The sequence below is a fragment of the Ruegeria sp. BHSC026 genome (assembly GCF_059613065.1).
Genome location: NZ_JBXWRV010000011.1, coordinates 55,669 through 103,767, shown reverse-complemented (window position 1 = coordinate 103,767; position 48,099 = coordinate 55,669). Strand labels below are relative to the sequence as shown.

Annotated in this window: 43 protein-coding genes and 1 tRNA gene (1 of these 44 only partly in view); 19 read left to right on the top strand and 25 right to left on the bottom strand. The window is 62.7% G+C overall.

Annotation, left to right across the window (positions count from 1 at the left end; all coding sequences use genetic code 11):
* Positions 1 to 549: hypothetical protein (locus AC2FME_RS13950; protein ID WP_496800743.1), on the bottom strand; the 549-nt coding region annotated here is incomplete at its 3' end.
* Between AC2FME_RS13950 and AC2FME_RS13945 the strand changes: the two genes are divergently transcribed.
* The gene (locus tag AC2FME_RS13945) at positions 463 to 1,311 is read left to right on the top strand and encodes a fumarylacetoacetate hydrolase family protein (RefSeq protein ID WP_496800741.1); all 849 of its coding nucleotides are present in this window, start codon (positions 463 to 465) and stop codon (positions 1,309 to 1,311) included. The two genes, AC2FME_RS13950 and AC2FME_RS13945, sit on opposite strands and share 87 nt — an antisense overlap.
* A gap of 135 nt (positions 1,312 to 1,446) precedes the next feature.
* Here AC2FME_RS13945 and AC2FME_RS13940 read toward each other — a convergent pair whose 3' ends face one another.
* From AC2FME_RS13940 to AC2FME_RS13905, 8 genes are all read right to left on the bottom strand, one after another.
* Positions 1,447 to 2,667, bottom strand: coding sequence for an aminopeptidase P family protein (locus AC2FME_RS13940; RefSeq protein ID WP_496800740.1), 1,221 nt, complete (start codon positions 2,665 to 2,667; stop codon positions 1,447 to 1,449).
* 163 nt (positions 2,668 to 2,830) lie between these two features.
* Positions 2,831 to 4,042 (bottom strand): ABC transporter permease, encoded by a 1,212-nt coding sequence (locus AC2FME_RS13935; protein ID WP_496800739.1) that lies wholly within the window; start codon positions 4,040 to 4,042, stop codon positions 2,831 to 2,833.
* Between the two features lie 5 nt (positions 4,043 to 4,047).
* Positions 4,048 to 5,322 carry an ABC transporter permease gene (locus AC2FME_RS13930; protein ID WP_496678450.1) on the bottom strand — a complete coding sequence of 425 codons (1,275 nt, stop codon included), beginning with the start codon at positions 5,320 to 5,322 and terminating at the stop codon, positions 4,048 to 4,050.
* 76 nt (positions 5,323 to 5,398) lie between these two features.
* The gene (locus AC2FME_RS13925) at positions 5,399 to 6,493 is read right to left on the bottom strand and encodes an extracellular solute-binding protein (protein ID WP_496687336.1); all 1,095 of its coding nucleotides are present in this window, start codon (positions 6,491 to 6,493) and stop codon (positions 5,399 to 5,401) included.
* Positions 6,494 to 6,593: 100 nt separating this feature from the next.
* A complete protein-coding gene (locus AC2FME_RS13920) occupies positions 6,594 to 7,694 on the bottom strand; it encodes an ABC transporter ATP-binding protein (protein WP_496678447.1) in 1,101 nt (366 codons plus the stop codon).
* Positions 7,695 to 7,823: 129 nt separating this feature from the next.
* The gene (locus tag AC2FME_RS13915; protein WP_496800738.1) at positions 7,824 to 8,540 is read right to left on the bottom strand and encodes a maleate cis-trans isomerase family protein; all 717 of its coding nucleotides are present in this window, start codon (positions 8,538 to 8,540) and stop codon (positions 7,824 to 7,826) included.
* A complete protein-coding gene (locus AC2FME_RS13910; protein ID WP_496800737.1) occupies positions 8,537 to 9,682 on the bottom strand; it encodes a M24 family metallopeptidase in 1,146 nt (381 codons plus the stop codon). Before AC2FME_RS13910 ends, AC2FME_RS13915 begins: the two co-directional genes overlap by 4 nt.
* Positions 9,679 to 10,722 (bottom strand): pyridoxal-phosphate dependent enzyme, encoded by a 1,044-nt coding sequence (locus AC2FME_RS13905; protein WP_496678439.1) that lies wholly within the window; start codon positions 10,720 to 10,722, stop codon positions 9,679 to 9,681. The genes AC2FME_RS13910 and AC2FME_RS13905 overlap by 4 nt, the downstream gene beginning before the upstream one ends.
* 241 nt (positions 10,723 to 10,963) lie before the next feature.
* On the opposite strand from AC2FME_RS13905, the gene AC2FME_RS13900 reads away from it, so the two are divergent.
* Positions 10,964 to 11,049, top strand: a tRNA-Leu gene (locus AC2FME_RS13900).
* Positions 11,050 to 11,074: 25 nt separating this feature from the next.
* On the opposite strand, the gene AC2FME_RS13895 is transcribed toward AC2FME_RS13900, so the two are convergent.
* Positions 11,075 to 11,572 carry a hypothetical protein gene (locus tag AC2FME_RS13895; protein ID WP_496800736.1) on the bottom strand — a complete coding sequence of 166 codons (498 nt, stop codon included), beginning with the start codon at positions 11,570 to 11,572 and terminating at the stop codon, positions 11,075 to 11,077.
* The gene (locus AC2FME_RS13890; protein ID WP_496800735.1) at positions 11,565 to 12,278 is read right to left on the bottom strand and encodes a helix-turn-helix transcriptional regulator; all 714 of its coding nucleotides are present in this window, start codon (positions 12,276 to 12,278) and stop codon (positions 11,565 to 11,567) included. Before AC2FME_RS13890 ends, AC2FME_RS13895 begins: the two co-directional genes overlap by 8 nt.
* A gap of 645 nt (positions 12,279 to 12,923) precedes the next feature.
* Here AC2FME_RS13890 and AC2FME_RS13885 point away from each other — a divergent pair.
* From AC2FME_RS13885 to AC2FME_RS13865, 5 genes are all read left to right on the top strand, one after another.
* Positions 12,924 to 15,215, top strand: a complete 2,292-nt coding sequence (locus AC2FME_RS13885; RefSeq protein ID WP_496678415.1) for a hypothetical protein — start codon at positions 12,924 to 12,926, stop codon at positions 15,213 to 15,215.
* A gap of 132 nt (positions 15,216 to 15,347) precedes the next feature.
* The gene (locus tag AC2FME_RS13880) at positions 15,348 to 17,309 is read left to right on the top strand and encodes a type I secretion protein (protein WP_496800734.1); all 1,962 of its coding nucleotides are present in this window, start codon (positions 15,348 to 15,350) and stop codon (positions 17,307 to 17,309) included.
* Between the two features lie 482 nt (positions 17,310 to 17,791).
* Entirely contained in the window at positions 17,792 to 19,630 is a 1,839-nt protein-coding gene (locus tag AC2FME_RS13875; RefSeq protein WP_496800742.1) for a type I secretion system permease/ATPase, read from the top strand.
* Between the two features lie 13 nt (positions 19,631 to 19,643).
* Positions 19,644 to 20,984: an HlyD family type I secretion periplasmic adaptor subunit gene (locus AC2FME_RS13870; RefSeq protein ID WP_496687347.1), complete on the top strand. Its 1,341-nt coding sequence runs from the start codon at positions 19,644 to 19,646 to the stop codon at positions 20,982 to 20,984.
* A 93-nt stretch (positions 20,985 to 21,077) separates the two neighbouring features.
* Complete coding sequence (locus tag AC2FME_RS13865) at positions 21,078 to 21,254, top strand: hypothetical protein (protein WP_496712686.1); 177 nt, start codon at positions 21,078 to 21,080, stop codon at positions 21,252 to 21,254.
* 12 nt (positions 21,255 to 21,266) lie between these two features.
* Here AC2FME_RS13865 and AC2FME_RS13860 read toward each other — a convergent pair whose 3' ends face one another.
* Positions 21,267 to 22,067 carry an alpha/beta fold hydrolase gene (locus tag AC2FME_RS13860; protein WP_496712685.1) on the bottom strand — a complete coding sequence of 267 codons (801 nt, stop codon included), beginning with the start codon at positions 22,065 to 22,067 and terminating at the stop codon, positions 21,267 to 21,269.
* A 47-nt stretch (positions 22,068 to 22,114) separates the two neighbouring features.
* Here AC2FME_RS13860 and AC2FME_RS13855 point away from each other — a divergent pair, with 47 nt between their 5' ends.
* Positions 22,115 to 22,489 (top strand): hypothetical protein, encoded by a 375-nt coding sequence (locus AC2FME_RS13855; RefSeq protein ID WP_496678406.1) that lies wholly within the window; start codon positions 22,115 to 22,117, stop codon positions 22,487 to 22,489.
* 66 nt (positions 22,490 to 22,555) lie between these two features.
* Here the strand turns inward: AC2FME_RS13855 and glyA are convergent, their stop codons facing one another.
* The gene (gene glyA, locus AC2FME_RS13850) at positions 22,556 to 23,851 is read right to left on the bottom strand and encodes a serine hydroxymethyltransferase (RefSeq protein WP_496800733.1); all 1,296 of its coding nucleotides are present in this window, start codon (positions 23,849 to 23,851) and stop codon (positions 22,556 to 22,558) included.
* Between the two features lie 169 nt (positions 23,852 to 24,020).
* Between glyA and AC2FME_RS13845 the strand changes: the two genes are divergently transcribed.
* On the top strand, positions 24,021 to 24,782 hold the full coding sequence (locus AC2FME_RS13845) for an NAD kinase (protein WP_496800732.1): 762 nt from the start codon (positions 24,021 to 24,023) through the stop codon (positions 24,780 to 24,782).
* Positions 24,783 to 25,038: 256 nt separating this feature from the next.
* Here the strand turns inward: AC2FME_RS13845 and AC2FME_RS13840 are convergent, their stop codons facing one another.
* From AC2FME_RS13840 to AC2FME_RS13825, 4 genes are all read right to left on the bottom strand, one after another.
* Positions 25,039 to 26,487 carry an amidase family protein gene (locus AC2FME_RS13840; RefSeq protein WP_496800731.1) on the bottom strand — a complete coding sequence of 483 codons (1,449 nt, stop codon included), beginning with the start codon at positions 26,485 to 26,487 and terminating at the stop codon, positions 25,039 to 25,041.
* 90 nt (positions 26,488 to 26,577) lie between these two features.
* The gene (gene prpE / locus AC2FME_RS13835; RefSeq protein WP_496800730.1) at positions 26,578 to 28,467 is read right to left on the bottom strand and encodes a propionate-CoA ligase PrpE; all 1,890 of its coding nucleotides are present in this window, start codon (positions 28,465 to 28,467) and stop codon (positions 26,578 to 26,580) included.
* A gap of 228 nt (positions 28,468 to 28,695) precedes the next feature.
* Positions 28,696 to 29,085, bottom strand: coding sequence for a GFA family protein (locus AC2FME_RS13830; protein ID WP_496800729.1), 390 nt, complete (start codon positions 29,083 to 29,085; stop codon positions 28,696 to 28,698).
* A 46-nt stretch (positions 29,086 to 29,131) separates the two neighbouring features.
* A complete protein-coding gene (locus AC2FME_RS13825; protein WP_496800728.1) occupies positions 29,132 to 31,405 on the bottom strand; it encodes an NADP-dependent malic enzyme in 2,274 nt (757 codons plus the stop codon).
* Positions 31,406 to 31,549: 144 nt separating this feature from the next.
* Between AC2FME_RS13825 and AC2FME_RS13820 the strand changes: the two genes are divergently transcribed.
* The 6 genes from AC2FME_RS13820 (at position 31,550) to upp (ending at position 37,264) form a co-directional block, all read left to right on the top strand.
* Positions 31,550 to 32,635: a cupin domain-containing protein gene (locus AC2FME_RS13820; protein WP_496800727.1), complete on the top strand. Its 1,086-nt coding sequence runs from the start codon at positions 31,550 to 31,552 to the stop codon at positions 32,633 to 32,635.
* Positions 32,636 to 32,741: 106 nt separating this feature from the next.
* Positions 32,742 to 33,125: a cytidine deaminase gene (locus AC2FME_RS13815; protein WP_496800726.1), complete on the top strand. Its 384-nt coding sequence runs from the start codon at positions 32,742 to 32,744 to the stop codon at positions 33,123 to 33,125.
* An 11-nt stretch (positions 33,126 to 33,136) separates the two neighbouring features.
* Positions 33,137 to 34,444, top strand: coding sequence for a thymidine phosphorylase (locus AC2FME_RS13810; protein ID WP_496800725.1), 1,308 nt, complete (start codon positions 33,137 to 33,139; stop codon positions 34,442 to 34,444).
* Positions 34,441 to 35,652 (top strand): phosphopentomutase, encoded by a 1,212-nt coding sequence (locus AC2FME_RS13805; RefSeq protein WP_496800724.1) that lies wholly within the window; start codon positions 34,441 to 34,443, stop codon positions 35,650 to 35,652. The genes AC2FME_RS13810 and AC2FME_RS13805 overlap by 4 nt, the downstream gene beginning before the upstream one ends.
* Positions 35,649 to 36,635, top strand: a complete 987-nt coding sequence (locus AC2FME_RS13800) for an adenosine deaminase (RefSeq protein WP_496800723.1) — start codon at positions 35,649 to 35,651, stop codon at positions 36,633 to 36,635. Before AC2FME_RS13805 ends, AC2FME_RS13800 begins: the two co-directional genes overlap by 4 nt.
* The gene (upp, locus tag AC2FME_RS13795) at positions 36,632 to 37,264 is read left to right on the top strand and encodes a uracil phosphoribosyltransferase (RefSeq protein ID WP_490361960.1); all 633 of its coding nucleotides are present in this window, start codon (positions 36,632 to 36,634) and stop codon (positions 37,262 to 37,264) included. The genes AC2FME_RS13800 and upp overlap by 4 nt, the downstream gene beginning before the upstream one ends.
* Positions 37,265 to 37,268: 4 nt before the next feature.
* On the opposite strand, the gene AC2FME_RS13790 is transcribed toward upp, so the two are convergent.
* On the bottom strand, positions 37,269 to 38,285 hold the full coding sequence (locus AC2FME_RS13790; RefSeq protein ID WP_496800722.1) for a hypothetical protein: 1,017 nt from the start codon (positions 38,283 to 38,285) through the stop codon (positions 37,269 to 37,271).
* A gap of 131 nt (positions 38,286 to 38,416) precedes the next feature.
* Between AC2FME_RS13790 and AC2FME_RS13785 the strand changes: the two genes are divergently transcribed.
* On the top strand, positions 38,417 to 39,064 hold the full coding sequence (locus AC2FME_RS13785) for a sulfotransferase family 2 domain-containing protein (RefSeq protein WP_496678384.1): 648 nt from the start codon (positions 38,417 to 38,419) through the stop codon (positions 39,062 to 39,064).
* Between the two features lie 191 nt (positions 39,065 to 39,255).
* Positions 39,256 to 40,020: a Hint domain-containing protein gene (locus AC2FME_RS13780; protein WP_496800721.1), complete on the top strand. Its 765-nt coding sequence runs from the start codon at positions 39,256 to 39,258 to the stop codon at positions 40,018 to 40,020.
* 55 nt (positions 40,021 to 40,075) lie between these two features.
* Here the strand turns inward: AC2FME_RS13780 and AC2FME_RS13775 are convergent, their stop codons facing one another.
* From AC2FME_RS13775 to AC2FME_RS13745, 7 genes are all read right to left on the bottom strand, one after another.
* Positions 40,076 to 42,277, bottom strand: coding sequence for a 3-hydroxyacyl-CoA dehydrogenase NAD-binding domain-containing protein (locus AC2FME_RS13775; protein ID WP_496800720.1), 2,202 nt, complete (start codon positions 42,275 to 42,277; stop codon positions 40,076 to 40,078).
* Positions 42,278 to 42,300: 23 nt separating this feature from the next.
* A complete protein-coding gene (locus AC2FME_RS13770; RefSeq protein WP_496800719.1) occupies positions 42,301 to 43,512 on the bottom strand; it encodes an acetyl-CoA C-acetyltransferase in 1,212 nt (403 codons plus the stop codon).
* 10 nt (positions 43,513 to 43,522) lie between these two features.
* A complete protein-coding gene (locus AC2FME_RS13765; RefSeq protein WP_496800718.1) occupies positions 43,523 to 44,161 on the bottom strand; it encodes a glutathione S-transferase family protein in 639 nt (212 codons plus the stop codon).
* 136 nt (positions 44,162 to 44,297) lie between these two features.
* Positions 44,298 to 44,510, bottom strand: a complete 213-nt coding sequence (locus AC2FME_RS13760) for a hypothetical protein (protein WP_005981899.1) — start codon at positions 44,508 to 44,510, stop codon at positions 44,298 to 44,300.
* A 56-nt stretch (positions 44,511 to 44,566) separates the two neighbouring features.
* Entirely contained in the window at positions 44,567 to 46,348 is a 1,782-nt protein-coding gene (locus tag AC2FME_RS13755) for an acyl-CoA dehydrogenase C-terminal domain-containing protein (protein WP_496800717.1), read from the bottom strand.
* Between the two features lie 48 nt (positions 46,349 to 46,396).
* Positions 46,397 to 46,798 (bottom strand): MerR family transcriptional regulator, encoded by a 402-nt coding sequence (locus tag AC2FME_RS13750; protein WP_005981908.1) that lies wholly within the window; start codon positions 46,796 to 46,798, stop codon positions 46,397 to 46,399.
* A gap of 252 nt (positions 46,799 to 47,050) precedes the next feature.
* Positions 47,051 to 47,419, bottom strand: coding sequence for a MerR family transcriptional regulator (locus AC2FME_RS13745; RefSeq protein ID WP_149777048.1), 369 nt, complete (start codon positions 47,417 to 47,419; stop codon positions 47,051 to 47,053).
* Between the two features lie 115 nt (positions 47,420 to 47,534).
* Here AC2FME_RS13745 and AC2FME_RS13740 point away from each other — a divergent pair, with 115 nt between their 5' ends.
* Together AC2FME_RS13740 and AC2FME_RS13735 are read left to right on the top strand one after the other, a co-directional pair.
* Positions 47,535 to 47,954, top strand: a complete 420-nt coding sequence (locus AC2FME_RS13740; protein ID WP_170358398.1) for a PaaI family thioesterase — start codon at positions 47,535 to 47,537, stop codon at positions 47,952 to 47,954.
* 1 nt (position 47,955) lies between these two features.
* Positions 47,956 to 48,099 carry the 5' portion of a PaaI family thioesterase gene (locus AC2FME_RS13735; protein WP_496687376.1) on the top strand. Its footprint extends 375 nt past the window's final position, so the window shows 144 of its 519 coding nt (coding positions 1-144); the start codon lies at positions 47,956 to 47,958; its stop codon lies off the right edge, out of view.

Below are 48,099 nucleotides of genomic sequence, written 5' to 3'. Positions count from 1 at the left end.
ACGCGGTGCCTGTTGACGGGGATTCGCTGATGCTGATACCCCTGTTTTTGCTGAGGCTTTCGGCTGATGCGGTGCCTGTAGGGAGACCTGAACAGCCGTGTGGGGGCACCAGGATCTTTTCTCTGAGCCCCTGTACATATTGGCAACAACCTCCTGCTTTGTTGATGCCAAGCCATTTGGGAACATCTGCACTGCCTCCGAGCCGGCTTGCAGACCGGCAGTGATCTCCTCGACACTCAAGGTATTAAGCGCGGTCTTGCCCGTCGCGTTGACAATCGGCACGCTGCAAATTGCAGCATGCGTCACTACCCGGGTCTTGCCGGAGAATGGCTCAATCCGCTTTGGAAGATCCAATCCGGACAATTGGTTGACCACCATGTTCGAGGTGTGATTTTGGTTGCGTCGCATCCTATCCGGCAATTTGGCGGAGGGGAGAAAAAACGACGGTGGAGGGTCGGGCACATGAAACTTGTACGCTACGGAGATGCCGGGGCAGAAAAACCAGCGCTTTTGGACGGCGAAGGCAGATTGAGGGATCTTTCGGCGCATGTTGCGGACATCTCGGGGGACACTCTGGATGATGCCGGCCTGGCCCGGTTGCGCCGCCTGGACCCCGAGGCCCTCCCTTTGGTCGAGGGCAACCCGCGGATCGGCCCGTGCGTCGGGAATATCGGAAAATTCCTGTGCATTGGTCTGAACTACTCGGACCATGCCGCCGAAACCGGCGCAGCCATTCCCGAACATCCCATTCTGTTCCTCAAGGCAAATTCGGCCATCGTCGGTCCCTATGACGACGTGGTGATCCCGCGCGGGTCGACGCATACCGATTGGGAAATCGAGCTGGGCGTGGTGATCGGCAAGACGGCCAAATATGTTGACCGTGCAAACGCGCTGGACCACGTCGCCGGATATTGCATCGTCAATGACGTGTCCGAGCGCCATTTCCAGATGCAGTTGACCGGGCAGTGGACCAAAGGAAAATCCTGCGACACGTTCGGACCGACCGGCCCCTGGCTGGTGACGCGTGACGAAATCGCCGACCCGCAGACCTTGGGAATGGCGCTTGAAGTCAACGGCAAGCGCATGCAAACCGGAAACACGGCGACCATGATCTTTACAGTGGCCGAGATCATCGAGCATTTGAGCCAACTGTTCACTCTGCATCCGGGCGACGTGATCTCGACGGGTACGCCGCCGGGGGTCGGGATGGGAATGAAGCCTCAGCCGGTCTACCTGAGGGATGGAGACGTGATGGAACTGAGGATCGACGGTTTGGGGCATCAGCGTCAGAGGGTGCGCAGCGACGACTGATCCGGGCATGGATCAGCGCCGTGGCACGCGGGCGGCAGGCAGGGTACGCTTGCGCGCCGCAACCGGTCTGAACAAAGGCCCCTCTCGGACTGGCTTGGCCGGCGCGCGCTTCTCACGCGCCGGCGATCTTGGCTGTCACGCTGCGATGATGTTGTGTTCCGGTCCGTAAGGAAAGCCGGTGATGTTCTCGGCCCCATCCTCGTGCACCACCAGGATGTCATGCTCGCGATAGCCGCCCGCGCCGTGCTGACCTTCGGGAATCCACAGCATCGGCTCGATGGACACCACCATGCCCGGCTCGAGCACCGTGTCGATGTCCTCGCGCAGTTCAAGACCGGCCTCGCGGCCGTAATAGTGGCTGAGGATGCCGAAGGAATGCCCATATCCGAACGAGCGGTATTGCAGCAGACCCTGATCGGCGAAGAACCGATTGATCTCGGCGGTGATGCTGGAACAGGTGGCGCCGGGTTTGATCAAGCTCAGCCCCAGTTCGTGGGCAGCGACATTGGCCTGCCAAAGGCGCAGGCTGTCTGCGTCGGGCTCGCCCAGGAACAGGGTGCGTTCCAGCGCTGTGTAATAACCCGAGATCATCGGGAAGGTGTTGAGTGACAGAATATCGCCTTTCTGCAACGCCCGTTTTGTGACCGGGTTGTGCGCGCCGTCGGTGTTCAGCCCTGACTGGAACCAGACCCAGGTGTCGCGGTACTCGGCGTCGGGATAGGCGCGGGCGATCTCGATCTCCATCGCGTCGCGGCCCGCCATGGCAATCTCGATCTCGGTGGCACCTTCACGGATCGCGGCATGGATGGCCGCGCCGCCCACGTCCGCCGTGCGTGCACCGCCCTTGATCAACTCGATCTCTTCGGCCGATTTGACCATCCGCGCGGCCATCGTGTCGGGGGCGATGTCCACAAGCTCGGGCTGGTTCAGCATGGCCAGGGCCGTATCGCGTGCGGCCAGCGTCATGTGGTCGCTTTCGATGCCGATCCGGCGGGCATTCCCGATCAGGCTGGCTACGGCGCGCCAGTAGTTGTCGCGCTTCCAGTCGGTGTAGATCACGTTGTCCTCGACCGATCGGCGCCAGGGCTGGCCCGCGTCGATATTCGCCGACACGGTGGTGCAGCTGTCCTGCGTCACCACACAGCCATAGGGCCGGCCGAAGGCACAGTACAGAAAGCCCGAGTAATAGGCGATGTTCTGCATCGAGGTCAGCAAAACGACCGGGATGTCCCGCTGCGCCATGATGGCGCGCAGTTTGGTCAGCCGGCGGTCGTACTCGGCCCGGCTGAAGGGCAGGGGCGCCTTGTCGCCGTTGTGGCAGGTGAAGAATTCGGGGCGATTTGAAGGGTCTGTCATGTGCTCTCTCGTTTCTTTGCCGGACGTGCAAAGCCCGGCCACATGTCCCGGCGTACAGGACAGGCGGTCTCGGGGTCCGAGAGCCGATCACCCCTTTGGGTGCTGCGACGCCATCGCAGCAGAGGGTGAACAGAAAAATCGTTAGATCAGCAAATGCCGCCGGTCAAGCCGGTGTCAGCCCGCGCAGACGTTCTGACCGCCGCCGCAGCAGCTCGACCGTGGTCAGCAGCGCGATCGAGATGACGACGAGGATCGTGGCCACGGCCAGGATGGTGGGGCTGATCTGCTCGCGCAGGCCGGTGAACATCTGCCAGGGCAGGGTCTTCTGGCTGGCCGATCCGACGAACAGCACCACGACCACCTCATCGAACGAGGTGATGAAGGCGAACAGCCCGCCCGAGATCACACCGGGCAGGATCAGCGGCATCTGAATCTTGAAGAAGGTCCGCACCGGACCCGCGCCCATGTTCGCGGCGGCCCGCGTCAAAGACCGGTCAAAGCCCACCAGGGTGGCGGTCACGGTGATGATGACGAAGGGAATGCCCAGAACCGCGTGGGCCAGGATCACCTTGAGGTAGCCCACGAAGGTCTTGTTCATGCCCAGAGTGCCCTCGAGGAACCGCCCGATGTCGCTGTAGAAGAAGAACATGCCCGTGGCTGAGATGATCAGCGGCACGATCATCGGCGAAATCAGGATGGCCATGATCGCCCGCCGCCCGGGCACATGCGACTGGCTCAGACCGATGGCGGCCAGCGTGCCCAGCGAGACCGAGATGATCGTGGCGATGGGCGCGATGATCAGCGAGTTCTTGAAGCTGCGCTGCCATTCGTTGTTGGTAAAGAAGTCCTGATAATGCTTCAGCGAGTAGCCCTCGGGGTCCAGTCGCAGCATTTCCGGGGTGAAGGTAAAGAAGTCCTGCGCGTTGAACGACAATGGCAGTACTACCAGGATCGGAGTGATCAGGAATACGAAGATCGCGCCGCAGATCACCCGGAACAAGTAGTGATAGAACACCTGCTGCGCCGTCAGGTAAGGCAGCAGTTTGTGGCGATACCGGCCCTCGTACAGCCAGTACGTGAACCAGACAAAGAACCAGCCGCCCAGCAGACCCAGAATACCGCCCGCGATGCCCGCGAACAGAAAGCCAGCCAAGCCGAAGCCAAGGATGTTTATCCAATAGGCCAGCCGCTCGCTCTTCAGCAGCGCGATGTAGATCCAGGCAAGCCCGGCGATCAGAATGGCGCCGCCGATCATGCCGGTCGGCACCGAACCGTTGCCCGCGCCGACAAAGATACCGGCGAAGGCTCCGGCCAGGGCGACGCTGGGCAGGACCATCGACAGGGGTTTGCGCGAAATCGGAGTCAGAGCGGCCATGTCGATTATCCCAGCTTCACGTTGTCGATGCCCACGATCTTGTCATAGACCCAATAGAGGATCAGAACCACCGCCAGCAGGATCGTTCCCAGCGCCGCGGCCAGCCCCCAGTTCAGCGACGACGAGATGTGGTAGGCGATCCGGTTCGAGATGAAGACGCCCTTGGTGCCGCCGACGATTTCGGGTGTGATGTAATAGCCGATGGCCAGAATGAACACGAGGATCGAGCCCGCCCCGATGCCCGGAATGGACTGCGGGAAATAGATCCGCCAGAACGTGGTCCAGTTCGTCGCGCCCATGGATTTGGCCGCGCGAGTGTAGGATGGCGGGATCGTCTGCATCACCGAATACATCGGCAGGATCATGAACGGCAGCAGGATATGCGTCATCGCGATGATCGTGCCGATCTGGTTGTTGATGATGATCAATCGCGCGTCATCGGCCACAAGGCCCAGCCAGACCAGCGTGTCATTGATCACGCCCTGTTGTTGCAACATGACCTTCCAGGCGGAAGTTCGCACCAGAAGCGATGTCCAGAACGGCAGCAGAACCAGGATCATCAGCATGTTCGACACGCGCATCGGCAGCGTCGCCAGCAGGTAACTGACTGGATAGGCCAGCAGTATGCAGGCGCCGGTGATGACCAGCGACATGAACAATGTGCGGCCGAACAGTTTTACCAGAATGCGCTTGTCTTCGGGTTGAGCCTGCGCACCTTCGGGGGTACGTCGCATGTCAATTGCGTTCAGGAAATACCCATTGGTGATCGGCACCGCGTGGGTCTTGATCACCTGCCAAGTCTTCACGTCACCCCAGCCATCATGGATGTCGATCAGCTTGTCCTTGAACGGCCCGTCGGTTTCGGGGTCCAGCTTTTTGATTTGCCTGCCCGAACGACGGAACAGCGACGACATGCCGGTCTCTTCATAGTTCAACCGCGTGCCAAGACGGGTATGTTCCTTGTTGTCGATCGCGACGATCATGTCGCGGACAAAGGCTTCGTAAACGTTTTCGTCCGGCAGTTCACCGCTTTTTTCGTCCCAGCTTTGCAAGGCCTCGATGGTCAGCGGCAGCGTATCCTTGACGATGCTGTTTTCCACCGAACGGAACAGCATCGAGCCGATCGGAACGATAAACGAGACCAGAACGAAGATCAGCAAGGGGGCAATCAACAACAGTGCGCGCAGTTTCTGTCGCCTCAGCGAGCGCGCCAGAGACTGTTTCAGTGGCGTTCCATCCGCCGCCAGCATTGGCCCTGCGGTTTGGCTTGCGTCAGTCATTCGTGCCCCTTGGGTTAGCTTGGGTCGGGTTGGGGCGGCAGGCCGCCCCAACCGTTATTAGTTGTGTAAGCTGCGCTTACTGCGCCAGCCACGCCTGGAATTTGGCGTCGATGTCATCGCGGTAGTCGGCCCAGAACTCGTAGTTGTACAGGAAAGTGTTCTGGGCGTTGTTCGGATCGGTCGGCATGTGCGGCGCCATGTCGATGCCCAGTTCGGCGTGTTGACCGACCAACGGGGCCGACGATTTGCGTGCCGGGCCGTACGAGATGTACTTGGCCTGATCCGCCAGACGCTGCGTGTCGGTCGCGAAGTAGATAAAGTCCAACGCGCGCTGCTTACGCTCGTCGCTGAGGCCCGCGGGAATGATCCAGCCGTCCAGATCGAACACCTGCGCATCCCACAGCATGGCGACGGGCTGCTTCTGCTCTTCGATCAGGCTGAACAGACGGCCATTGTAAGTCGAGCCCATGACGACCTCGCCATCGGCCAGCAACTGCGGAGTGTCAGCCCCGGCTGACCACCACACGACGCTGTCCTTGATGGTGTCCAGCTTCTTGAGGGCACGGTCCTGACCTTCGTCGGTTGCCAGAACGTCATAAACTTCGTCCTTTGCCACGCCGTCGCACAGCAGCGCCCATTCCATGTTGTTGATCGGGCGCTTTTCCAGCGAGCGCTTGCCCGGGTAGGCCTCGAGGTCGAACACGTCGCAGATGTCGTCCGGCGGCGTGTCGCCGACCAGATCGGTGCGATAGCCGAAGGTGGTCGAATAGACGATCTGCGGGATGAAGCAATCACTGACCAGCAGGTCGCCGAAATCCTCGGATGCTGTGGTGCCATCGGGTGCCGGGGCCAGTTGGGTGTCCGGGTCGATTTCCATCGCCAGACCTTCGTCACACAGGCGAATGGCGTCCGAGGCGACCACGTCGACCACATCCCATGTGATGTTGCCCGCCTCGTTCATGGCGCGCAGCTTGGCCACGGCCTCGGCCGAGCTTTCATCCCAGACGATGTTCACGCCCGGGTTCATTTCCATGTACGGCTCGGCATAGGCTTTTTGCTGCGATGCCTGATAGGCGCCGCCCCAGGACACGAGGGCCATGTCCTGGGCCGAAGCCGCGCCGGCCGTGATGGCTGCGGCCGCAGCCGACAGCAGGAATTTTGTTGGTTTCATGTTCAGCTCCCAGTTTTCCCCGTTGTTGTCACTGGTCGACCGACGCACGGGTTTTCGTCGGCCGATCCTTCCAAGTTGACCGTCTGGCGCGGCAGGACGCTCACGCGTCCAGCGCGCGACAGTCTCGTGCCAGCCAGCCGATCTCGATCTCCTGGCCGGGTTGCAGGCGGACCGCATCCGGGGCGTTGCGGGTCTTGACGATGAACTCGTCATTGCCGGCCACCGACATGCGGAAACGGAATACGTCGCCCATATAGATGAACTCGCGAACCACCGCCTTGAGCGTATGCGCGTCCGGGCTCAGACGATCCTTGTTGAACTCGACCCGCTCGGGCCGGATCGACACCTTGGTGCGCTCGCCGGGCTGGCGGACGTTGATCGGCACCGCGTCGATTTCCGATCCGTCGTCCAGGGTCACGATGCAAGTGTCCCCGTTGATGGACTTCACCACACCTTCCAAGGTGTTGTTTTCGCCGATGAATTGCGCGACGAAACTGTTTTCCGGTTCCTCGTACAGTCGATCGGGCGGGGCCAGCTGCTGGATGCGGCCGTCATCGAAGACTGCGACACGATCCGACATCGTCAGCGCCTCGGTCTGGTCATGGGTCACATAGACCGTGGTGATGCCCAGCTCGTGTGCCAGGCGGGTAATCTCGAACTGCATGTGTTCGCGCAGTTGCTTATCCAACGCGCCCAGCGGCTCGTCCATCAGCACCAGTTCCGGCTCAAACACGAGCGCCCGCGCCAGGGCGATGCGCTGTTGTTGGCCCCCCGACAACTGCGCCGGCCGGCGATTGCCGAATGCGCCCATCTGTACCATGTCCAGCGCCCGCTGCACCTTCTGTTCGCGCTCGGATTTGCCGATCTTGCGCACTTCAAGCGGGAACGAGAGGTTCTCGGCCACGGTCATATGCGGAAACAGAGCGTAGTTTTGGAACACCATGCCGATCCCGCGCTTGTGCGGCGGAATGTTGTTGATCGGCTTGCCGCCCAGAAGAATTTCGCCATGGGTGGCGGTTTCGAACCCGGCCAGCATCATCAGGCAAGTCGTCTTGCCCGAGCCCGACGGGCCCAGCATGGTCAGAAATTCGCCTTTCGGCATGGCAAGATTGAGATCTTTCACGACGAGCGTTTCGCCGTCATATGATTTTTGCACGCGCCGAAATTCGACAAACGCGGCGTCGCTGGTTGTTTCGGTCACAAGACCCCCTGTCGCGTCAATTCCAGATCCGGTTGGCCCGGATTCCATTGATCCTGCACCAAATTAAAACGTAGCGTCCGGCGGCTTGCAACCAATTTAATCGTCCCAACGCAGAAACGACCGTGAGTTTCAGGGGGACCGATCATCGTTTAGCCGTGCCATATGCCATGCAAGCGCCGTGTTGCTGGACAGGACCGGCTTGCGGATGCGGGCCTGAACGTGAGGGATCGCATCCAGGGTTCGCAAGTTCGTGCAACTCAGAAATACCGCATCAACCGCGCTGTCTTGCCCAAGTGCAACCGCCGCCTCGACGATCGACGAACACGAAATCCGCGCCACTTTCGACTCTTCTGCCACGCAGAAAGTGCCGAATACATCGGTCGAAAGCCCGGCGGTCGAGAAGGCTGTTCGCAACGAGTCGCTGACTTCCTCGACATAGGGGGACAACAGGGCAAACCGCGAAACGCCCAAGTCGCAAGCGCGGGCGATCGTCGCACGCAGTGGGTCGGTTACCGAACGGGTGACGCAGGATCCGCGGACAAGAGATTCGACCTCGGCCGATCCGATCACCGAACTGGCCGACGTGCAGCCATAGCCCACAACGCCGTATTCGCGGCCCTTCGGAAACAGGTCCGCGGCCGCCGGCAGGGCCTGCTTCATTCGGCTCAGCGTCTGGGTCGTGACCTCCAGCCCGCTGGGGATGCGCGCAACATGAAGCGGTGCGGAGCTTTCCGCGAACAGACGCCTGAAGTCGCCTTCGATGGTTTCGTCGGCCTGCAGAACGATCAGGCCCATCGGTCGGTTGGCGTGGTCTTCCACGTCGAGTGCGTAGGGCAATGTGGTCATATCCGGCGCACCTCGCGCCCGGCGCGCGGGCTGAGAAACCGAGCGCCGTTCTCGGTGATCACGATGTTTTCTTCGTGAACGAGAATCCCGCCCGGGACGGCGATACCCGGTTCGAGCGTCAGCACCATCCCTGGCCGCAGAACCGTTGTGTCGGTGGGAATCAGCGATGGCCATTCGGTCAGGGACATGCCCAGCCCATGCCCCAGGCGCTCGGCTTGGGTGCCGGGTCCGCCATCGGTCAGAATGTCGTTCATCGCTTGGAACAGGTCTGCGGCCGTCGCTCCGGGCCGTGCCGCGTCAAAACCTGCTTCGATCGCGTCGACCAACCGCGCATGCGCCGTGCTGACGGCCGGTTCGGGCGGGCCGACCGACCAGTTGCGGTCGAAATCGCAAAAGTAGCCGTCCCATACCAGACCGGTGTCCAGCATCAGTATGCCCCCTGGCGCCAGGGGGCTCTCGGACGCGGGCGAGATCACGTCGCCATAGCCGCCATGGTCAGCCCCACCGGCAAGGTACGGCACCCAATCGGCCCCCTCCTCGAGGCACAGCATCTGGAAGGCGCGGAAAACCTGCGCCAGCGGCACACCTGCGGATGCAATTTCGGGCACCCGGTCGAAGGCGCGTCCGGCTATAGCGCAGGCGGTCTGGATCTTGGCGATTTCGGTGGCGGATTTAACCATCCGCAGGTCGCGCAGAATACCGTGATCGCCGGTGATCCGACGTTGGCCGATTTGGTCCTGCAACCGACGGAAATCGGACAGAGGCATGCGCAGATGGGTTTCGTGCCCGTCGGGGCAGCCGATCCGGCCCTTGTCGGCCACGACTTCGCGCAGCGTGTCGGCCAACAGCGATACGCCGTCGTCGGACAGGTCGGGTGCGCTCCAGGTGCGGATGTCTTTGATCCAGGTTCGCCCCATCAGCGCGGCCCCGATCGACGGGATCACGGCGACAGGGTCGCCCTGGGCCGGGATGACCAGAAACCATGGACGCGTGGGGCTTTCCCAGAACCGGGTAAGAAACCCCGAGAAATACCGGACTTCGGGCTCCGTGGTCAGAAGCAGAGCATCGACCTCGAGTTCTGCCATCCGACGTTGTGCGCGCTGGGTGCGGGCCTGGTATTCTGTTCGGTCGAACCCCCTCATGCGGGTCGCTCGGTCAGGATGCATAGTACGCGGTCATCGGTGCCGATTTCCAGGGCCGAGCGCATTGTGTCGTCCATGACCGCAGCAAGCCCCGCGCCGCCCGAAGCCGTGGTTGCAAGCCCGGCCCGCGCCATCGCTGGAAGCTGCGCGACGACGTCCTCGTCCGTCACAGTCAGGAACACATCAGCATCCCGCGCGAGACCGTTCAGTGCGATTAACGAAGGTTCCTTGCAGTCCAGCCGCCCCATGATGCTGTCCGGGCCGTCGGCAAACACGCATTGCCCGGCGGCGATACTTGCCTGAAGGGCAGGCGCGGCGTCAGGTTCCACCACGACGATCCTGGGGACATCACCCCAAACCTTGCGGAAATAGGCCGCCGCCGCGGCAGCCATGCCGCCGACCCCGGCCTGCAAAAGGATCACCGTCGGCACCTCGGGGCATTGCCCGACCGTTTCGACCGCCATCTGCAGATAGCCCTCCATCAGCAGATGAGGCAGGTCGGTGTATCCCTCCCAAGAACTGTCCGACAGCAGGGTCCAGCCATTCCGCGACGCGGCAGCGCTGGCGGCGGACATGCTGGCGGCATAGTCATTCCCCGCCCGGACGACACTGGCCCCTTGATCACGCAGGCGCTCGGCAAAGCTTTCGGGTACCGTGTCCGCGATGAAGACGACGGCCCGGGCGCCGAAGACGCGCGCACCGGCCGCCATGCTGAGCCCGTGATTGCCGGCGCTGGCGGTGACATAGGTGCGCCCATTCAGGGTGGTGCCGTCGGGTTGCCCGGACACAGCATTCGCGTGACTTGCGATCACGTAGGCTGCGCCCAAGGCTTTGAACGACCCAAGATTCATCCGCGCACGCTCGTCCTTGATCCAAAGGCTGGCCACGGGCGCCAGCGCGCTGCCGTCCACCAGAGGAGTGCGGGACGCGACCGGACACCGGGCGATCAGATCCGACACCTTTTCAGGATCGGTCGATGGGTATGGGGCCGATGGTATCAGCTTGGATCCGCCCCTATGTTCGTTCTTGGCGACTTGCATCTCGGTTTTCCAGCGTGTTCCGGATGACGAGATGCGACGCAGTTCGTTCTGTCAAGGCGACTTCAGCCTGCATATGCGGAAATCCTCGATCTGGCTGGGTTCGGGTGGGGGCCAAGGTTGATGCACCCACTACGCCGAGAACCCGCCGACGGTGCCCCTTCCCTCACGGGCTTTGCAATCCCGCAAGTTAGCTGTAAGTGTTCCGCAGTTCGGCCCTGGTGCTTCGCGCCTCTGGCCGTCTGCGGGCGTGATGGAATGGTAGACATATCGGACTTAAAATCCGAAGGCCTTTGTGCCGTGTGGGTTCGAGTCCCACCGCCCGCACCACCAACCGGTTTCTCTGTTTTTTGCCCTAGACAGGAAACCCTAGCCTGGAAATCAGGCTCCAGATGTCCCTGTTGGCGGCAGACAGTTGGGCCAGAACATCTTCGATGTCGGCCAACGCCTGATCGTCGACGGTGTCTTCCCGACCCAGCTTGATGTCGGTCTTGCGGTCGGCGATGCGCATCAGAATTGTTTTGGGGTTCCCGCTGTCCTGATCGAAAGAATAGATGCAGTGGTTGAACCGGTTGCGTATCGCCGACAACCGACCGAGGCGTCGGGTATGCAAAAGGATGGGGTCGCGCACGTCGGCCGGACGGCCGTCCATCTTGGCCAGACGTTCGACAAGGTCGATGCGCGCGCGGGTCGTGTTCAGAGTCAGAAAGATGATGACAGCCACATCTTTCGAAGTGCCCGACAGCCCCGCGATCAGGTGTATCAGCAGGCTTTCGGTGTTCGTCCACATGTAGTTCAACCGCCCGACCAGCAGGATCAGGCGATCGAATTTTTCTTCGAATCTGTCAGTCACGGCTGGCCTTTCCGTTCGCTTGTGGCGCGGCCTCGAAATAGAAATGCGCGGCGGCGGTCCGGTTGCTGACTCCGATCTTGCCCGAAACGTTGTGGACATGCAGTTTCACCGTGTGTTCGGTGATGCCGAGTTGCGCCGCGATTGCCTTGTTGCTCTTGCCTTGCGAGACGAGCTCCAAGACCTGCAATTCCCGAGGAGTCAGGGTGGAAAGCAGGTCACCGGGCGCATGTCCGGTCGAGCGCGCCGAGACCTGAGGCTTCTGCTTGTCGTCGGCATCGGAGCGGGCGGCAGGTTGGGTCATGCAGGTCGCGACAAAGCCGGGAAGGTACAGTTCCTCGTGCATCAGCAGCCTCAGGATTGCCCGCCAAGCATCCGGAGCGATGTTCATGGGAAGATAGCCGATCGGGCCATGTGTGTCGCGGAGCCAGTTGTTGAACAGGGTCAGCGCCATCTCCTCTTTGCGGTAGGCGAAAGCCAGGCACCCGGACCGCGCTGCTTCGGCATAGGCTTCGGGGCGGGTCAGCAGGTCATCAAGAAGGATCTGGTCGACCACAAGGATCTTGCCGGACCCAGAGGTCGCCTTTTCTGCTTCCGACAGGTAAGCGTCCAGGGTTTCGAAGCGATGGGCCGCGACGCCGAATTCGTTCTGGACGTTTCTGAGCGTTTGGTTGGAAAAAAACAGTTCTTTTCCAAGAAAGACAATCATGAAGTCTTCATTTTCAGAAATTGTGTCTGAAATCAGATTCCCGGAAGGCATTCGAAATTACCTCCTCAAACCAAGTGACCAGGCGGTTTCACAATATTTTGCGATCGGGCGCGTACGTAATTCGATTAGTCAAATTCAATGAATATCTTATACCAGAAGGTAGTGGTTTTTTCAACATTTTATGCCTGTTCAAATTAGGGTTTATAGAACTTTTGCATAGGATCTTTGGTGGGGTTTGTGGCATAAGTCGCGGGAAATAATGGGATAATTATTTACGCCTCGTTTCGGTCCTTCGTTCGTCTCGGGATCACGAAAAAAACCGGGTCTGTCTTGAAAAACATCATGAAAACAAAAGCTTGATCGAAACTGTGCTTTCGGCCAGCTAGTCATGCGCGCTCTTGTATGTAGGCTATTCGACGCCTCAATTACCGAGGCTCTGATACAGACGTGACTGCGCTGCGCAGTATTTCGCGCATCAAGGCAGTCCCGGATTCGGCTTGGCCGAGAAAGGGGGGCACGACATCCAAACACCACAGACGTGTATCCGCGCAGATTTGGCGGGACTACGCGAATTTTTGACTCAATCGCGCCGAATGCCGTTTTGTAGATGAATTGCGGTCTGGCGCTCCGAAAAAGGATATTGAAATGCGACGCAATGTTAACAATACCAACGTCACGACCGTCGACGAAATCAACGTTGAAAATCTGGACGCTCCGATCAACGCGGAAATTCCCGTCGAGGAAGCTTTCATCGAGGCCGACCTGACCGCGCAGCAACAGCAGCAGGGTCAGGATGTCTCGAATGCCGCGAACAATGCGGACAATCAGGACCAGTCTCAGACCTCTGACAATGACAATTCGCAGGGTCAGGACCAGGGTCAGGGCCAGGATCAGGGCCAGGATCAGGCCCAGCAGCAACAGAACACCAACGGCGGTGACGACAGCAACTCGAACTCCAACAACAATGCGATCAACATCGACTTCGGCGGTGGCGAATGGATCCCGCGCGATGATGACCAGGTTGATCTGGATGTCGGGGACTCGGCCTCGATCGGTGATGTGATCACCGGCGGCCGCGATGTGAACTATGATCCAGGCGACGATCTGAACCTGGACATCTCGCTGAACGGTCCGGGCAATGACATGTCGTCGATCAACAACCAGCTTGCCAACCTCAGCGACGACGACACGCTGGATTCGGTTTCGCTGTCCAATGACGGCGAGTTCTATCAGAACGGCAGCGCGACCGGCGGCAACGCCCATGCCGAAGAGGGCATCGGCTCGTCCGTGGCCGGTGGCGATTCCGGCGCAGGCGGCACCAACAACGGTGGCTCGGCGGATGGCGATACCAGCGGCAGCCACGCGTTTTCGATGGGTGGTCATACCGGCAGTGCCGACAGTGATGCGGCTGGCGGAACCGGTGGCGCAACCGGTGATGCAAGCAACGGCAGCATGGGTCTTGGAATGTCCGGTGCGCATGCCGACGGTGACAGTGCCGGTGGCGATGGCGGTGCTGCCGACAGTGCATCCAGCTCGGACAACGCAGGCACATCCAGCACCGATGGCGACTCGACCGGCGGTGACGGTGGAAGCGCCGATTCGACCTCGCACGCGGCAGGCATGGGCATGTCGGGCGCGAGCGCGTCGGGCGATGCCGATGGCGGTGACAGCGATTCGGATTCGACAGGAACCGGCGATGGCAATGCCGACAACTCGACCGATGCTTCCGGCGCCGATGGCGGTGACGGCGATGCCGCCGCCGACGGTTCGGCGTCGAACAGCAGTGATGCTGACACCGAAGCCAACGACGCGACCGCCGGCAGCAATGCCGCGGAAGGCGCGGCTGACAGCAGTTCCGACAGCTCGGCCGACGGCGATGGCGGTGATGGCACCGGCGGCGACGGCGATGGTGGAGATGGCACCGGCGGCGACGGCGACGGTGGAGATGGCACCGGCGGCGATGGTGAAGGTGGCTTCTCGGCCTTGGTCGAAGCCGCGATCATGGCGCTGCAGGAAGAGATCCTGGGTGTTGATGCCGAAGCTGGCGAAGGTGGCGACGGAACCGGCGGTGACGGCACCGGTGGTGACGGCGACGGCGGTGACGGAACCGGCGGCGCGGGCTCGGGTGGTCCGGGTACCGGCGGCAGTTCCGCGGCGGATGCCGACTCCCAAGGTGTTGGCGATCAGAGTGCCAGCGGGCCGGATATCGACCAGAGCCCGGGCGACGTGAATGGCGCGGCCAGCAACTCGCAAAACGCAAATGCCAATGGTGGTGCCGGTGGTACGAACGACGCTGACGGGTCCTCGACCGGAACCGGTACCGGGACTTCGGCTGCGGATGGCGACGGCGGAGCCGGTGGCACGACGACGCCCACGGCAAGCTCGTCCGGCAGCGGCGCAGGATCGGCGGATGCTGCGAACACCGCTGGAGCAGGCGGGGCGTCGGACGTCTTCGGCGACTCGGATGTGAACGGCGCGGCCGACAGCTTGGCCGAAGCCATCGCGGGTTACGGTGGCGCAGCCGACTCGGACAACGACGCCGACTCGGCCGGATCCGGCAGCGCCGATGGCGCAGCCGGCTCGGGCGCGGGCGGGGCCGGTGGCGCATCGGCCGCCAATGGCGGCACCAGCGGCTATGCCATGGGCCAGTCCACGGCGGGCGACACCATGGGCGGCACCGTCAACGGTGGCAGCGCAGCCGGCGCCTATTCGGGTGATGGCGGCGCGGCCGGCAACGGCGGCACCTGGGGTTCCAACAACGGCGGCGATGGCATCGTCACCGGTGAATCCTACGCATCGGCGGCTGCGGTGGTCGATACCTCGGCCTTCAACCAGTCGATCGTCATGGGTGCCAACGTGCTTGGCAACTCGGTGGACACGACGATGGTCGGCGGCTCGATGACCTCGAGCTACGCCAGCGACGACACCGAGGCATAAAGCCAACTTTGCCGAGGGCCGCTTTACCGGCCCTTGGGTTTTGACGACATTGCCGGGGCCGTTCAGGCGGCCCCGGCCCAGCACAGCCGAAACCGGAAATTTCCGCCGGTGAACGCGACAGGGAACATTCAGATGTCACTAGACAGCATTACTGAAACAATTGCCCATTTCATCGGAACCTTTGAACTGACCATTGAACAGGCCCGCCTGCGCGACCAATACGACGAATTTACCGCGCTGCGGCGGAAGGTGGACCTTGATGAACTGGAAGACCCGACGCGGATCCAGATCAAGGCCGAACTCGAACTGGCGCCCAGGGATTACGATGCGCTGCCGTTCCGCTTTCCCGCTCCTCCGGCCGACCCGCAACTGCCGCCGGCGCCGGATGGCCCCTCGATCAAGACCGAGATCACCATCGGTACCCCGCCCGCGCCCGGTCGCATTCTGCCGGACTCGGAACTGGCGGGCAGTGGCCCGGAATACATCGTGCTGCGGCCCGAGCTGACAAGCGAAGTGATTGGCTCGGCGGTGACCTACACGTTCCAGACCATCGTCCTGAGCGACAACGACACCGTTGGTGTCGGTGATTTTCGCGATGTGGGGCTGATGACTGCTCAGGCCGAGGCCGCGCTCGACACCGCGCTGTCGCTGCATGCGCTGGCCGCGCCGTCTTTTGCGATTTCCGACTATGCATCTGCGGAATATGTCCAGGACCTGGCCGCCCAGATGCAAGCGCCGCCCGGCACACATGTCGAAGGCGCCACGGTTCATCAGTTCCACGGAGACGACGCGCTGGGCGTCATCGTAAATGGGCAACACGTGGCCGAGGCACCCGTCTGGAGCGATCTTTTGCCGGCCTATCACCAGCCCGACGAGACGTCAGATGAATTGCCGCTCTCTGTGGCCGTTCCCGCCGAGTGGGACCAGTCGAAAGATCCCGAGTTCGACGACGGCCACACTGTCGTCGCCGGTGGAAACCTGGCCATCAACGAGGTCGCATTGACCGTGGGATGGGTGGATGCGCCCTTCATCGCAGTCGGAGGTCAGGCGGTCAGCCTGACGGCAATCAGCCAGGTCGCGCTTGTGTCCGACATGGATGTCGGCACGCCGGGCGGGGGCTCGGGCACGATGGTTGTCCAGTCGTCACAGATCGACACGCAGTCCAACCCGGCGCCCTGGCTGGCCGGAACCACCTCGGCCGCGGGCACCGGTAGCCAGCCGGCACAGATGACGGTCGACTGGATTCACGGCGACCTGGTGGTTGCGAACTTCTTTAAACAGGTCATCGACGCCACCGACATCGACCACATCCAGGCCGACATTTCAGCGTCTTCGACAATGTACGCCCTGGGGGCCAACCAGATGGTCAACGTGGCCGATGTGGTGCAACTGGGCAGCTTCTATGACCTGATCATGATCGGTGGCGACATGGTCTCGGTCGACATGCTGTTCCAGACGCTGGCGCTGGTGGATGACGACATCGTCTCGGGCGGGCTGGCGGAAGGCGCGTCCGCAGGCGCGGATGGCAACCTGTTGATGAACCAGGCCTCGGTCACGGGGCAGGGGCAGGATACCCAGCAGGCGCTGGACTTGGGCCTGGCCAATGCGTTGGCCATGGACAAGATGGACATGACCGCGCTCGAGGACGCACTGCTGAACGATCCGATGTTCGCCGGCATGGAACAGATGCGCGTGCTGAAGATCGACGGCGACCTGATGCAATTGAATATCGTCCAGCAGGTCACGATGCTGGCCGATCAAGACGATGTTTTCCTGTCCGGGCCGCATGCGGCCAGCACCGAAGTCATTGCCGGGTCAAATGCCATGTTGAACGCGGCCAATATCAACAAGCTGGGCGTCGACTCGACCGTCATGGCCGCTGGCGGCGCCTATTCCGATCTGTTGCTGCATCAGGCCAGCCTGATCGACACGCCCGACGACCAGATCAGCCCGGCCCTGGCCAACGAGGCGATCGCCATTCTGATGGATGACGCGATGACGGCGGCAGCGGGCGCTGGCGCCGTGACCGGGCCGGACCTGACGCCGACGGAGGTACTGAATTCTCATGATGGCCTGCAGACCATGCTGGCCTGATTTGCCTTTTTTGTAGCGAGTGACCGGAAGTTCAGTTCATGTCGATTGTATTTTCATCGTGCCGTCCCCGATATGCCAGCCCGCTCGACAGGTCAGGAGGTGGTCGGCCCCTGACCCTCAAACCGGCTGACAGAGTGCCCGACAAAAGCCGCAAGGAACCCGCTCCGATGTCCTGTCTGAGATTGGGAAAAGAAATGCGTGTCACAGGCGACCTGGCACCTGGGAGCGGCGGCGTCTCCGAAGGTGACGCGGCCGCGAAAAAAGAGCCCCGAGCGGCCAGCAAGTCCGGTGGGGAAACCACCCGGAAAACCGATCAGGCGACCCGGACCGATGCCGGCAGGGTTGCGCAAGACAAACACCGCGCCGGTCCTTCCCCTCGGCGCAACCTGTCGTCTCCTGCGGCTGTAACCGCCGGAGATGACGCTGGGGTGGCCGATGCCGACGGCCCCGATCCGCACCGTGTCCAGGCACCGACTGCGCGAATGACCCCCTCGACCCAGTCTGGTGAAACGGAGCGCATGGGCACCACGATCGAAGGCGAGGCCAACAAGCCGCTGCTGCGCACCGGAACCGGCGGCGGCGAAGGCAAAGGGCCACCCCAGACCTTCCACAAACGGACACCGCCGCAGGATTTTCAGCGCACGTTGCAGACGTCGATGCGCGCCATCTGGCGCAACCTTGCCTTCGTGTTGGTCCTGACCTGCGCGACAAACATCCTGATCCTGGCGATCCCGATCTATCTGTTCCAGATCAGCGACCGGGTCCTGACCAGCCGGTCGCTGGACACGTTGATCATGCTGACGGCGATCGTTGCCGGCGCGGTCATCTTCCAATCGGCTTTCGACGCCGTGCGCCGGTTCATGCTGATGCGCACGGGGGTCGAGGTCGCGGCCCGTCTGGGGGCACCGATTCTGAGTGCGGCGGCTCATGCTTCGCTGCACGGGACCGGGCGCGAATACCAGACCCTTGGTGATCTTCAGCAGTTGCGGGGCTTTCTGGTATCGGGAACCTTGATCTCGTTTCTGGACGTGCCGTTCGCGCCGCTGTTCATTCTGATGATCTTTCTTGTCCACCCCGAACTGGGAATGATCGTGGTGGTCACGGCGCTGATCCTGATGACGATCGCGCTGATTAACCAGAGAATGACGGCAAAACCCTTCGCCGAAGCCAATAAGGCGCAGTCCATGGCGAACCAGCACCTGGACTCGATGGCCCGGAACAGCCAGATCATCAACGCCTTGGCCATGATCCCCGAAGCGGTGCGCATCTGGGGCCGCGACACGGCGTCGTCGCTGACATGGCAGGTGCGCGCGCAGGATCGCAACGTGATCTTTGCCGCCATTTCGCGCACCGTACGCCTGTTGACCCAGATCGGCATACTGGGCTGGGGTGCCTTTCTGGCGCTGCAGGGCGAAATCACCGGGGGCATGGTCATCGCGGCCTCGATCATCGCGGGGCGGGCATTTGCCCCGATCGAAGGCTCAATCGAGGGCTGGAACACCTTCCTGTTGACCCGAGGCGCCTATGGCCGGATCCGAAACCTGTTGGCCAATTCGGCACTGCAGTTCGAAAAACTGCGCCTGCCGCGCCCCGAGGGCCGCCTGGATGTGGAAAGGCTTTTGTATGTGCCCGGCGGAACCAAGCGGGTGGTACTGAACGGGATCAACTGTTCGCTCAACCCCGGCGAGACGCTGGCGATCATCGGCAATTCGGGCGCGGGCAAGACGACGCTGGGCAAGACGCTGGTGGGGTCGATTCTTCCGACCTCGGGCAGCGTGCGCCTGGACCTGATGGACATCCGCAACTGGGATCCGCGCCAGTTCGGCGAAAGCATCGGGTACCTGCCTCAGGACGTTCAGCTGTTTCCGGGAACGATCAAGGACAATATCGGCCGTATGCGTGCGGATGCCACCGATGAACAGATCCACGACGCCGCGGTTCTGGCCGATGTGCACAACATGATCGCAACGCTGCCGCAGGGCTATGAGACTGTGGTCGCGGCCGATGGCTCGCCGCTGTCGGGCGGGCAGAAACAACGCATCGCCCTGGCGCGTGCGTTCTTCGGCAACCCAAGGCTGGTGGTTCTGGACGAGCCGAACTCGAACCTGGACGTGGCGGGCGACAAGGCGCTGGCGCGGGCCATCGAACAGGCCCGGTCCAACAAGATCACCGTTGTCGTGATCACGCAAAAACCTGCGCTGTTGAACGTGGTGGACAAGATCATGCTGCTGACCGACGGGCGCGTGGCGCTGTTCGGGCAGCGCGAACAGGTGTTGCAGCAATTGGCCGGGTCGCGAAAGCAGCCCGAGTTGAAAGGCTGACAGGGGGGCAACGATGAACGAAATCGCGAAGATCGATGATCCGACACTTTGGTATGCCGAGGTTCCCAGATCCATCAGCCGACTGATCGTATTGGGAATGATCCTTCTGGTCACCTGTTTCGGCGGATTTGGCGTCTGGGCGTTCAGTGCGCCACTGGCGGCGGCGGTCATCGCCCAGGGCAGTTTTGTGGCGACCGGGCGCAACAAGATCGTTCAGCACCTGGAAGGAGGAATCATCGAGGACATACTTGTGTCCGAAGGTCAGACAGTGAAGGCCGGTCAGGTGTTGATGACCCTTGACCAGACCTCGGCCGAGGCAAATCAGCGCGAGCTCTATGTGCGCAAGATGCGCCTGCAGGCGATGGTCGACCGTCTGCTGGCCGAATATGGAGAGCGCGAGAAGCTGGTATTCTCGCACGAGCTGATCGAAGCGTCGGACGATGTCGAGGTGATGACGATCCTCGACAACCAGCGCCTCAGCTTCGAGGTGTCGCGCAAGACCTTACTGAACGACATCGCACTGCTTGAACGCAACATCGAGGCGCTGAAGATCCGGGTCAGCGGGTTCCGTGCGCAACTTGAAAGCATGGAACGCCGCCGCGACATCCTTCAGGAAGAATACGAGACCAAGAAGTCGCTGTATGAAAAGGGCCTGGTCCGAAAAGGTGAACTGAACACGATCCGGCGCGTTCAAGCCGAGGCGGACGGCCAGTTGGCCCGGCTGCAGTCCGAGGCGTCGGAAATCGACCAGATGCTGCTGAAATACACCGAACAGATCGCCCGGACCCGGTCGGCCTATCGCGAGGCTGCCCTGGACGAGCTCAGCGTTGTCGAGGCCGACCTTGAAAGCGTGCGCGAAAAATCCCGGCAGGCCAGCAGCGTCCTTGCGCGCGCGGTTGTACGGGCGCCGGTGGACGGTACGGTCGTGCGTCTGCACTATCACACGCCGGGCGGCGTGATCGAAACCGGTGAGCCGATCGCCGAAATCCTGCCCGCGGATGCGCCCCTGATCATCGAGGCCCAGATTCCCCGCACCGACATCGACAGCGTTACGACGGGCCAAACCGCGACCGTGCGGCTTGTCGCGTTGAACCAGCGCACCACGCCTGTTCTGACCGGCGAGGTCTTCTATGTTTCGGCGGATGCGGTTCTGGAAGAGGCCGGCGGCATTCCCAAGGAAGTCTATCTGGCGCGGGTCTCGTTGCCGCCCGAGGAGTTGGATCGGATCCGTGGGTTTGTCCCGACACCGGGCATGCCGGCCGAGATCATGATCCAGACCGAGGAACGCACCTTTGCCTCCTACATTGCCAAGCCGGTGGTCGACAGCATGTCACGCGCCTTCCGCGAACAATGATGGGCCGCGCTTTTGGGATCTTGTTCCAGATCACGGTTTCCGTTTTCTGAATGTGTCATGATCGGCCTGATCGTTCACAAAGGGTGGTGACACATGTTGCGGCTTGCGTTCCTGCTGTATTCGCTGATTGCCACCGCGCTGGCGGGGTCGGCGGTCATTGCGGTTCTGGTGGCCGGTTTCGTCTCGGTTCAGACGATTCTTGCCGGTGCCGCCATCGGCGCGGTGGCGGCTGCGCCCGCGTCGTGGCCCGTGGCCAGGAAGCTGTATTGACCTAGGCGGTTGTCAGGCGTTGAGAAACGTCCTGACGGCGGCTTCGAACTCTCTGGGTTTCTCGGCGTGCAACCAGTGTCCCGCACCGGGTATCTTGGCGAAACGGGTGTTGGGGAACAGCGACCTGATCGTGTTGCGGTGTTCCGGCCGGACATAGTCCGACTCGGCGCCCGACAGGAACAGCGCCGGGCCATCCCAAACTGCGTCAATATCCGGAAAGCCCATGATTCTGGGCATTTCTTTTGCCAGCACGTCCAGGTTCAGCCGCCAGCGTTTACCGGCCACGTCCAGTGACTGCGTGAAAAAGCTTTGCAGGGCCTTTTCGACGCCCTGTTCGGCCAACAGCCGTTCGGCATCCGCCCGCCGATGGACCTGCGCCATGTCCACGGCGCGCATCGCTTCGATATAGGGCATCTGGCTGTGGCCGTAGGTCACCGGCGCGATGTCGGCCACCACCAGCTTGTTGACCCGTGCGCCATGGGTCAGGGCCAAGGTCATGGCCGCCTTGCCCCCCATCGAGTGCCCCAGCACGTCTGCCCGCCCGCCTAGGTTGTCGATGACCTCGGCCAGATCGTCGGCCAGGGCCTGATAGTCGTGCCGGTCATCCCATTTGCTGTAGGCGTGGTTGCGCATGTCCACGGCCACGACCTGCCGTTCGTCGGCCAGTCTTCGGGCAATAACCCCCCAGTTCCGGGCCGATCCGTACAGGCCGTGGGCAATCAGCAGGGGCGGGAGCGATGTCGGGTCGCCATGTATGATCGTGTTCAACATGGCGTACTGATACCGCCAGCCAAACCCGACAGCCAGCCCCATTGTCGCGCCGCATCGGCAAGGCTAGATTGTCGGCTCAGGAGGCGCGGATGTCGCAGGAAACCGAAATTCAAACCCTGATCGCCCAGACCATCGCCCTGCTGCGGAAAAAGCTGGGCACCCGGGGCAAGACGCTGGCCGAGTCGGTGCGGCGCGCAAAACGGCGACTGCCGCGTCGCGTCTACAAACAGGCGATGGAACTGGCCCGCGCCGAACCGATGGCCGCGCACCCCCGGTTGCGCCTGATCCTGGACACGCCTCGGCTGGAAAAAGCCGCGCACGAAGTCCAGGCACATCTGCGCTCGATCAGCCTGGCCGATCGCCGCTGGGGCTGGTTTCTGGACACCCTTGGGGCGTTGTCGTTCAACCTTTTGGCACTTGCCGTTCTGGTGCTGGTCTTTCTGCTGTGGCGCGGCCTGATCTAACGCGGACATCGCCACGAAAAATGGCGCCCAGCGGGGCGCCATTTCAGGTCAGGGTCGCTGACGAACTCAGAGGTTGGGATAGATCGGGAACCGGGCGCACAGCTCGGCCACCTGGGCCTTGACTTTGGCCTCGACCGCATCGTTGCCGTCCTCGCCGTTGACGGCTAGCCCGTCGACCACCTCGATGATCCAGTCGGCGATCTGACGAAACTCCGGCTCGCCAAAACCGCGTGTTGTGCCGGCAGGTGAACCCAGTCGGATCCCGCTGGTCACGGTCGGTTTTTCGGGGTCGAACGGCACGCCGTTCTTGTTGCAGGTGATGTGCGCGCGGCCCAATGCCTTTTCGGTCGCGTTGCCCTTGACGCCCTTGGGGCGCAGGTCGACCAGCACCACATGGGTGTCGGTGCCGTGGGTCACCGTGTCCAGACCGCCCTTGATCAGCTGATCCGACAGCGCCTGCGCGTTGGTGATCACCTGCTTGATGTAGTCTTTGAATTCCGGACGCAGCGCTTCGCCAAAGGCGACGGCCTTGGCCGCGATCACATGCATCAACGGGCCGCCCTGAATGCCGGGGAAGATGGCCGAGTTCACCTTCTTGGCGATCGTTTCGTCATTGGTCAGGATCATGCCGCCGCGGGGGCCGCGCAGGGTTTTGTGCGTGGTGGTCGTGGCCACATGCGCGTGCGGGAAGGGCGACGGGTGTTCGCCTGCTGCCACCAAGCCCGCGAAATGCGCCATATCCACATGCAGGTAGGCGCCGACCATGTCGGCAATCTGACGCATGCGGGCAAAGTCGATCTGGCGCGGAATGGCCGAGCCGCCGGCGATGATCAGCTTGGGCTGGTGTTCTTTCGCAAGCGCCTCGACCTGGTCATAGTCCAGCATGTTGTCCTGCTTGCGCACGCCGTATTGCACCGCGTTGAACCACTTGCCCGACTGGTTGGGCTTGGCACCATGGGTCAGGTGGCCGCCGGCATCCAGGCTCATGCCCAGGATGGTGTCGCCAGGTTGCAGCAGCGCCTGGAAGACGCCCTGATTGGCCTGCGACCCCGAATTCGGTTGAACATTGGCGAATTCGCAGCCGAACAATTGCTTGGCCCGGTCGATGGCCAGGTTCTCGGCGATGTCGACGAACTGGCAGCCGCCATAGTAGCGACGGCCGGGATAGCCTTCGGCATATTTGTTGGTCATCACCGAGCCCTGCGCCTCCATCACGGCGGCCGAGACGATGTTTTCCGAGGCGATCAGTTCGATCTCGTCGCGCTGACGGCCCAATTCAGACCGGATCGCGCCGTACAGTTCGGGGTCGCGCTCGGCAAGAGGCTGGGTGAAGAAACCGTTATCACGAAGGTTGGCGTTCATGGGCGCTCCGCATGGCTGAGGTTGGTTTGGCGGATTTCCTATAGGAAACCGCGCAAATGAAAAAGACTTTAAAGCGACGAATTGGCCATCTGCGGCGTCAAGTCTGGCCTAAGAGGGAAAGGTATGTTTGTTTCGGAACCAAATGCGCAGCACCGGAAACCAACAGAACATGACAAAGAGAATCGCTTTTCTCGCCAGCGACGCGGATGTCGCACAAACTGCGCGCAGCACGCTGGTGGACCGTTACGGCAACGCCGCGCCACGGGACGCGGATGTCATCGTGGCGCTGGGCGGGGACGGGTTCATGCTGCGCACGCTGCACAATACGCAGCATCTGGACGTGCCGGTCTATGGCATGAACCGCGGAACCATCGGTTTCTTGATGAATGAATATGACGACGCCAATCTGCTGGACCGTCTTGCCGCCGCCGAGGAAGAGGTGATCAATCCTCTGGCCATGCGCGCGATGGACCAGTCCGGCAAGCTGCACGAGGCCCTTGCGATCAACGAAGTATCACTGCTGCGGGCCGGACCGCAGGCCGCACGCCTGCGGATCAGCGTCGATGGGCGTCTGCGCCTGGCCGAACTGGTGTGCGATGGAGCACTGCTGTCCACGCCCGCCGGGTCCACTGCCTACAACTATTCGGCGCATGGGCCGATCCTGCCGATCGGTTCGGACGTTCTGGCCCTGACAGCGATCGCAGCCTTCCGGCCGCGCCGGTGGCGGGGGGCGCTGCTGCCGAAAACGGCGCATGTCCGGTTCGACGTGCTCGAGTCCGACAAGCGCCCGGTCATGGCCGATGCCGATTCGATCTCGTTCCCGGATATCGACTGGGTCGAGATCCGCTCCGAGCCCAAGGTGCGGCATCGCATTCTGTTCGATCCGGGCCACGGGCTGGAGGAACGCCTGATTTCCGAGCAATTCACCTGAAGGCATGGGAAAACAGAGATTTGGCCCGCTTGTGTGATGCAGTTCACAGGACGCGGCAGATCAATGTGATACTCTCAATTTGCCCGGAGAACGCGCCAAGGTGGAAGTGAGTGGCCGCCTGAAAATGGTGTTTTCGAATGATTGCGCAGATTATGCGCTGGCGAGAGTGGGTGGTGCTACGCTCGTCATCAAAAATCCGGGCTTATTTAAGTAGGCGGGCCCCGGGCACAATACCCCGGGGTCTATTTTTTTGGTGTCAGCCGGCATGATTGGTCGGGTCCATGCGGCCCCACAGAGTTTCGCACATCCGGCCCACGCGCGCCTCGATCGCGGCGGCGGCGTCAACGGCCAGATCCTCGCGCCAGCGGCGGGCTGCGATTTGAACATTGATGGGTTGCGGGCCGCTCGGCAATTCGGCCAGCCGTGCCGGCACGCTGGCGGCCGGAAGGCCCAAAAAGTTCATCGCATAGGAATAGACCGCGCAGCCCAGCACTTCGTGCACGCCTTCCGAGCCTTCCGTATCACGGTCGGGTCTGAAAAAGGGTTGCGGTAGGAAGGGCGACAGCACCAGCGGATAGTCCTCCATGAACAGCGCCCATTCCCGCGCATGGTGGCTGCGCTGCGCCAGTGCTCGGATCAGGTCCCGGCCCGTGATCGGGGGAAATTCCTGGAAGTAGGTGGCAAAGATGCGTTGGATGGTCTCGGATCCGGCCGCCTCGACATCGGCTTTCATCAGGGTCAGAACCTCGCCCATCAAGGCGCGATACCCGAGCCGTCCGCATTCGAAAACGTTCGGAGGGTCGATCTCATCAACGGTGTACCCAGCATCAACCAGTGCATCGCGGGCCGTGTTCAGCGCCTTGTCGACCTCGGGGTGGAGATCGTAACCAAAAGTGTTCTTGGTGAAAGCCACCCTCGGCTGCTGGTCAGGCTCGGCCATGCGCCATGGCAGCGGAACGTGAAACGGATCGCGCGGATCCGAAGCGATCAGGCTGGGCATTGCCAGGTGCAGGTCAGTTGTGCTGCGGGTGATCAGTCCTTGCACCGACATCAGTTGCGCCAGCAGACCGCGTTCGGCGGTTTGGCTTGGGTTCCATGCTGGGACGCGGCCAAGGCCCGGCTTGACCGTCACCGCGCCAACGGCCGCGGCCGGGAACCGCAGGCTGCCGCCGATATCGTTGCCATGCGCCAGGGCACCCATGCCGGTCATCACAGCCACGCCGGCCCCGCCCGAGGAGCCGCCGGCCGAGATATGTCGGCCCCAGGGGTTGTGCGTGCGCCCATACAGCGGGTTGTCGGTATCGGCGCGGAATGAAAACTCGGGCGTGTTGGTCCGGCCGATCACCACCGCGCCGGCCTTCAGCAGGTTCGACACGACGGGCGCATCGTCGGGGGCAATCACATCTTTCAGAGCGGCCACACCATTGGTCGTGGCATGGCCTTTTTGGTCGATATTGACTTTGATCGTGACGGGAACGCCGTGCAGAGGGCCGGTCGGTTCGCCGCGCGCCCGCGCGGCGTCCAGCGTCCGGGCGCGCTCCTGCGCCTCGGTGCTAAGGTCTTCGACGACGGCATTCAACGCCGGGTTCAGCGCGTGCATCCGGTCGATCGCGCCTTGTACAGCCTCAGTTGCGCTCAGGTCCCCGGAACGGGTGCGGTCTGCCAGTTCGGTGGCGCTCAGGCGCCAGATGTCGTCATTTGCCATATGCCCTCCGTCAAGGGCACAGTAGGCGGTCTGCCAAAGGTTGCAAGCCCGCAGGGCAGGGCGGGCGGCCCAAGGCCGCCCGATGCCCGGTTACTGGGCGTAACCGATTGATTTCAGGGCTTCGGTGATTTCGTCCAGAATGGCCGGGTCGTCGATTGTGGCAGGCATCTTGTAGTCCTTGCCATCGGCGATCGCCACCATCGTTCCGCGTAGGATCTTGCCCGAGCGGGTCTTGGGCAGGCGGTCCACCACAACGGCTTTCTTGAAGGCGGCGACGGGGCCGATCTTGTCGCGCACCATCTGCACGACCTCTTGCGCGATCTCGGCATTGTCACGCTTGCATCCGGCGTTCAGGCACAGGAAGCCGACCGGTGCCTGCCCCTTCAAATCATCCGATACGCCGATGACCGCGCATTCAGCCACGTCGGGATGGGCGGCCAGAACCTCCTCCATCGCGCCGGTGGACAGGCGGTGTCCTGCCACGTTGATCACGTCATCGGTGCGCGCCATGATATAAAGGTAACCGTCCTCGTCGATCATCCCGGCATCGCCGGTTTCGTAGTAACCCGGGAAGTGCTCAAGATAGGATTTCCTGAACCGCTCCTCGGCATTCCACAGGGTTGGCAGCGTCCCCGGGGGCAGCGGCAGCTTGACCGCGATCGCGCCCAGCTCGCCCGGTTTCATCGGGTGGCCGCCTTCGTCGAGGATCTGCACGTCATAGCCGGGCATCGGCTTGGCGGGCGAGCCCAGCTTGATCGGCAGTTCCTCGATCCCCAGCGGGTTGCCGGCGATGGTCCAGCCGGTTTCGGTCTGCCACCAATGGTCGACGACCGGAACCTTCAACGCGTCCTGCGCCCAAGTGATCGTATCGGGGTCGGCGCGTTCACCGGCCAGGAACAGGGCCTTGAGGCAGGACAGGTCGTATTTCGCCAGCATTTCGCCCTTGGGGTCCTCGCGCTTGACCGCGCGGATCGCCGTTGGGGCGGTGAAAAAGCTTTTGACCTTGTGCTCGGAAATCACCCGCCAGAAGGTGCCCGCATCGGGGGTGCCGACGGGCTTGCCCTCGAACACGATGGTGGTGTTGCCGTGGATCAGCGGGCCATAGCAGATGTAGGAATGCCCCACGACCCAGCCCACGTCCGAGGCCGCCCAGAACACATCGCCGGGATCGACGTTGTAGATGTTCTTCATCGTCCAGTTCAGCGCCACAAGGTGCCCGGCCGTGGGTCGTACGACGCCCTTGGGCGCGCCGGTGGTGCCCGAGGTGTATAGGATGTAGGCCGGATCATTGCCTTCAACCGGGACACATTCGGCCGGCTCAACGCCGTACTGGAAGCCGTGCCAGTTGAAGTCGCGCCCCTCGACCAGCTTGGCCACTTCCTGTTCGCGCTGAAAGATCACGCAGAACTCCGGCTTGTGGCTGGCCATCTCAATGGCGCCGTCCAGCAGCGGCTTGTATTGCACCACGCGACCGGGTTCCAGCCCGCACGACGCCGCGATGATCGCCTTGGGTTTGGCGTCGTCGATCCGCACCGCCAGTTCGTTGCTGGCAAACCCGCCAAAGACCACCGAATGCACCGCTCCCAGCCGCGCACACGCCAGCATCGCCTCGAGCGCCTCGGGGATCATCGGCATGTAGATGATGACGCGGTCGCCCTTTTCGACCCCCTTGGCCCGCAGCGCGCCGGCGAGGGTCGCCACGCGATTGCGCAGCTCCATGTAGGAGATCTCGCGCTTGGTGTGGGTGATCGGGCTGTCATAGATGATGGCGGTCTGCTCGCCCCGACCGTTTTCCACGTGGCGGTCCACGGCGTTCCAGCAGGTATTCACCTTGGCATCGCAGAACCATTCATACAGCGGCGCGTTGTCGTCAAACAGGGCCTTGCTGGGTTTCTCGATCCAGTCGATGCCTTCGGCCGCCTGCATCCAGAATGCTTCGGGATCTTTTTTCCAGCTCTCGTATACGTCCTGATACGCCATTTGTCCTCCTCCAGACAGTCTTGGGGAATGTGTTAGGCGCCTGTGTCCAGCCGAGCAAGCGGCGCGCATGACGGCGCGTCAGTTTATCGCGAAATCTTTGCAGAAGCGTGCCAAAAGGTCTGCAAATTTTTGCAAATATACAGAATATTAACCCCTTGAGTGGGGCATTTTTCTGTTGTTGCAAATCAGCAAACCCCTGGGTGCAAACGCGCGTCCGTCAGATTCGGATCAGGTCGCCGTTCCGGCAAATCGGGGCAGGCTGTCCTCGATGTTCAGCCAGTGCAGATGCTCGGCGTGAAAAACGTGAAAGCGGGGTGCGGCATCTTCGGGGTTTTCCAAGGTGGCGGTATAGAGGTGAATGTTCGCCCGGTCTCGGGCATTGCGATATGCCATCGGTGTGCCGCAGGTGCCGCAGAACAGGCGTTCGACATCCTCGGACGATCTGTATACGCGCGGCGCATCCCCCGACCACGTTACAGAACCATGGGGCAACCCGATGAACGCCGTAACCGGGGCAGCGCAGTTACGGCGACAATCCGCGCAATGACAGTAGCAGCCCCACGCGATCTCGGCATCGCTGGCCCATCGCACGGCGCCACAATGGCAGTGACCTTTCATGATGACCTCCCTCGGCGGGGCGGCCAGACCGGTCGGGCCGCCGTGTTCAACCGTAATGCGCGACGGGTGTTCCGGCAATTGCCGCCATGTTCAGCAGCCCGCGTGCGGTGATCGAGGGTGTTACGATATGCGCCTTGTTGCCCATGCCCATCAGGATGGGGCCGACCTCGATGCCGTCGGCCTTCATCTTCAGAATATTGCGCACACCGCTGGCCGCGTCCGCATGGGCAAAGATCAGAACGTTGGCAGCCCCCTCCAGGCGCGAGTTGGGGAAAATACGCTCGCGCAACTCGGGGTCCAGGGCCACGTCCAGGTTCATTTCGCCTTCATAGATGAAATCCCGGGGCTTGCTGTCCAATATCGCGATCGCTTCGCGCAGGCGTTTTCCCGAACCCTCGGCCTGATTGCCGAATTGCGATTGCGAGCAGAAGGCGATCTTGGGTTCAACCCCAAAGCGCCGCGCATGCCGCGCCGCGCCGATCGAGATCTCGGCCAATTCCGCCGGGGAAGGCAGTTGATGCACATGGGTATCGGCGATGAATAGAGGCCCGTCTTCGAGGATCATCAGCGACAGCGCGCCATGCGGGCGCAGATCGCCATCGCCCAGAACCTGTCCGACATAGTTCAGGTGCCAGCGATACTCGCCGAAGGTGCCGCAGATCAGGCTGTCTGCCTCGCCGCGATGCACCATGATGGCGCCGATGGCGGTGGTGTTGGTGCGCATGATGGCCTTGGCCAGGTCGGGCGTCACGCCGCGGCGCTGCATGATCTGGTGATAAGAGTTCCAGTAGTCATAGTACCGCGGGTCGTTTTCCGGGTTCACGATCTGGCAATCCTGACCGGGGCGTATGGACAGCCCCAGCTTTTCGCAGCGGGCCTCGATCACCTCGGGGCGACCGATCAGAATGGGCGTTTCGGTGGTTTCCTCCAGAATGGCCTGGGCGGCGCGCAGCACGCGCTCGTCCTCGCCCTCGGCAAAGACGATGCGGCGCGAGGCGGCCTTGGCGGCCTCGAACACCGGCCGCATCAGCAGGGCCGATTTGAACACGGTCTGGTTCAGGCGCTCCTTGTAGGCTTCGAGGTCTGCGATCGGGCGCCTGGCCACGCCGCTTTCCATCGCGGCGCGGGCCACAGCCGAGGACACCACGCCCACCAGCCGCGGATCGAATGGCTTGGGGATCAAGTAGTCGGGGCCAAAGGTCAACTGCTCGCCCTTGTAGGCGGCTGCGGCCTCGGCGCTGGTGGTGGCGCGTGCCATTTCGGCGATGCCTTCGACGCAAGCGATCTGCATGGCATCGTTGATCTCGGTCGCGCCCACGTCCAGCGCGCCGCGGAAGATGAACGGGAAACACAGGACGTTGTTCACCTGGTTCGGGAAATCGCTGCGCCCGGTGGCGATGATGGCGTCGGGGGCTACTTCGCGCGCGGCATCGGGCAAGATCTCCGGGGACGGGTTCGCCAGCGCAAAGATGATCGGCTGTTTGGCCATGCGCGCGACCATCTGTGGCTTCAGCACGTTCGGCCCGCTGAGGCCCAGAAACAGGTCGGCGCCGTCGATCACCTGATCCAGCGTGCGCAGGTCGGTCTTTTGGGCGAATTGGTCCTTGTGCGGGTTCATGTCCTCGTCCCGGCCTTCATAGACCAGCCCGTGAATGTCGCACAACCAGATGTTCTCGCGCTTGACCCCCAGCTTGACCAGCATGTTCAGGCAAGCGATCCCCGCCGCGCCGCCGCCGGTGGAAACCACCTTGATATCCTCGAACCGCTTGCCGGCTACGTGCAGCGCGTTGCGCGCAGCGGCCCCCACCACGATGGCGGTGCCGTGCTGGTCGTCGTGGAAGACAGGAATGTTCATCCGCTCGCGGCACAGTTTCTCGACGATAAAGCAGTCGGGCGCCTTGATGTCTTCGAGGTTGATAGCGCCGAAGGTAGGCTCCAGCGCGCAGACGATATCGGCCAGTTTCTCGGGATCGGGTTCGTTCAACTCGATGTCGAAACAGTCGATGCCGGCGAATTTCTTGAACAGGACGGCCTTGCCCTCCATCACCGGCTTGGAGGCCAGCGCGCCGATATTGCCCAGCCCCAGCACCGCAGTGCCGTTCGAGACGACGGCCACAAGATTGCCGCGCGCGGTGTACATCTCGGCTGTCGTCGGGTCGTTTTTGATCTCCAGGCTGGCCTCGGCCACGCCGGGTGAGTAGGCGCGCGCGAGGTCGCGGCCGTTGGCCATGGGTTTGGTCGCCTTGACCTCCAGTTTCCCAGGCTTCGGATGCGCGTGGTAATCAAGTGCGGCCTGGCGCAGGCTGGGTTTGTCGGACATGTCAAAACTTCCCGTTTTGGAATTTAGTTTAGTGTTAAACTATTTCTTACGCAGGGGAAACCACGAATTCGCGTGTCGGCCGGTTCGACCCTGGCTTGCAAATTTCCGAAACGCCCCCCACTGTCCCGCGCAGAGGAGACCAGCATGACCGACACCATAGCCGAATTCCGCATTCCGACCCAAGAGTTGCGAGACGACATTCCGTTCTACACCAAGGTTTTGGGCATGCGGATGGACATGATCTATCCGGCGGATGACCCTCGGGTTGCGGTGTTTTCCGGGCATGGACTGCGCCTGCGTGTGGAAAAGGACGCGCCCGAGGCGCCGGGCACCTTGCGTATCCTCACCGAAGACCCGGACGGGTTCGCCGGCGGTCAGCGCAGCCTGGTCGCCCCCAACGGCACCCGCATCGAGATCGAGGAGCGCAACCCGCCCCTGGTGATGCCCGAGACGGTTCATTCCTTCGTCGTCCGCAGGCTCAAGGATCAGGCGCCCTGGATCATCGGGCGCGCGGGCATGCATTACCGCGATCTGGTGCCCGACCGGCTGGGCGGGTCGATCATTGCCAGCCACATCCGCATTCCCGACGGCGGCCCGGTCCCGGACATGGTCCATTTCCACAAGGTCGGGTTCCAGCTCATCTTCTGCATCCACGGCTGGGTCGATGTCGTCTACGAAGATCAGGGCGACAAGATGCGCCTGACCGCCGGTGATTGTTTCATCCAGCCGCCTGAGATCCGGCACCGCGTACTCGAAGCGTCGGACAACGTGCAGGTAATCGAAATCGGCGTTCCGGCCGAGCATGTCACCGAGATCGACCACGACATGCAACTGCCCACGCCGCATTACCGCCCCGAGCGGGAATGGCAGGGGCAGCGGTTCGTCTACAACCGGGCCGAAGGGGCAGAGTGGCAGCCATTCCGCCTGCCGGGCTATCAATGCCGCGACACGACGATTGCCGAAAACACCAAGGGCGTGGCAGGCGTTCAGGTGGTGCGCCGGGGGCAGGGCGACCCGGTCTGGGCCAGCCATGATGCCGATATCCACTTTACCTTCGTGATGAATGGGGCCGTCACCTTGGAAGGTGAAGGCCGCGAACCCTATCGCCTGGAGCAGGGCGACGCCTTTGTCATCCCACCCGGAATGCGCACGCGGCTGGCCGATCCGAGCGACGATGTCGAACTGCTTGAAGTGACGCTGCCGGGGTATTTCAAGACCGATCTGGGCTGACGCGCGGGCGCGCCGACATTCCGTGCAGATGGGGCTTCAATTCCCCGGCGGATTTCCAGTAGGGTATGGCATTCTGACCAGTTGATCAAAAAATCGGGGAATCGCCATGTCGTTGAAAGAAGCAGCCCTCAAGGTGCGTGAAAACGCCTATGCGCCCTACTCGAATTTCAAAGTGGGCGCCGCGGTCCGCACCCCGTCGGGTGCGGTGTTCGCGGGCTGCAACGTGGAAAACGTGGCCTATCCTGAAGGCACCTGCGCCGAGGCCGGGGCGATCGCCGCGATGGTCGCCGCCGGAGAAAACAAGCTGGCCGAGGTCTATGTCGTGGCCTCGAGCCCGCAACCGGTGCCGCCCTGCGGCGGGTGCCGGCAGAAACTGGCCGAGTTCGGGGACAAGGACGTGGTGGTCACCATGGCGACGGTGGATGGGGTTGAGACCCGCACGACCATCGGCGAGCTGCTGCCCGGCGCTTTCGACGCTTCGTTCATTTAAGGGCCGCGCCCATGGACGCCCGTTCGATCATCGCGAAACTACGCCGCCGCGAGGTGCCGGATGCCGGCGAACTGGCGTGGTTTGCCCAAGGTCTGGCCGATGGAAGCGTCAGCGACGCCCAGGCCGGAGCCTTTGCTATGGCCGTCTGCATGGGCGGGCTGGGTCCCGAGGGCCGCGCCGCGCTGACGCTGGCCATGCGGGACAGCGGTGAAGTTCTGACCTGGGATCTGGACGGTCCGGTGATCGACAAGCATTCGACCGGCGGTGTGGGGGATTGCGTCAGCCTCGTGCTGGCCCCGGCGCTGGCGGAATGCGGAGCCTATGTGCCGATGATCTCGGGCCGCGGTCTGGGCCATACCGGCGGGACGCTCGACAAGCTCGAGGCGATCCCCGGCGTGTCGACCCAGATCGGCCAGGACCGGTTGGCCCAGATTTTGGCCGAGACCGGTGCCGCCATCGTCGGCGCGACCGCCCAGATCGCCCCGGCGGACAAGCGGCTCTATGCCATACGCGACGTCACCGCCACGGTCGAAAGCCTCGATCTGATCACGGCCTCGATCCTGTCCAAGAAACTAGCGGCCAGCCCCGATGCGCTGGTGCTGGACGTCAAGGTTGGCAGCGGGGCCTTCATGAAAACGCTGGACGAGGCGCGCATGCTGGCGCAGGCCCTGACCGAAACGGCCAATGCGGCCGGGTGCCGGACCTCGGCCCTGATCACTGACATGAATCAGCCGCTGGCGCCCGCGCTGGGCAACGCCTTGGAAATCGCCGAAGTGATGAAGGTGCTGACCGGTGGGGAGCCCTCGCCTCTGGCCGAGATTTCGGCCGAGCTGGGCGGTGTTCTGCTGTCTGACGCTGGTATGGTCGCCGACGCGCAGGCCGGGCGGGACATGATCGCCGAGGTGATCCGCGATGGCCGCGCAGCCGAGCGGTTCGGCCGGATGATGGCCGCTGTGGGCGGACCGCTGGGCCTGGTCGAGGACTGGACGCGCTATCTGCCCGAGGCCAGCGTGATCCTCGAGGTGACGGCGCAGGACGAAGGCTATGTCACCGCGATGGATGGCGAGGCGCTGGGCCTTGCGGTCGTGGCGTTGGGCGGTGGCCGGCAGGTGGAAAGCGACGTGATCGACCCGGCGGTGGGCCTGTCGGCGCTGGTGCGGCTGGGCGACAAGGTCTCGGCCGGAACGCCGTTGGCCGTGGTCCATGCCGCGCGCGAGGATGCCGCACAGCGGGCCGCGCAAACCGTGCGCGCCGCAATCACCATCGGCCCGGCGGCCGTTCCGGTGCCGGAGCTCGTACAGGAAAGGATCCTTGCATGAGGCGCGCGTTCCTTGTGGTGATGGACTCGGTGGGCATCGGCGGCGCGCCGGATGCCGACCGGTTCTTCAATGGCGACGTGCCGGACACGGGCGCCAATACGGTGGCCCATATCGCGCAGGCCTGCGCCGAAGGGCGGGCCGAGGATGGCCGGTCCGGGCCGTTGCGCCTGCCCAACCTCGATGCGCTGGGGCTTGGGGCGGCGGTGCGACTGGCTTCGGGCGCGGATGCGCCGGGGTTGGAGGCCGACCCGACCGGCCTGTGGGGCTGCGCGCGCGAGCATTCGCCGGGCAAGGACACACCTTCGGGCCATTGGGAACTGGCCGGGCTGCCGGTGCCGTGGGACTGGCACTATTTCCCCGACACGGTTCCCGCGTTCCCTAAGGATCTGACCCGCGCCGCCGCACAGGCCGCCGGAACCGAGGGCATTCTGGGCAATTGCCATGCCTCGGGCACCACGATCATCGCCGAACTGGGCGCGGAACACATGCGCACCGGCTGGCCGATCTGCTATACCTCGGCCGACAGTGTGTTCCAGATTGCTGCGCATGAGGAGACTTTCGGGTTGGAGCGCCTGTACCAGATGTGCCGGACCCTCGCCCCCATTCTGCACAAGATGAAGGTGGGCCGGGTGATCGCCCGCCCCTTCGTGGGATCGCCCGAACAGGGGTTTGTCCGCACCACCAACCGCAAGGATTTTGCCATCACGCCGCCCGCACCGGTGCTGACCAACTGGGCGCAGGATGCCGGGCGCAATGTGCATGGCGTGGGCAAGATCGGTGACATCTTCTCGATGCAGGGGATCGACACGCTGGACAAGGGCTCGGACGCCGATCTGATGGGTCACCTGTCGCGCCTCGTGGACAGCGCCGAGGACGGCAGCCTGACATTCGCAAATTTCGTCGAGTTTGACAGCCAGTACGGCCACCGGCGCGACATCTCGGGCTATGCCCGCGCTTTGGAATGGTTCGACGCCGAGATCGGGCGTATCCTGCCCCGGCTGCGCCCGGGCGACCTGTTTCTGCTGACCGCCGACCACGGCAATGACCCCAGCTGGGTCGGCACCGACCACACCCGCGAACAGGTGCCGGTGCTGATCGCCGGCCAGGGGGGCGGACAGATCGGGCAGGTCAATTTCGCCGACGTGGCCGCCAGCATCGCACATCACCTGAGCATTCCGGCGCAAGGGCCGGGAAGGACCTTTCTATGACCGTCGCAGACCTGCCCAAGATCGAACTGCACCTGCATCACGAAGGCGCGGCTCCGCCCGGCTTCATCCGCCAGCTGGCGCATGAAAAGAAGGTTGACCTGAGCGGAATCTTCAAGCCTGACGGCAGCTATGACTTCCGTGATTTCGCGCATTTCCTCAGCGTCTACGAGGCCGCCTGCGAAGTCTTGAAAACGCCCGAGGATTTCCGCCGCCTGACGCTGGCGATCCTGGAAGAAAGCGCGGCGAACGGGGTGGTCTATTCCGAAACCTTCCTCAGCCCCGATTTCTGCGGCGGGGGCGATCTGCATGCCTGGCGCGACTATCTGGCCGCCATTCAGGATGCCGCCGACGAGGCCGAGCGCAAGTTCGACATCACTCTGCGCGGTGTGGTGACTTGCGTGCGCCATTTCGGGCCCGACAAGGCCAAGCGCAGCGCGCTGTGCGCCGCCGAAACCGCGGGCGACTGGATCACCGGGTTCGGCATGGGCGGGAACGAGGCCATGGGCCAGCAGGCCGATTTCAAATGGGCCTTCGACTGCGCGCGCGAGGCCGGATTGCGCCTGACCACCCATGCCGGCGAATTCGGCGGCCCCGAAAGCGTGCGCGATGCCGTACGCGCGCTGGGGGTCGAACGGGTGGGCCACGGCGTGCGAGCTATCGAAGACCCCGATCTGGTGCATGAACTGGCCGACCGGGGCGTTACGCTCGAGGTCTGCCCGGGCTCGAACGTGGTGCTGGGCTTGTACCCGGATTTCGCGACCCATCCGATCGCGCGGCTGCGCGAGGCGGGCGTGAAGGTCACGGTTTCCACCGATGACCCGCCGTTTTTTCATACCAACATGCGCCGCGAATATGAGATGCTGGCCCAGGCCTTCGGCTGGGACGCCGAGGATTTCGCCGCGCTGAACGACACCGCCCTGAACGCCGCATTCTGCGATGAAGAGACCCGCGCAAGGGTTAGAAAAAGACTGGAGAACACATGAGCGAACATCTGACCGTCGTCGACCACCCACTGGTTCAGCACAAACTGACGCTCATGCGGGACAAGGGCACCTCGACCGCCTCGTTCCGGCAACTGCTGCGCGAGATCACGCTGCTGCTGGCCTATGAGGTGACCCGCGATCTGCCGCTGACCACGCGCAACATCGAGACCCCGATGGAGGAGATGGACGCGCCAATCCTGGCGGGCAAGAAGCTGGCGCTGGTGTCGATCCTGCGTGCGGGCAACGGGATGCTGGACGGCGTTCTGGAATTGGTGCCCTCGGCCCGGGTCGGATTTGTGGGCCTGTATCGCGATGAAGAAACGCTGCAGCCGGTGCAGTACTATTTCAAGGTTCCCGAGGGGCTGAAAGACCGGCTGGTGATCGCGGTTGACCCGATGCTGGCCACGGGTAACAGCTCGGCCGCGGCGGTTGACCTGCTGAAACAGGCCGGCGCCACCGACATCCGGTTCCTGTGCCTGTTGGCCGCCCCCGAAGGTGTGGCGCGCATGAAAGAGGCACATCCCGATGTCAAAATCGTGACCGCCGCGCTGGACCGCGAGCTGAATTCCAAGGGCTACATCATGCCCGGCCTCGGCGATGCCGGCGACCGGATGTTCGGCACGAAATAGGCGCCTAGTCGCTGCAGATGTTCTGCAGCCGCACCCAGTCGCGGTCGGGCAGGACCTGGTCTAGAGGCTCAGTTGCCATCGGGTCGGCCTCGATCAGGGGCAGAACCGTTTCGCCGGTGATGTCGCGCGCATAGGCATAAGGCGTCGAAGGCAGTCGGGCCTGGGCAAAGCTCTGCAGCAGGGTTTCATCCGCGATTTCCGGGCGCGGGTCCGACAGGACCTGCTCGGAATAGGCGTCGATCTGCCCGGTCGTCAGCCCGCCGGTGGTCAACAGGTGAAACGCGGCGGCGCTGCCCGTCCGGTCCAGCAGTTCGTCCAGAGGGTCCTGCTGTGCGGCTCGGGCGCGCTCAGCGATTATGTATCCCGCGGCGACGGCCGGGTCCTCGTAATCTTCGACAAGCGCCCGGTTCAGCAGCACGATGCCACCGGGCAGGCCTAGGCTGTCTTGCACGCCCGCGGGCAAGATCACGACCCGGCGCACCCCGGTCCGCTGCGCAAGCGCCCGCAGCGACGCCTGCGCGTCGCGCGTGTTGCAGGCCCGACCCGAAACGCGTTCGATCCGGCGCAGGACCATCTCGCCGATTTCCTGGCGCTTGATCTGCGGCAGAACGCTCACGACATGGGATTGCAGCGCGCCCGGTAACCAGAAAACAAGCAGCGCCACCACCGCGGCCGCGACGCCGCCGACGCTGGCCCAGCGCAGGCGTCCGGGGTGGGGACGGGCACGTTCGATGGCACGCTGCAGCTTGTCGATGGCCTCGATCATGGTCGTTTCCGACTGGTCGAGCTCCAGCGTCTCGCCCGGGTCGCCGTCGGGGTTGTAGATGGCCGGAAAGACGCCGGGGTTCTGGCGCTCCAATGCGGCCAGAGACCAATGGGTCAGCGGTCGGTCGTTGAAGTCGGAAATCGTCAGTGTCGCTTCGCCGATCGACACCACGACCTCGCGCCGTTGTTCGTCCGGCGACGGGCGCCACAGACCGGTGGCTTCGATCCGTTGGTATTGTTTGAATGCCGTCTTCACGGTGGGCTGCTCGTTATGGTTTGGCCAAGTCCTATCACGTTCGGACCGAACGGCGCAAACCTGTTGCACAACCGGTGCCGGGCATGTTCCACTGAACCACTTGAAAGTACCAGAATACCAAAGGGGCCAGGGTGATCCTATCGACAGGGCGGTCTTTCATCTTCATTCATATCCCGAAAACCGGGGGAACGTCGCTGGCGCTTGCGCTCGAGGCGCGTGCGATGAAGGACGACATTCTGGTGGGAGACACGCCCAAGGCGCAACGGCGACGGCGGCGTCAGCAGTCGCTTGTGACCGCGGGCCGCCTGTGGAAACACGCGCGTCTGTCCGATATCGAGGGGCTTGTACCGCCCGACCTAATGCCCGCCATGTTCATCTTTACTCTGGTGCGCAACCCCTGGGATCGGATGGTCAGCTACTATCACTGGCTGCGCACACAGACGTTTTCGCACCCGGCAGTCGGCTTGGCCCGGACGCTGGATTTCGCTGGTTTCGTACAGCACCCGGACATCCGCCGATCGTTCCGGCAGAACCCGGCGCGTAGCTACGTCACCACCGCCAAGGGGCAGGATCTGTGCAAGGCTTATGTTCGGCTCGAGCATTTCCACGAAGATGCCTGCCCCTTGTTCGATCATCTTGGGTTTGAATTCTGTCTGCCGCATGCAAACCCGTCGAACCGATCGGCAGACTATCGGGACTATTATTGCGCCCAGACCCGCGATGCCGTGGCCGAGGCCTGTTCAGAAGATATCGAGAGATTCGGGTATCACTTCGAATAAGGTAACTGTTTCCCATTTACGTTCAACGGCGGGGCTGTTGGCGGAACTGTTCCTGAAACTTGGCCTGATGCTCGGTGTGATGGCGTAAAGCCGGCGGAAAAAAGGCAGAAATGAGGCGTCGCTTGGCCTGCCGTGCTACACCTGTTTCAGTTGACAGGTGCCAGAAAGGGGGGCGGCGCATGTTTGAAGTAGTGAGTGTTTCAGCGGACGAGATGTCCTTTGAAAAAGGGGTTGCAACAACGACGCGCAAGGCTGTTTCGGTGCGGCGCGGAGGGTTGGTGCATGGAACGCGGGTTCTGACCTATGGCGGGTGGGTGCCCGTCGAGGCGCTGAAACCCGGAGATCCGGTACGCACGGCGGACAACGGGTTCCAGCCCGTGCGGCGGGTGTCACAAGACCTGATTTCGGTGCCGGCTGATGAAACCCGTCCGGACTTCCTGCCGGTCCGGGTGCCGGCCGGCGCGGCTTACAACAAGCGGCCGGTCTGGCTCATGCCCGAGCAGGGGATTGCCGTCGCCGCGTCCTGGCTGGATGCGCCGCCGACGGACAGCGCCATCGTCGCCGCGCGGTTGCTCAGCGGGTCTTTTGCCTTTGGTTCGGCGATGCCGGCCACCCGTTTCCCGGTGACTACATTGTTTTTCGATCAGGACGAGATCATTTGCATCGAAGGCGGTCTGAGGGCCTATTTCCCGGCCTGCCGTATCGGGGGCAGAGGGCGTGTAGCGGGGCAAAGCGGTTACCCGGTTCTGGATGCAGAGAGTGGCGCGGCACTGGTAGCGTCCGTCGCGGCGGCGCGCGATCTGTCAGCGCTGGCCTGCCCGGTGTCGGCTTCGGCTGTTGCGGTTCCCGGGGCGCCGGTGGTTCCGGTCAGACCCCTCCGGGGCGAGCGGCGCCCCGGACGCCCGGGGCGGCCCAGACAGCCGGTCCTGCTGTTGCGCGCCGACTGGCAGAGCTGACCCGGTCGAGCCAGCGGGCGGCTGGCGCGTTCAACCACGCGCCAGCACCTGTACGTCAGGCCGCTTTGGCCTCGGGGGCGAAGCGGCCATAGAAGGTCTGACCCTTCTCGGCCATCTCGCGCAGCAGCGGCGGGCAAGCGAAGCGGTCGCCATATTTCTCGGTCAACTGGTCGCAACGCTCGGCGGCGTAGGGCGCGCCGATCATGTCGAGCCAGCTGAACGGACCACCCGACCACGGCGCAAAGCCCCAGGCCAGGATGGCGCCAACATCGCCTTCGCGGATGTCTTCCAGAACGCCTTCCTCCAACGCGCGCACGGCTTCCAGAACCTGTGCGAACATCAGGCGGTCCTGCACTTCCTGCAGCGAGGGCTGCTGTTCGGCCAGCCGATATTTCTCGTGCAGACCGTGCCAGTAGCCGATGCGCTTGCCGTTCTCGTCATAGTCGAAGAACCCGGCCTTGGCCTTGCGGCCCAGACGGCCTTGCTCCTCCATCCAAAAGATCAGCTCGTCGGCGGGGCTTTCGGGATAGGCGTCGCCCATCGCGGCCTTGGTCGCCCGCGCGATCTTGGCACCCAGGTCGATCGAAGTTTCGTCGGTCAGCTGTATCGGACCAACCGGGAAACCCAGCTGACGCGCCGCGTTGTCGATCAACACCGGCTGGACGCCCTCGGTGATCATCCGCGCGCCTTCGTTGATGTAGGGGATGATGCAGCGGTTGCAGTAGAAGAACCGCGCGTCATTGACCACGATCGGCGTCTTGCGGATCTGGCGGACATAGTCCAGCGCCTTGGCCACGGCGCGGTCACCGGTTTCCTTGCCCTTGATGATTTCCACCAGGAACATCTTCTCGACCGGCGAGAAGAAGTGGATTCCGATGAACTGATCTGGCCGCTTGCTGGCCTTGGCCAGTTCGGTGATCGGTAGGGTCGAGGTATTCGAGGCAAAGATGCAGTCCTCGGGGATGATCGCCTCGACCTTCTGGGTCATCTCGGCCTTGACCTTGGGGTCCTCGAACACGGCTTCGATGATCAGATCGCAGCCCGCCAGCTTTTCAAGATCAGGCGTGGCGGTGATGCGGCTCAGCATGGCCTCTTTCTTCTCGGCCGTGACCTTGCCACGCTTCATGCCCTTGTCCAGATAGGCTTCGGTATAGGCCTTGCCCTTGTCTGCGGCGGCCTGATCGCGGTCGATCAGCACGACCTCCATACCGGCCTGCGCCGAGACCAGCGCGATGCCCGCGCCCATCATGCCGGCACCTAGAACGCCGATCTTCTTGACCGACTGGTCCGGAATGCCCTTCGGACGAACGGCGCCTTTTTCCAGCGCTTCCTTGTTCAGGAACAGCGAACGGATCATCGCGCCCGAGGACGGGTTCATCAACACCGAGGTGAACCAGCGCGCCTCGATCTTCAGCGCGGTGTCGAAATCGACCAGTGCGCCCTCATAGACCGCGCTCAGCAAGGCTTTGGCCGCCGGGAAGGCGCCCTGGGTCTTGCCGTTCACCATCGCCGAGGCACCCACGAAGTTCATGAACCCCGCCGGGTGATAGGGCGCGCCGCCGGGCATCTTGTAGCCCTTGGCGTCCCACGGCTTGACCAGATCGGCATCCTTGGCGTTCAGCACCCATTCCTTGGCCGCGGCCAGCGGATCGGCTGCGATCTCGTCGATGTAACCTGCGCCCTTGGCCTTTTTCACGTCCAGCATCTTGCCTTCCAGCAGCAGCGGAGCCGCAGCGATGGCGCCCACCTTGCGGACCATACGCGTGGTGCCGCCTGCGCCGGGAAAGATGCCGACCATGATTTCCGGCAGGCCGTATTTGGCCTTGGGGTTCTCGGCGGCAAAGATGCGATGGGTCGCCAGCGGCAGCTCCATGCCGATGCCGGCGGCAGTGCCGGGCAGGGCGGCCGCGATCGGTTTGCCACCTTTCTTGGTCTTGGGGTCCATGCCGGCCAGTTCGATCTTGCGCAGCAGAGCGTGCATCTTCATAGTGCCTTCGAACAGGCCCTTGGCCGGGTCGTCACCCGCCTGTTCCTTCATCACCGCCAGCAGATTCAGGTCCATGCCGCCGGCAAACGATCCTTCCTTGCCGCTGGTAATCACGATGCCTTTGATCTCGTCATCGGCGAGGGCCTGATCGATGCAGTCGTTCAGTTCGGACAGGCCGTCAAACGACATCACGTTCATGGTCTTGCCGGGGACGTCCCAGGTGATGATGCCAACGCCGTCGGCGTCTTTGGTCAGTGTAAAATCAGCCATTTTTCTTCTCCTGATCCCCGCCGTTACACACGTTCGATTATGGTTGCCGCGCCCATGCCGGATGCGATGCACAAGGTGGCCAGACCGGTTTCCTTGTCCTGACGCTCCAGCTCGTCCAGCAGGGTGCCGATGATGATCGCGCCGGTGGCGCCCAGCGGGTGGCCCATGGCGATCGAGCCGCCATTGACGTTGACCAGCGCCGGATCGACGTCAAATGCCTGCTGGAACCGCAGCACGACCGAGGCAAAGGCCTCGTTGACCTCGAACAGGTCCAGATCGCTGATCGTCATGCCGGTTTCGGCCAGGATCTTTTCGGTCACCGGAACCGGGCCGGTCAGCATGATGGTCGGGTCGGTGCCGATCTTGGCGGTGGCCTTGATGCGGGCGCGCGGCTTCAGGCCGTATTTCTCGCCGAATTCCTTGTTGCCGATCAGAACGGCCGCTGCGCCATCCACGATGCCCGAGCTGTTGCCGGCGTGGTGGATGTGGTTGATCTTTTCCAGATGGGGGTATTTCAGCATCGCCACCTTGTCGAAACCCGGCATCTGCTCGCCCATCATCTGGAACGAGGGGTTCAGCGCGCCGAGGCTCTGCATGTCGGTGCCGGGGCGCATGTATTCGTCGCGGTCCAGAATGGTCAGGCCGTTGCGGTCCTTGACGGTGATCACCGACTTGGCAAAGCGGTTCTCTTCCCACGCCTTGGCCGCGCGTTTCTGCGATTCAACGGCCAGCGCGTCGGCTTGATCGCGGGTAAAGCCGTATTCGGTGGCGATGATGTCGGCCGAGATGCCCTGCGGTACGAAATAGGTCTCCATCGCCAGCGACGGATCGACCGCGATGGCGGCGCCATCGCTGCCCATGGGCACGCGGCCCATCATTTCGACGCCACCGGCGATATAGGCCTCGCCCGCGCCGCCCTTGACCTGGTTGGCGGCTAGGTTCACGGCCTCCATGCCGGATGCGCAGAAACGGTTGATCGCAAGGCCGGGGATCGATTCATCCAAGTCCGAGGCCAGAACCGCGGACCGCGCCAGGCATCCGCCCTGTTCCATCACCTGGGTGACGTTGCCCCAGATCACGTCCTCGACGGCGTGGCCTTCCAGGTTGTTGCGTTCCTTGATGGCGTTCAGCGTCACCGCCGACAGGTGCACCGAGGTCACCTCGTGCAGGCTGCCGTCCTTGCGGCCCTTGCCGCGCGGGGTGCGCAGGGCATCATAAATGTAAGCTTCGGTCATACTTCTCTCCTCAAGCTCGATCCGACGGATTGCCGGGCATCAGGTCATAGGGGTGTTTCCAGCCGGGCTGCTCGGACAGGCGGGTCAGCCAGGCGTCGATATGGGGCCATTCGGAGCGGTCAAAGCCGAACGGTTCGGGGTAATACAGGTAACCGCAGCAGCTGAGATCGGCGTTGGTCACGCTGTCGCCGACGATCCAGTCGCGGCCCTCCAGATGGGCGTTCAGCACCTGATAGGCGGCCTTCAGGCGGCCTTGATTGAAGGCGATCACATCCGGGTTGCGGTGCCGTTCGGGCAGGAAGTTCATCAGGAAACGGGTCAGGCCCGCCATCGAGCTGAGCTTGTGGTTGTCCCACAGCACCCAGCGTAGGATGTCATAGTTCTCCTCCCGTGTCTTTCCGCCGAACTTGCCCGACTTTTCGGTGACATAGGCCTGAATCGCGCCCGACTGGCTGATCCGGAAATCTCCGTCGATCAGCACCGGCGCTTCGCCCATTTCGTTCACTTCGGCGCGGTATTCGGGGGTTCGGGTCTGGCCGTTGAAGAAATCGACAAAGACCGACTCCCATTCCAGCCCTGACATCTCAAGCGCAAGGGCGGCCTTGTACGAGTTTCCGCTTTCTCCGAAGCAATGCAGTTTTATCGTCATGCACTCACCCCTCCCAAGGCGGTTTGTACGGTTTCGTCACGCACGTGTCTTAAGAAAGACCTGACCGCCGGCCGCAGCCGCGTTCGGACTTGTCTTGCTGAAAACACGACGGGCCTGGGCCAGGCATCGGGGTCGTCTAGCGTTTGCGCGCCTCAAGCTCGGAATTGAAGATGCGCAGCCGGTGGGTCAGGTTCTCCTCGTCGATCACGCTGTTGAAATTCTCGAACAGGAATGACAGCGCCTCTCCTTCGTCCAGCCCAGCCTCGCGGGCAAACCCCTTTAGTTTTCGATATCCGTCCTCGGTCATGGCGACGGGAAAGCGGCGGGTCAGGCGAAAGCGTTTGGGCATGTCAACTCCTCGGTGAGCGCTGGTTCCGGGCGGGGTCGCCCGGAACCAGACTGGGATCAGAAGTTCGCCGCGTCCAGTGCCATCACCGTGTCGGCGCCGGTCTGGATCCGCGCCAGGTGCATGCCCGTGGCCGGTAGACGGCGTGCCATGTAGTAGCGGCCGGTGGCGATTTTTGTCTCGTAGAAGTCCTTGTCGGACGCGCCGGCATCCAGCGCCTCTTGCGCGGCCTTTGCCATCTGCGCCCACATCAGGCCCAAGCAGACATGGCCGAACATGTGCATGAAGTCATAAGAACCCGACAGGGCGTTGTTCGGGTTGGTCATGCCGTTCTGCATGAAATACATGCCGGCGGCCTGCAGCTCCTTCGAGGCGGCCTTCAGCGGTTCGATGAACGCCTTGTCATAGGCTTCGTCTTTGCCGCTGTTTTCCTTACAGAAGGTTTTGACCATGTCGAAGAAGGCCATGACATGCTTGCCGCCGTCCTGCGCCAGCTTGCGGCCGACGAGATCTAGCGCCTGAACGCCGTTGGCGCCTTCGTAGATCATGGCGATGCGGGCGTCGCGGGTGTATTGCGACATGCCCCATTCCTCGATGTAGCCATGGCCGCCATAGACCTGCTGGGCCCGAACGGTCATGTCGTAACCTTCATCGGTCAGGAAGCCCTTGATGACCGGGGTCATCAGCGAGATCAGCCCGTCGGCGTCCTTGTCACCTGCGCGGTGCGCCCTGTCGATCAGAGTCGCACCCCACAGAATGAAAGCCCGCGCGCCTTCCACAAAGCTTTTCTGGTCCATCAGGCTGCGGCGGATGTCGGGATGCACGATCAGCGGATCGGCCGGGCCATCGGGGTTCTTGGCGCCGGTCACGTCACGGCCCTGCAGGCGGTCCTTGGCGTATTCCAGCGCGTTCTGATAGGCGGCCTCGGCCTGGGCCAGACCTTGCATGCCCACACCCAGACGCGCTTCGTTCATCATGGTGAACATGGCGCGCATACCCTTGTGTTCCTGCCCCAGCAGCCAGCCGGTCGCGCCGTCATAGTTCATCACGCAGGTCGAGTTGCCGTGGATACCCATCTTTTCTTCGATCTTGCCGACCGAAACGCCGTTGCGCTCACCAAGGCTGCCGTCTTCGTTCACCAGGAACTTGGGGACGATGAACAGCGACACGCCCTTGATGCCCTCGGGGCCGCCGGGGATCTTGGCCAGCACCAGGTGGATGATGTTGTCGGCCATGTCGTGATCGCCGGACGAGATAAAGATCTTCTGGCCGGTAATCTTGTAGCTGCCATCACCCTGCGGCTCGGCCTTGGTTCGCATCAGGCCCAGATCGGTGCCGCAATGCGGCTCGGTCAGATTCATGGTGCCGGTCCATTCGCAGCTGACCATTTTGGGCAGATATTTGTTTTTCTGTTCGTCGGTGCCATGCGCCAGGATGGCCGAGGCAGCGCCGTGGGTCAGGCCCTGATACATGGTGAAGGCCTGGTTCGCGGCCGAGAACATCTCGCCCACGGCCGTGCCAAGAACATAAGGCATGTTCTGGCCGCCATATTCCTCGGGCATGTCCAGACCGGTCCAGCCGCCTTCCTTGACCTGCTCGAACGCGTCCTTGAACCCGGTCGGGGTATAGACCACACCGTTTTCGAACCGGCAGCCTTCCTTGTCACCGACCACGTTCAGCGGGTGCAGCAGGTTGACGGCGACCTTGCCGGCCTCTTCCAGAACGGCGCCGGTGAAATCGGGCTCAAGCTCGGCATAGCCCGGAATGTCGGATTGCGAGACCTTGAGAACGTCGTGAAGAACGAATTGCGTGTCTTTGGTAGGCGCGTTGTAGACGGGCATTTGAAGCTCCCTTAATTCAGATGTCCGGGTGGCAGGCGGCCGGGTAGATCACTCGGCAGCCTTCTTTTCCTGTTTCATCGAGGCGATGACCTTTTCGCCCCAGCGCAACTGTTCCTTCAGATCGTCGATCGCCTGGGTCAGTTCCTCGCGGCGGGCTTCCATGTCCGCCAGACGCTCGCACGCGATTTCATAGGTGCGGGTCATCTGGGTCAGTTGCTGGTCGCCGACATGGTACAGATCCAGAAGCTGACGAATCTCCTCCAGGCTGAAGCCAAAGCGCTTGCCGCGCAGGATCAGCTTGAGCCGCGCCCGGTCACGTTTGGTGAACAACCGTTTCTGACCTTCCCGGATCGGAAACAGAAGCTCCTTGGCCTCGTAGAACCGCAGGGTCCGCGGCGTGACGTCATACGCCTCGCACATTTCGCGGATCGTCATCAGGTCTTCGGTCATGGGTCATCCCCCCTCGTCACTGGCGTCTTGAGGTATGAGTTGCGCAGTCGATGGCCGCTTTACAACATGAGAGTGACGTTGACGTAATTCAGACGCTGCGTCATTTCAAAATTGACGTAACATCCGCCCGCGTAAAGCGGGGTTCCGGCGATTTCCGTGCCCCGTTTCAGGCGAAATCAAGAGTGGCGGCGACAAAAAAGACAGCCGCGCGGGGCAACGCGCGGCTGTCTGTTTCGATGATCGGGCCGGGGATCAGCTCAGCATTTTTGCGGTCTGGTCGCGCAGGCGTTGCAATTCGTCCATGGCTTCGTCCAGTTGCTGGCGCTGCTGGCGCAGCTCTTCCATCTGGCGGTCGGCCATCTCGACGAAGGTCGCCATCTGGGCCTCGTTGCCCTGATCCTCGTAGATCAGCAGCCATTGCCGGATCTCTTCCAGCGGAAAGCCGAACTTGCGGCCGCGCATGATCAGCTTCATCCGCGCCCGTTCGCGCGGGCCATAGAACCGCGACCGGCCCTCGCGGTCGGGTTGCAGAAGCTCGATATATTCATAGTAGCGCAGGGTGCGCGGAGTCACGTCGAACTCGGCGCACATCTCTTTGAATGACAAACGATCGTCGGACATTCCTGTTCTCCTCGGCTGCAACCTAGGGCGTTGCGCGGACAAGCGCAACAGGCGGGCTTGCCCTTTGCGTCAACACCAGACCATAAAGAAGGCAACGAAAAAGGACAGAGCACCAATGGTCGACAAGACAGTACTCGCCCGCCAGTTCATCGAAGCGATCCCCCATGCGCGGGCCTTGGGCCTGACCCTGACGCATATCGGCGAGGGCGAGGCCGAGATCACCATGCCCTACAACGAGGATCTGATCGGCGATCCCCGCACGGGCGTGATTCACGGAGGAGCGGTGTCGGCCAGCCTTGATACTTGCTGCGGGGCCGCGGTCATGAGCCACCCGGCAGCCCCCGGCGGTACCGCCACCATCGACCTTCGCATCGACTACATGCGCGCCGCAACGCCCGGCCAGACGATCACCACCCGGGCGACCTGCTATCACATCACACGCAACGTAGCCTTCGTGCGCGCCACCGCCATGGACGACGATCAGGACCGCCCGGTGGCCACCGCCTCGGGCGCCTTCACGGTCGAGGGGAAGTGAGATGACAAGACCCCGTCCCGAACCGATGCAGGTGGTGAAGCAGCGGCGCGACGCGGCCCTCAAGGCGCTGGTCGAGGGGGTTCCGTATATCCGGTTCCTCAACATCAGCTTCGACCGGCGCGGAGACGAACTGACCAGCGTTCTG

Coding starts and splice junctions, on each gene's coding strand:
- AC2FME_RS13945 (WP_496800741.1), top strand. CDS start 463: ATGAAACTTGTACGCTACGGAGATGCCGGGGCAGAAAAACCAGCGCTT.
- AC2FME_RS13940 (WP_496800740.1), bottom strand. CDS start 2,667: ATGACAGACCCTTCAAATCGCCCCGAATTCTTCACCTGCCACAACGGC.
- AC2FME_RS13935 (WP_496800739.1), bottom strand. CDS start 4,042: ATGGCCGCTCTGACTCCGATTTCGCGCAAACCCCTGTCGATGGTCCTG.
- AC2FME_RS13930 (WP_496678450.1), bottom strand. CDS start 5,322: ATGACTGACGCAAGCCAAACCGCAGGGCCAATGCTGGCGGCGGATGGA.
- AC2FME_RS13925 (WP_496687336.1), bottom strand. CDS start 6,493: ATGAAACCAACAAAATTCCTGCTGTCGGCTGCGGCCGCAGCCATCACG.
- AC2FME_RS13915 (WP_496800738.1), bottom strand. CDS start 8,540: ATGACCACATTGCCCTACGCACTCGACGTGGAAGACCACGCCAACCGA.
- AC2FME_RS13910 (WP_496800737.1), bottom strand. CDS start 9,682: ATGAGGGGGTTCGACCGAACAGAATACCAGGCCCGCACCCAGCGCGCA.
- AC2FME_RS13905 (WP_496678439.1), bottom strand. CDS start 10,722: ATGCAAGTCGCCAAGAACGAACATAGGGGCGGATCCAAGCTGATACCA.
- AC2FME_RS13890 (WP_496800735.1), bottom strand. CDS start 12,278: ATGATTGTCTTTCTTGGAAAAGAACTGTTTTTTTCCAACCAAACGCTC.
- AC2FME_RS13885 (WP_496678415.1), top strand. CDS start 12,924: ATGCGACGCAATGTTAACAATACCAACGTCACGACCGTCGACGAAATC.
- AC2FME_RS13880 (WP_496800734.1), top strand. CDS start 15,348: ATGTCACTAGACAGCATTACTGAAACAATTGCCCATTTCATCGGAACC.
- AC2FME_RS13875 (WP_496800742.1), top strand. CDS start 17,792: ATGACCCCCTCGACCCAGTCTGGTGAAACGGAGCGCATGGGCACCACG.
- AC2FME_RS13870 (WP_496687347.1), top strand. CDS start 19,644: ATGAACGAAATCGCGAAGATCGATGATCCGACACTTTGGTATGCCGAG.
- AC2FME_RS13865 (WP_496712686.1), top strand. CDS start 21,078: ATGTTGCGGCTTGCGTTCCTGCTGTATTCGCTGATTGCCACCGCGCTG.
- AC2FME_RS13860 (WP_496712685.1), bottom strand. CDS start 22,067: ATGGGGCTGGCTGTCGGGTTTGGCTGGCGGTATCAGTACGCCATGTTG.
- AC2FME_RS13855 (WP_496678406.1), top strand. CDS start 22,115: ATGTCGCAGGAAACCGAAATTCAAACCCTGATCGCCCAGACCATCGCC.
- glyA (WP_496800733.1), bottom strand. CDS start 23,851: ATGAACGCCAACCTTCGTGATAACGGTTTCTTCACCCAGCCTCTTGCC.
- AC2FME_RS13845 (WP_496800732.1), top strand. CDS start 24,021: ATGACAAAGAGAATCGCTTTTCTCGCCAGCGACGCGGATGTCGCACAA.
- AC2FME_RS13840 (WP_496800731.1), bottom strand. CDS start 26,487: ATGGCAAATGACGACATCTGGCGCCTGAGCGCCACCGAACTGGCAGAC.
- prpE (WP_496800730.1), bottom strand. CDS start 28,467: ATGGCGTATCAGGACGTATACGAGAGCTGGAAAAAAGATCCCGAAGCA.
- AC2FME_RS13830 (WP_496800729.1), bottom strand. CDS start 29,085: ATGAAAGGTCACTGCCATTGTGGCGCCGTGCGATGGGCCAGCGATGCC.
- AC2FME_RS13825 (WP_496800728.1), bottom strand. CDS start 31,405: ATGTCCGACAAACCCAGCCTGCGCCAGGCCGCACTTGATTACCACGCG.
- AC2FME_RS13820 (WP_496800727.1), top strand. CDS start 31,550: ATGACCGACACCATAGCCGAATTCCGCATTCCGACCCAAGAGTTGCGA.
- AC2FME_RS13815 (WP_496800726.1), top strand. CDS start 32,742: ATGTCGTTGAAAGAAGCAGCCCTCAAGGTGCGTGAAAACGCCTATGCG.
- AC2FME_RS13810 (WP_496800725.1), top strand. CDS start 33,137: ATGGACGCCCGTTCGATCATCGCGAAACTACGCCGCCGCGAGGTGCCG.
- AC2FME_RS13805 (WP_496800724.1), top strand. CDS start 34,441: ATGAGGCGCGCGTTCCTTGTGGTGATGGACTCGGTGGGCATCGGCGGC.
- AC2FME_RS13800 (WP_496800723.1), top strand. CDS start 35,649: ATGACCGTCGCAGACCTGCCCAAGATCGAACTGCACCTGCATCACGAA.
- upp (WP_490361960.1), top strand. CDS start 36,632: ATGAGCGAACATCTGACCGTCGTCGACCACCCACTGGTTCAGCACAAA.
- AC2FME_RS13775 (WP_496800720.1), bottom strand. CDS start 42,277: ATGGCTGATTTTACACTGACCAAAGACGCCGACGGCGTTGGCATCATC.
- AC2FME_RS13770 (WP_496800719.1), bottom strand. CDS start 43,512: ATGACCGAAGCTTACATTTATGATGCCCTGCGCACCCCGCGCGGCAAG.
- AC2FME_RS13765 (WP_496800718.1), bottom strand. CDS start 44,161: ATGACGATAAAACTGCATTGCTTCGGAGAAAGCGGAAACTCGTACAAG.
- AC2FME_RS13760 (WP_005981899.1), bottom strand. CDS start 44,510: ATGCCCAAACGCTTTCGCCTGACCCGCCGCTTTCCCGTCGCCATGACC.
- AC2FME_RS13755 (WP_496800717.1), bottom strand. CDS start 46,348: ATGCCCGTCTACAACGCGCCTACCAAAGACACGCAATTCGTTCTTCAC.
- AC2FME_RS13750 (WP_005981908.1), bottom strand. CDS start 46,798: ATGACCGAAGACCTGATGACGATCCGCGAAATGTGCGAGGCGTATGAC.
- AC2FME_RS13745 (WP_149777048.1), bottom strand. CDS start 47,419: ATGTCCGACGATCGTTTGTCATTCAAAGAGATGTGCGCCGAGTTCGAC.
- AC2FME_RS13740 (WP_170358398.1), top strand. CDS start 47,535: ATGGTCGACAAGACAGTACTCGCCCGCCAGTTCATCGAAGCGATCCCC.